The organism is Anaerovibrio sp. JC8 (genome assembly GCF_002100115.1).
In the GTDB taxonomy this organism is placed as follows: domain Bacteria; phylum Bacillota; class Negativicutes; order Selenomonadales; family Selenomonadaceae; genus Anaerovibrio.
Genome location: NZ_ANBM01000003.1, coordinates 57,672 through 115,342 on the forward strand (window position 1 = coordinate 57,672; position 57,671 = coordinate 115,342).

Here is a 57,671-nt window from a genome sequence, read left to right on the forward strand (position 1 = left end):
ACATTCTCCTATATAAATCAGTGCTTAATCTCAACAATCTCGTAGTTGATGATATTCTCACCAACATGAACCTCTACTACTTCGCCCACGGTTTTACCGATGATAGCGGCACCTACAGGAGATTCGTTGGAAATCTTGCCCTCATCAGGGTCAGCCTCGGTGGAGCCTACCAGCTGATACACCTCAGTCTCGTCAAACTCCAAATCCTTCAATACAATCTTGGAGCCCATGGAAACCACGTTGCTGTCAGCACTGTTCTCAATAATCTTGGCGTGACGGATCTTCTCCTCCAGCTCTGCGATTTCACCCTCCAGGAAGGCCTGCTCATTCTTGGCATCATCATACTCGGAGTTCTCGGAAAGGTCACCCAGAGCGATGGCAGCTTTCAGACGATCAGCTACCTCAAGTCTTTTTACACTTTTTAAATAATCAAGTTTCTCCTGCAGTTTTTTCAAACCATCAGCTGTGAGAAGTACACTCTTGTCTGCCATTACCAAAAACTCCTTTACTCAATAAATAATGAGTGCCGCATATGGCACTCACATGAAATACAAAATTTACTATAATATTATAAGTAATAACCTGCTTTTTGTCAATATATTCAGCAAGTCAAAAGAGACTGTTACTAGCGCAACAGCCTCAATTAATTCACATTTCTTATAAAGTAGCAGCTACAGACTTCATCTCGTTAATCTCAACGCCATTTGGTGCATAGAGAACCATGGTGTTGGAAATACGATGAACAAAGCCGTCCTGAATATAGCATACGCCATTAAGGAAATCACAGATACGCTGCTGTTCAGGAAGCTCAACACGCTCATAGTTTACGATAGCAGAATTCTTTGCCTTCAAAGCGTCAGCAACCTCACGAACATCATCAAAACGCTGTGGCATGAAAATCTTGATTTTCATCTCAGCAGTACGCTTGCTGTTGTCGGTATGCAAAGTAAGAGTTGGTCTCTTTACAGGCGCTGCGGCTGGTTTTACAACACTGGCTGTGCTGCCCCCTACAACCTTACGCTCAACCTGCTCCTCAACAACCTCTTCTTCGTCCACATACAGTTCGTCTTCAACCTCAACCGGTGCGAAGAAGTCTTCCAATTTCTTTAGAATACTCACAACGTCCGCCCTCCAATAAATAAGTCCAAATTCATTAAATAAAAGAATAAAATTAAAAAATATAAGTTCTTAGAAAAATGCCCATACCGGGTACTTCTTATTATATTCGCTATAAGCAGGTTTTGTCCTGCTTATTTTGCGAATTTCTTTATTTTTTTAAAAAATGAGTCTAAAGGCCTATGACAAGAAGACTAAAAGTTAAAATTAACTTTCCTTACGAGCGTTCTTGCTTGCTCTACCACGAACTACCTTGTCAAGAATGGTCTTACGCAGACGAATGCTGTCAGGAGTTACCTCTACCAGCTCGTCATCATTAATATACTCAAGTGCCTGCTCCAAGCTCAGAATACGAGGAGGAGTCAAGCGGATTGCTTCATCAGAAGAAGATGTACGCATGTTGGATACGTGCTTAGCCTTGCATGGATTAATATCCATATCGATATCACGGGTATTCTCACCAACGATCATGCCCTCATATACAGCCTGGCCAGGGGAAATGAACATGGTACCGCGATCCTGAAGATTGTAAATACCATAGCCGGTGGTCTCGCCCTGCTCGAAGGCTACCAGAGAACCACGGGTACGGCCTGGGATATCACCCTTGTAAGGCACATAGCCGGAGAATACATGGTTCATGATACCGTTACCCTTGGTGTTGGTCAGCAGCTCGCTACGGAAACCAATGAGACCACGGGCAGGAATCAGGAACTCCATACGCATGTAGCCGGATACCTCGGTCATGTTGGCCAACTCAGCCTTGCGGGTACCAAGGGACTCCATAACTGTGCCCATGTACTCCTGTGGAACCTCAATAGTCAGATTCTCCATTGGCTCGCACTTCTGGCCGTTAATTTCCTTATATACTACCTCTGGCTTACCAACCTGGAGCTCATAGCCCTCACGACGCATGGTCTCAATAAGAATGGACAGATGCAGCTCACCACGGCCGGAAACCTTGAATACATCAGCAGAATCAGTTTCCTCTACACGGAGGGAAACGTTGGTCTCAACCTCCTTGAAGAGACGGTCACGAAGGTGACGGGAGGTTACGAACTGACCCTCACGGCCGGCAAATGGGCTGGTGTTTACACCGAAGGTCATGGACAGGGTAGGCTCGTCAATATTGATGGTAGGCAGTGCCTCAGGATTCTCGGCATCAGCTACGGTGTGACCAATGCTTACATTGCCAAGACCAGTCAGACAAACGATTTCACCCATCTTGGCTTCCTCAACCTCTACGCGGTTCAGGCCCTGATAAGCATATACCTTGCCAACCTTTGCCTTGGTCTGGGAATCACCGTCCAGCAGAACTACGGACTGGTTAGGCTTTACGCAGCCACGGATAATACGGCCTACAGCCAGCTTGCCAACATACTCGTCAGACTCCAGGGTAGTAACCATCATCTGGAGAGGACCATCTGCATCACCCTGTGGGCAAGGAATCTCCTTGACAATGGTCTCCATAAGAGGCTTCAGATTATCGTTGTCATCCTCCATGCTGTACTTGGCAACGCCATCACGGGCAGTAGCATAAATGCAAGGGAAGTCCAGCTGATCATCATCAGCATCCAGCTCCATAAAGAGCTCCAGAACTTCGTCGTATACTTCATCCACACGCTGGTCAGGACGGTCAATCTTGTTGATTACAACGATTGGCTTCAGCCCCTGCTCCAGTGCCTTGCGGAGAACGTACTTGGTCTGTGGCATTGGGCCCTCAAAGGCATCAACCAGCAGAACTACACCGTCAACCATGTTCAGTACACGCTGTACCTCACCACCGAAGTCAGCATGGCCCGGGGTATCAACGATGTTGATCTTGGTACCCTCGTACATAATTGCAGTATTTTTGGAAAGAATGGTAATACCACGCTCGCGCTCCAGGTCACCAGAGTCCATTACGCGCTCTGCAACCTGCTCATTGTCACGGAAGATGTGGCTCTGCTGCAGCATTGCATCTACCAGTGTGGTCTTGCCGTGGTCTACGTGAGCAATAATCGCGATATTTCTCAAATTTTCATTCTTACTCATAGTATTAAAATTCCTCCCATACATAGAAAAAGGAGTCCTACGCTCCTCCTACAATAACATCATCTTAAATTTCAGCATACTAATATTATTATAGACGCTATATAATGTCAATTGTTTTTTCCCTAGAAGTTTCCTTCATAATCAAATAAAAATGGAGCACAATTTCTTGTGCCCCACTTCATATTTTCAGTATATCCGAATCAGATACCAGCCTGAGCCTTCAATGCATCAGCCTTGTCAGTATGCTCCCAAGGCAAATCTATGTCGGTACGGCCAAAGTGACCATAAGCCGCAGTCTTAGCATAGATAGGACGGCGGAGGTTAAGCATCTTGATAATGCCGGCCGGACGCAAATCGAAGTTCTTCTGAACCAGCTCCTCCAGGGTACGGTCATCAACCTTGCCGGTGCCAAAGGTATCAACCATGATGGATACAGGCTTTGCCACGCCGATAGCATAAGCCAGCTGAACCTCAGCCTTGTCAGCCAGACCAGCAGCAACGATATTCTTGGCTACATAGCGGGCTGCATAAGCACCGGAGCGGTCTACCTTTGTTGGATCCTTGCCGGAGAATGCACCGCCGCCATGACGGGCCATGCCGCCATAGGTATCAACGATAATCTTACGGCCAGTAAGACCGCAGTCACCCTGAGGGCCGCCGATAACGAACTTGCCGGTAGGGTTAATGAAATACTTGGTATCGTCACTGAGAAGCTCAGCAGGAATAACAGGCTTTACAACGTGCTCAATGAGGTCCTTGCGGATCTGCTCCAAGGAAACCTTCTCATCATGCTGAGTGGAAATAACGATGGTATCAATAGCTACAGGCTTGCCGTTCTCGTAAGCAACGGTAACCTGGGTCTTGCCGTCCGGACGGAGATATGGCAGAGTGCCGTTCTTGCGAACCTCAGTAAGACGACGGGACAGACGATGAGCCAAGGCAATAGGAGTTGGCATGAACTCAGGGGTCTCGTTGCAGGCATAGCCGAACATCATACCCTGGTCGCCGGCACCGGTAGCCTCTTCCTCGCTCATCTCACCCTCACGGGCCTCCAGAGCCTTGTCTACACCCTGGGCAATATCAGGAGACTGCTCATCAAGGGAAATAAGAATACCACAGGTATCAGCATCAAAGCCGTACTTGGCTCTGATATAACCGATTCTACGGATAGTATCACGAACAATTTTGGAAATATCTACATAGCAGCTGGTGGAAATCTCACCGGCAATATGGGCCTGACCAGTAGTAACCAGGGTCTCGCAGGCTACACGGCCCATAGGGTCCTGTTCCAGAATAGCGTCCAGAATGCTGTCGGAAATCTGGTCTGCGATTTTGTCAGGATGGCCCTCAGTAACAGACTCAGAGGTGAACAATAAACGTTTACTCATTAAAACGCCTCCTTAAATAAAGATTACTTCTTGCTGAAATATGAAAACACCGTACTTATATTTAAATGAAAATTGTCAATAAAAAAACTCTCTTCAAAGAGAGAGCTCATATAAATCTCTCATCTTAAGGCGGATAGCCTTCAGGAATTAGCACCGTTTCGGCACATCTTCATATGCCAATGGTTGCCGCAGCTTCACAGGGCCAGTCCCTCCACTGCTCTTGATGAGTTCATATTCAGTTTACTAATTCATGATATTCTATAGTCCTAAAAAAGTCAAGGACATTTAGCATAAACTGTACTAATGGATTATTTTGCCGTATAATATGGGAAAATACGATAAACTGCGTTATAATCATATTTGTAAGAGTTTATCATAAAGGAGCCCCACAATGGAAATTGTAAACGCTTTTGCCATATTTTGGATTTTATTCAATGGCTACTCCCTGTATAAAATTCTCCTTAACTCCAGTGATGAGGAGCGGGATGACATTCATAACGAGCTGATGGACATGTGCCGTACCATGACCCCATCTGCTGTGGGAAAAACCATGGTTGCCCTATTCCTGGGAATAATGGCATTGGATATCATAGGCTTTTATCTCACCTATACCTATGCTTACACCTACGCCTACACCCTTGAGGAATATTTCTACACCAGAATCCTTTTGTTTCTGGCCTTTATACTGGTTTTCCTCATTGATCAGTTCCTGTCCTTCAGGCAGACCATGAAAATCGCTGCTGCCCTGCGGATTCCAAATATAAGGGATGACGTTTTGAAGCGCTTTATGCGTATGACAGAAAGGGATTTGGATTTTATCAACACCATTTCCGCCGTGGCCAAATTCGTGGCCGCCTTTCAGCTGGTGCTGTATACCATTCTTACCAAGGCATAACACAACATAAAAAAGGCTGTGAAAAATTTCACAGCCTTTATTTTTTTGGAGTTACTCGTCCCAATTAATACCCTTTGCTTTTTCTATTAATTCCTCCACAGAGCCGGCTTCTATGCGCACAGTCTTGGCTGGTGCTGCTTCCTCAGGCCGCTGGTGCTGAGCTGGTGCAGCTTCCATATTTTCGGCTTCTGCCGGACGTGGTGCCCCATGGTGATGATGCCCATGATGGCCATGAGGTCCGTGGTGTGCCTTGTAAAGCCCATCCTGAACAGTGGTGGTAAAGGTAGCTTCTATTTCAAAATTATAATATGCACTGTACTGGGTGGTTATACCGGTGTAATTGTTGTACACGCCATTGCCGTTGCCATCATTGATGCCGGTGCCATTCTGCAGAAGATTCCACACATTCTCCGTGGAATAGAAATTTTTCTCACCATAGGCCTTGATGGCAATAGTGAGCTCCTGCTGGGATGGTACTGTTGGACGCTGTGGCGGTGCCTTGGAGTGGTCACGGTTCAGCTTCTTGTCCTCAGCCCGCTTTTCCATGGCAGCCTGGCGGATTTCCTCCTGCTTTTCGGTGAACTTCTCCAGCTCGGCAAACAGCTTTATATTGCCTTCCTCATCAAAGGATATGCCAAGACGGCTGAAACGTACGCCCTCGCCCAATTCACCATTTTCCTGCAGCTCATTCAATGTGTTGACGCCGGAATCCACCTTGCCCATCATCTGATTGGCGTATTCTTCGTCCTCAGCCATGCGCTCAATTTCTTCCGTGGTGAACATGACAAAATAGCTCTTGTCGCTTGGCCCTGCAATATCCAATGGATTCTCTACCCCATCAGCAATGAGGAATTCATAATCACCATACTGTTCACGCAGCTTTGCCAAAAACTCCTGAGCCTTTGGTGAGAGCTTCTCCTCTTCCGGAGTTATATTCCACTTCTTTTCAGTAACGTCCTGAATAGAAGCATCCTTCTTCTGGTTGGCTTCCCTTGCCGCAAAAAATTTGCCGTGATTGGTCAGGGAAACGTCAAAATCCTTGCCTACCTTGTTCTGGAATTCATTGCCCTTGCCCTTTGCCTTGCTTTTGCCAATGCCTCCCATATCCTTAAAGGGGGAGATTCGGTTTGCATGATTAATCATATTTGCCATTGTCATTTCCTCCTTTGACCGGTACGAAATCCTTTTCTTTTGAAACATTCTTCTATACTTTTATCGTCACCATAAACTTCATACTTAATAAAAATGGATAAAATGATAGGCTAAAAGTACCAATACCTTTCATTACTGATACACAAAAAAGGTGGAAGCCACGGCTTCCACCTTTTATATTACGACTGAATCCACAGCCGCTGAAATTTCTCCAGCTGATGCAGGGAATGATTGATAATATTCACCGCCAAAACCGGGGAACGCTTCAGAATCCCCTGAAGTGACAGTAATGGCAGGGTCAGAATAACCGCCTGCTCCGTCAGTACCTCGGCAGCCACCCGCACCTTACGGTTGGACAGCAGCACCGTCTCATTAACCCAGCTGTTTTCCTTCAAAATATCCAGAGTATTATACCAGCCATCACCGATTTCAATACTGCGGGCCACCTTGCCGGAAAGTACAAATACCATGTGGCCTTCGATTTCCTGCTCGGCTATGCGGTCACCCTCAAACTTTGTGGCGATTTTGGCCTCATCCATAAAGAGCTGGATGATACCCTGCTCGCACTCCTGAAACAGCTTGATTTTCGACAGACCATCCTGAACAACGGCACGGGGCTCTTCACCGTCCCCCTCCATCTGCTCCACTTCAATCTGCCACCGCTTCTCCAGACGCTCCATGAATTTATCAAAAGGCTCGTTCCAGCTGATAAGAAGCTGCTGCAGCACCAGAAAATAATGATTCATGAGAACCCGCACATCATTCTGGGAAAAATCAGTGCCATTGTAATGGGCGGACAAAACCACCTGGTTCTCCTCACTGCGGAAGGACAGCTCCAACAGGGCATCCCGGGCATCCAGATATTTCTGGCTGACAATCTTGCCGTCAGCGGAGCCAACCACTTCGCTGTATGGCTTGTTATCAGTAAAGAAGTCATAGAAATTCAGATAGTGGTCAAAGCTGGCCACCTGCTGGCCCGCCAGCTTCATAATATCCTCACGGCCCAAGGAAGCATAAGGCTGGGAAACAACGAACTGCTTGAAGGCCTTCATTATCAGATCCTTGACGGTCTGGCCCTCCTCCACCTGAAGCCGGACAGGCACCAGACTCTGGGGACTGGCCCCTCCGTCTGCTTTTTTCTTCTGGGGAACCAGCAGACAGAAGCTGATGTCCTTGGAGACATTGGTTTGCTGGAGCATAAAGCCCCAGGCTGTCTGCAATATGGACATGAGCATTATTTTATTTGACTCAGCCTTGGTCCTGAGGTCAGACATAATGGTCCGGGGCACATGGGCAAGATAGTTTTCCTCGCTGTATTTCATGCCCCTCCTGGCCTTGGACCGCAAATGGGGAACCTTGGCCGGAATCGGCATATCCGTCAGCATCTTGGACCAGTAATCACGAATCGGTCCGGCAGCAGTACCCGCACTCCCCCGAATATTGGCCATAATGCGCTCTATATCCGGTGGCTCAGGAAGATTCAGGGCCGCACGGAAAACCCTGCGAAAATCAAAGTTGTAGGTCACAGCCTCCACGGCAGTAACAATAATGGCATACTCATCCTCAGCAGTGTTGAACACCGACAATCGGGCCAATTGCCCCCGCTTAAGGTCAAAGCCCAGACGGACATCAGCCTCCATGTGCTTTCTCAGCTCACTGTCCAGCTCATCCTTGTCCAGATTTTTAAAATTATTATAGCCGATTTCCAGGGCAGGATTGCGCTTATTCATTACTACGGCCAGCATACGGTCACCGGCCATGATGAAATTGGTCTTTAAGGCATCCTCCTGTTCAAAGGCACGGTCCACCGCCACATTAAATTTCAACGGCAACAGCTTGCCGTTTATTTTATAAACGGTCTGCAGGACAGAAGCTATAGGATGGTCAGCATCCCATTTACTGAAGGTGTCAGACTCGTCTGCTGACAGCTCCCGCACATATTTTATCTTGGTGTTCAAAATGCCTTCCTGCAGGTCATAGCGCTGCATTATGGCATTTTTGTCCTCCTGGGACAGATCAGGAAACTTTATGTATTCACCCATATGCCTGTGTCCTCCTAGCTACCTTACTTATCAGCTGATCCATTGTACAGCAGGGCCAACATGGTCATATCATCAGACTGCTGGGCCTGGCCCACATAGTCATTTAATACATTCTTCAAATCCTGCAGCAGCTCCTGGGTAGTCTTTTCCCCAGCCTTGGCATTATTCAAGGCATCCAGCAGCCGCTTCTCCCCAAAGAGCTCTTTGGCTTCATTGAGGGCTTCGGTTACGCCGTCGGTATACAGCAACAGACGGTCATTTTTCTGAAGGGTCAGCTTCTGCTCCTTGTAGCTGATACCATCCATACCACCCATGACAAAGTTCCGCTCCACCTTCAAGTACTCAAAGCTGTTCTCTGAGGCCCTGTAAAGCAGTGGCGGATTATGTCCGGCATTGACATAGTTGAACTGACCCGTTGGCAGATGCAAAATCCCCACAAAGGCAGTTACAAACATCATGGCATCGTTGTTCTGGCACAGCTGGTCATTGGTCCGTTCAACCACTTCGGCCAGCTCATCCACATTATCTATGGCCATTCCGGAATTCTTCAGCAAGGTTCTGGCAACCACCATAAACAGAGCCGCCGGAATACCCTTGCCGGAAACGTCAGCAATGGTAACGAGCAGATGTTCATCATCCACCATATAAAAATCGTAGAAGTCGCCGCCTACCTCCTTGGCAGCCTGCATAGTAGCATAAATATCAAATTCCGTATGCTCCGGGGCAAACGGGAAGGTATGAGGCAGCATGCTTTCCTGGATATCCGTGGCAACGGCCAGCTCAGTAGCAATATGCTCCTTTTCCATGGTTGCCTTGGTAAGGTGATCCATGTAATTTTGCAGCTCATCGGTCATATTGTTGAAGGCCTTGGCCAGCTTTTCCAGCTCATCCCCCGTCCGCAGGGATATTTTCTTTTCCAGATTGCCGTCCGCAATCTCCTGTACACCACTGGTCAGTTTTTTAATCGGCTCCACAAACCTGTTGGTAAGCCAGGAGCTGAGATTAAATAACAGCACCAGGGCAGACCATACACTGATAATGGCCACCAGAACGACATTGACAATATGGCCCTTCATCATCTTGCGGAAGTCATTCACCTGGGCCACTATATTTTCCCTGGCTATAACGATAGGCGTCATAACCTCATATTTGGCAATCAGAGTACCAAAGCTCCAATTGATTTTTGACATAGGGGCATAGGCCAGGAAGTATTCCTCACCATCCAGCTCCACCAGCTGCCAGCCCTTTTCACCTGCCAGCATTTTTACAGCTGCCGATGAAAGACTTATATTGTCACTTTTACGCAGATTAGTCCCCTTCACATCAGACAACGCACCATCGTGACTGGTGGACAGCATAATATTGCCCCTATTGTTCATGACAAAGCTGATACCGGTATCACCCATAAGGGAGCTTTCCATTATATCAGAAATGGATTTTACGGAGCAGGCAATAGCCACTACCCCGGCAAATCCGTTCTCGTCATTGTATGGGGCAGAACAAGTGAAGCTTGGGTATCCATCGGCCCCAACATATATATCATTAAACGTAATCTTGCCCCGGTCCTGAGTATTCTTGTACCAGCCCCGTTCCGTCGGTTCGTAGGTCTGAAGGAACTCCTCCGTCATGGGAACAAAATCCTTGCCCGGAACATTGTCAGCAGCAATTATATAGCCATGCTTGGAGCCGACAAACAGGGAGGATTCATAATGCCGATACTGGCGGGCCATTGGTTCAATATACGCCGCCACATTGGAAATAAGCCCTATTTCCCGTCTGATGGCCGGTGTCTCCCCTGCAGCCTGCAGTCTGGCCCCCTGATGAAGATAAACCTCACCGGGTACTATAGGCTGAAAGCGTGGATCAGGCAGCTGACGATCCCCATAATACTCAGGATGACTAAGAATATTCTCCACACCACTGGCCAAATAACTGGTGTTATTGGTAATCTCCCACAGCTCTGTTTCTATGGACTTGGCCCGGGTCTGAGCCACATCAGTCAACCGTTCTGTTATCTCCTTACTGGTTACCTTTTCCATATAATTGGCCGAGGTGTCACTAAGCTGGTCGCTCTGGCTCATAAAGTCGTCATTAACAGCATACAGACTATAGGCCATCAAAGCTCCCATTATCACAAAAATAGTCATGCTGGTCAGCAGCAGCAGACGAAAAATGCGGCTGCGGATACTGCCCTTCTGCAAAAACCATTTTGCATGCAGCTTCTTTAACATAAAATCACCCTTAGTCCAGCATGAATCAGTCGACTATATCAAGGAAATTGGAAAAACCGGTCATTTCCAATACATCCATAACATCTTCATTGACATTGGTAATTTTCATAGTACCCTGCTTATTCATACGCTTCTGGGCCACCAAAAGCACTCTGAGGCCAGCTGAAGCCACAAAATCAAGTCCGCTAAAATCAAAGGTCAGCTCATCAACATCATTGAGCTCATTCTGAATAACCTTATCCAAATCCCCGGCGGATATTGCATCCAGACGACCTACCAAAGATATATTAAACTTACTTCCCTGTAATTCCTTTTTTATTTCCATTGCACTTTCCCCTTTCAACTTATACCGTCCCTCAATCTGTTAATATTCGTTTTACTATAGCTTTTTTCCTGCTAGAGAGACTTCACAACAGTAAGGATATTTTGGCCATCCTCATGCTGATAGGTTATATCATCCACATTTTTCTTTACCAAAAAGATGCCCAAGCCCCCAACCGGGCGATCATCGGCCCCGGCAGTAATATCCGGCTCCGGCTGCTCCAAAGGGTTATATGGAGTGCCCTTATCCATAAATTTCAGCCTAAATTGAGCGGCATTGTCCTCCAAACTGCCCTCAATGGTAACCTTACCTATGCCGTCCCCATAGGCATAGTTGGCAATATTGGTAAATATTTCCTCTACCACCAGCTCCATCTGCAATTTGACCTTGGAAGAACAGGACCGTTCCTCCAAGAATTCCTCAACAAAATCATTGACCTTGCCCAAATTATCCAAGGTTGCTTCGATGACAAGTTTTTTGCTTTCCTGTGAGTCCATAGCAAACCCTCCGCAAAACCTAATTCAAGTTCTCATTCACATTCACAAAAAAACATCCGGTTATCCTGATTTATGTATGATTTGATACTCTTTTCAAGTCTGGCCAAACCATCCTTCAGCACCGCCTTTGGACAGGCAATATTCATCCGCAAAAATTGCCGCCCCGCAGCACCAAACTCAGCCCCTTCCGACAGATACAGGCCACTGTCCTGACGGATATATTCCATAAGCTCCACGGAATCCTCGCAGAAGCTGGAGCAATCCAGCCACAAAAGGTAGGTGGCATCCGATGGTACCATATGAATTTCCGGGATTTTATCCCGTATATAATTTTGACATATTTGCTTGTTTTCGTAAATATATTCCCGCAGCTGATCCAGCCATTCTGCCCCCTGGCCAAAGGCCGCAATGGTGGCTTCAATTGCAATAATATTAGGCTCTGCCACCTCATCAGTGTTCAGCCGCCGCCACATCTTGTGACGAAGGAAATCATCGGGCACCATAACCGCCGCCGAATTTACCCCGGCTATATTAAAGGTCTTGGTCGGTGCCATGCAGGTTACGCTTATATCACGGCAGGTGTCGGAAACAGAGGCAAAAGGAATATATTCCTTCCCCGGATCCGTCAGATCACAGTGAATCTCATCGGCAATAACCGTCACATTGTACTTGGCACACAGCTCACCAACCTTAAAGAGCTCGTAATTGCTCCACAAATGTCCGGATGGATTTTGCGGATTGCAGAGAATCATCAGGCTCACCTGCGGGTCGGACAGATCCTCCTCCAGCCGCTCAAAATCCATGGAATAGTTTTCCCCATCATATTTCAATGGACTTTCCACCACAAAGCGTCCATTATTCACGATACTGTTAAAGAAGTTATTGTACACAGGTGTCTGAATCAGCACCTTTTCCCCCGGGGTCGTAAGCTTACGGACTGCAGAGGAAATGGCCGGCAGCACTCCCGTGGTGAATATAAGCCACTCAGGCTGAATAATAAAATTATGCCGTTCTCTCCACCAGCTGACATAGGCTTCGTTCCAGGCCTCCGGCACGATGGAATAGCCCAGGGCTCCCACCTGCAGCTTCTCCTTGATGGCCTCCATAATAGGCTCTGCCACAGGAAAATCCATGTCCGCCACCCACATAGGCAACTCATGCTCAGCCACATCCCACTTTAAGGAATTTGTGTTGCGCCGATCAATCACCTTGTCAAAATCGTACTTCACTCCATTGACCCCCTATTATCCCATTTTTGCTTATAAATTCTTACTAAAAATAGCAAGCCCCTGACACATACTTCCAAACACATGGCAGTCCATACGCCCCGCAGGCCATACAGACCAACCAGATACAAGGCCAATGGCATGCGAACCCCCCACATGCTGGCCAAATTCATTATACTGGAAAACATGGTATCCCTGGCCCCCCGCAATGCTCCTGCTCCCACAATGGAAGCGGCAAACAGCGACTCTGCCAACAGCTGAATGCGAAGTACATCGGTACCCAGCTGCTGAACATTCAAGTCCGGAGTCAGAAAGGCAAACACCGCCGGTGCCACCATGTACATCACGGCCCCCAAGATACCCATGGTAAACATACCAGTTCCTACAGAAAACCAAGCAAAGCCCCTGGCAAATGCTGGCTTCTTCGCCCCAATACTCTGTCCCACCAGGGTAGTAGCCGCTATGGCAATTCCATAGCCCGGCATATAGCAAAAGGCCTCCGCCGTAATGGCAAAGGAATTGGCCGCTATAGCCACTGTCCCCAGGGGTGCCACAATAATCATCATGGCAATCATGGCCCCGGTGAGAACACCCTGCTCCAAGGCAATAGGACAGCTTATTTTCAGGGCATCCTTAAGACAGCTTTGGGTAAGATGCCACTGCATACCCATTTTTTGCCGGGTGTAATGCCGACGCATTACCGCCAGATACAACAAAATACAGGCCGTCACGCCCTCGGCGGTTACAGTTCCCATGGCAGCGCCCTTGACCCCAAAGCCAAGGCCAGGCCACCACACATCCAGCCCCAACAGAGCCACATAACCAGCAGGGAAGATAAACAGCGCATTAAAGCCAATATCCAGCACACACATTATGCAGTTAAAAAAGCTGGCAGATTTCATGCTGCCGCTGCTCTGCAGCATGGCTGTAGCCAAAATACGCAGCATGACAATAGGCATCCCCAGCATGTATACCATAAAATAATCATAAGCCCCTACGTAGATTTCCGGAGTAGCCCCCAGCCACCCCGGCAGATACGGACTTATAAATACGCCAATTCCTGCCACAAGCACCGCAAAGACCGAGACACATATCAAGCCCTGTCGAAAAGTGTCCCGGGAATATTGCAATTTTTTGGCGCCAATAAATTGAGCCACCTGTACGGAAAAGCCCTGAACAGCCGCCATACCTATGCCGTAGACAAACCACATTACGGGAGCCACCAAGCCAATGGCGGCTGAAGCCGCTGCGCCCAGACTACCCACCATGGCGGCGTCAATGTATTCCATGACAATATATGTAATCTGAGACAGCATAGCCGGAATACTCAGGCTCCATACACATTTAAGCATCTGCCGCCAATGCAGCTGTTCCTCATTGCGGATTACATTAATTATGTTCATTCAAATACCAACTCGGTAGCCTGACGGTCGATTTCAGGATCGTCATAGATTAATTCTTCTACACCGGCGGCCTTAATCCTGCCGGAAATTGGATTCTTTATGCTGACAACCTTGGTCGTAATTTCTGCATCCACATCAGACACATATTCAAAAGCCAGGTCAGTATTCAGCAGACGGCAATTCTTCAGGGTTACATTCTTCATATAGCAGAAGCCCTGATTGCTCTCAATGGTGCAATTTACCAAAGTAACATTTTCGGAGTTCCAGCCGATATATTCACCGCAGATATATGAATCATAAACGGTGACATTGCGGCAGTTCCAGAAAGCATCCTTGGAAATCATTTTGGCATTGTGGATTTCTACATTTTCACAGCCATCAAAGGAATAATTTCCCGCCAGATTAAAGCCATCAATCTTTATATCCCTGCTGTCCATGGCAAAATAGTTGCCCTTGGCGCTGACCTTCTTCATCTCGATATTGCTGCAATGCCACAGGGTTTCATCCGCATGGAGAAAATCCACATTGGTCAGCCTGATGCCATCACAGCGGCGGAAGCCCTTCGGTGCCTCAAACAGCACATCCTCAAAGGACACATTGTCCGTATACCATATTCCGGCCCGGCCCATTTCAAACACAGCACTGTTTTTCACAGTAATATCCTTGCTGTACCACAGCGGATACTTCCACTGAAAGCTGGTATTCTCAATGCTGATATTGGCACTTTCCTTCAGGGGAGATTCCCCATCCGCAAAAATACAGTTTTTTATCTCAAGGTCCTTACCCTTGAATAACGCCCTCTCGCCGGTAAGTCGCTGCTCATTGATTACTTGCATAAATCTTTCCTCCATATCACATAAATAAAGCTATTGTGAATATCTATTTTTATTCTGAGTAAAACACTCTGAATTATATAATCAAACTAAAATGAAAATAAACTGAAAAACCTACGTGTCAAACTTTCTACATCTGATAGCAAAAATCCTTTATTTATTGCAATTTAAAGGGCCGCCTTTAAGCGACCCATATATTTGTTTCATTATAACGCATTTGAATATTTTTTCCCATAAGATAGCTTCATTTTATTTGAAACTATACCCCGACTTTAACAGAACTGACCTCGTATTGTCCCATTGTTCAGCCTTCATCAGAATATAATCTGTATTATAAGTTGATACGGCATAAATACTGATACCATTATCAGCCAGTAAATTTGAAAGCTTGGCCAGTATTCCAACCATGGAAAACTCTAATATCCCATTGATGTAAAAGCCTCTCCAATTATCTTCCCTTGCGCTACACTTTTGAGGTGCATCCTCTGTCCTGCACACCAATGATATTTCGTCCTTAGTTTTAGATAAAAAGAAAAACTCCTTTGTTAAATCAACTTCTGACATATCCGGTACCTTACAAACTGTCAACGGTTCCTGAATTGCTATTAGTTCCATATTGCTCCCCTTATTATTAGATTTTTCCCTATTTTTTGCAGCATATCCTCGCTACTGTTAGTGCCAGTTTATCAATATCCAACATAGAACTAAAACGCATCGACTTCCGTTAGTTTAATCTCCATTGTATCAGTTTATCAATATCCAACATAGAACTAAAACTTCCATGGTGGGGCTATGCGCGACCTTTTGGTATCAGTTTATCAATATCCAACATAGAACTAAAACCATGAACAGTCAGCAAGTGCTGTTTTTAAGTATCAGTTTATCAATATCCAACATAGAACTAAAACTAAAATAAGGGTATTTCATTTTCTGCTTTCGTATCAGTTTATCAATATCCAACATAGAACTAAAACTAAAGAGTTATCCGCTGGATATACTTGCAAGTATCAGTTTATCAATATCCAACATAGAACTAAAACTGTCACTATAATCAATAACAGCGGAAAGCTGTATCAGTTTATCAATATCCAACATAGAACTAAAACTGGATCAATAGTCGCTGCTTTACAGAGTTGTATCAGTTTATCAATATCCAACATAGAACTAAACAGTTATAAAGTGGATAAACAAACGGGCGATGTATCAGTTTATCAATATCCAACATAGAACTAAAACTGACTAAGGAAATCGGAGAAGCATTAAAAGTATCAGTTTATCAATATCCAACATAGAACTAAAACAAATTAATATGGATGTTAAACATCTGATTTGTATCAGTTTATCAATATCCAACATAGAACTAAAACTTTTCGATGAATAGAAAAGGCGACAAGCGTATCAGTTTATCAATATCCAACATAGAACTAAAACCTATGAGACTGGTGCAACCACTTTCACATCGTATCAGTTTATCAATATCCAACATAGAACTAAAACTTAACCTAATATATCTTTTAAAATTGAGCGTATCAGTTTATCAATATCCAACATAGAACTAAAACCTGCACTAGGGCTACATGATTTCCTTTTATGTATCAGTTTATCAATATCCAACATAGAACTAAAACTGCAATAAGTGCGAGTACAGCCTTAATAGTGTATCAGTTTATCAATATCCAACATAGAACTAAAACTTTCACACGTACCACCTTTGCAGTTGTCAAGTATCAGTTTATCAATATCCAACATAGAACTAAAACTTAAAACTTCATTCATATCTGTCTTAAATAGTATCAGTTTATCAATATCCAACATAGAACTAAAACCTTAAATTGATTATATCACACTTAGATAAGCATTATATCCTTATCATCCAGCAGATTTTCTGTAGGTGTTTTCTCACCTAGCAGAATCTGCATTTTAGTATATTGTTTTTCCGTTATTTGCAATAATCGCACCGAACCACAAGGTGGAATGATTCTTTTTACTTCCCGACAATATTTCTTAGAGTCATCATTATTCTTGGTTATCCGTGAATACACAGAATACTGAATCATATCAAAACCCAGCTTTATTAAGCTTTTTCTAAATTGAGTATAATTCTTTCTATCCTCTGATGTATTTGTCGGCAAATCAAACATCACAATCAGTCGCATATATCTATTTTCCATATTTTTTTAAATCTGGTAACAACAGCCGTTCAACAGAGTTGTCAATTATGGCACTGGTAAAGCTGGCTACGCATTTATCAACAGCATTATATAGGCGCATCTTCTTTTTATTAATCAACACCTCTGTATTACATAGCCCCACCAATGATAACTTATTGCTTGATGTCAATTCATCCACCAACTCATCATTATGGTCATAAACCCAATAATCAACTATTGGCCTAAATGGTTCCATAAAATCATCCGCCAGGTTAAATGGATTACCTTCACCAATATGGTGAATCCCTAAATTACAATTATATCCATGAGCACACAATGATCTGGCCACTAATGACCGAATGATGGCATATCCATAATTCATGGCTGCATTTACTACATCATCTTCAAACCTTGTAAAATCAACACCAAATAGATTCCTAAAAAACATTTTGGCCGCTATGGCTTCTCTATTTCCAGGGTCACCTGGCAGGACTTCATCCGCCAATTGATGAAGTCTGCCAGAAATTTCATTATTCCCCGTTAATTTTTCCAACACATAAGCCTGATTGTTAATTTTAGCTTTTACTATCTTTTCCCAGAGATTATTCTGCATATCTTTTGATAATTCTATTTGGCGTTTTAAGGCAGCAAAACTGGCATAGTATGAGTCTGATGACAGGACATTACAACATGGTAGATGTTTCGAATCACACAATATAACATTAACATCATATTCCGCCAGCTTGCATAGAGCATACACGGACAAATTGATGGAAATATTATCCACAACTAAAGATTGGATATCCCCCAATGGTATTTTCTTGTCATCATCTTTCTGGTGAATAATAAGCCATTCATCATGTACTGTTATTCTTTCTCCGTTATTGACAAGAATGGAGCGGAACATTTTATCTCACCACCAATTTGCCCAAGAATATCTATGTGATATTTTTTTACAGTATCATCTTTTTTTATTGTGAAGATAATATCAACATTAGTATTGTTATCTTTCAAATATAACTGGTCCCTCGTTATGGCTTTAACGCTTGAATAAAAACCTCGTGCCTTTTCCTCTCCTTTCTTGTTGTATACCACAATATAATCATTCTTAAACAAATACATTATGTGCTTGCCATAGTTTTCCGGATTAGGCACTGTAATAAACATCTTTTTGTCTTTCAGCTTAAAATCTACATATCTAAGCCCCCGCAAAGCTGTCTTATTATCCTTGGTCGAGTACACCTCCAGACAGTAATAAGATTTGGCATCCAAAATATTCTCATTCCCCAAGGAGTCAATTTTTACCGTGGATGAATCTTCTCTCTCCTTTTTCTTTATAGGTTTATCCTTGGTAAAGCTGCCAGAAAAACGCTTGGACTGCTTATAGGATACCAACGGCATCTGAATGGAGGCCACAAACTCTGGATCATTGTAATACTGTTCCAAATTTTGACGGAATGATTCTGGTGTAACCATCTTAAATTCCTCAAGACTTGGGTCCACCAATCTCTTATCTGTTTCCTCCCGCAACAGCCGTACCATGGACGGTATACGATCTTTGCTCACCAAAAGTTTCTTGGCCAATTCCGGATTGAAGTGATAATACTTCTCTATCTTACGAACTGCCCTATCAAGATAATTCTCATATTCCTCTGTAACCCGCTTACCATTTTGACGGAATATATTCTGGAGCTTGAGGTTATCACTGGCCAGTTCCACTGCTGCCGGGGTAAGGTTGGCAATTACTATGGCATCAGCAGCGTGATGCAGATTATTCTCGCGATTCTTTTCCGGATTTCCCCAAGTTTTCTTATTAAGCCACATTTTCCGCATTCTGGAAGTTATGGCACCGTTTATTGCATATACGTTTTTCTTCTTATCACTATTAAAGATCAGTGTGTTATTAAGGTAATTGGCCAAGAAACGACTAATATATCTGGTATCATTAATGTTTCTTGACTTCCACTCATTCAGCAGTTTACTGTCACGGAGATTCTTTACCATCAAATACTGATACTTCTTCTTTGATATTTTTTTCTTCAATAAGACATTTACTCGCTTTATGAACTCCGCTTCAGCCTTATCAGATAAATACTCTCGTGGCGCAGTATTGGATTTTGCCTGACGATTGCTGCCCATTCCAGTCAGCACCTTATTATTGAGTGTGTCGTCCAATATCAGAGAAAATGGGATTATATGGTCTACATCATACTGTCCGCTTAATACATCAGCTTCCGGAATATTGTTACCAGTATATAAATCTATCCCATTCTGCTGCTCCCATAAACGATAGCGTGCTATATCCTTACCTGATACTTCACCTTCTTTACGAAGTCCCAGTTCCACCAGTTTGGCACCAATGGCCTCTTTTTTCTTCATGTTGTCATTATTAGCTTTGGTCATTTTCCGTCTGGTTTCAATACTGTGGCCCAGCTCATCAGCCACCTCGATGTTGATATATGCCGGGGACCCATACTTACCAATAAGGGCATTTATTATCTTGCGAGTTTCGTTGATTGCCTTGAAAACCACCACATTCTTGACCACATCTTCATCCATTTCTTTAGTGAACGGTGGCAATAACTTAACTCTCTCCGTATTTTCTGCCTCATCTGTAAGCTGCTCCTGCTTTCGTCTGGCCTGAAAGTTTCCATACAATTCGCCGTGTCTAAAGGCATCTATAGCTTCCAGCATGTAACGATAGCATACATTTGATGTTCCACCAAAATGTATTCTCTTTGTCTGGGCCTGAAAATCCTTATTCCAGCCAGCCTTTTCCAATGCTTTTCTCCTGCGTTTTGGAGTAATGTTACTGGCTAACAAATTACATAATTCATGGAGCTTAGATGGCTTATCAAAGTCAAACTGTTCTTCCTGGATTAATTCATCATAGCTGTATCCACTGGCATCCAGAACCTTTTTCAGCACTTTTAAGGTCTTAATGGTCTGTGGTATATTTTCCTCAAGCTTTTCAGCCTTTATAAGAGTCAAATTATACTTTTCCAATATTTTCTTGATATCTTTTTCAGTGATGGACGCATTTTTCAGCGCAAATTCAATAATGTCATCAGCAGCTTCTGGCAAAAAGGTTATTTCGCCTGTTGTACTGTCAACATACATCATCTGGGACAAGCCATTTACCAAAGAATAAATGTCTGCAATTACTGTAGACCTGAACCCTCTAAGTTCTTCCTTATAAAACATACAGCAACCTATGGTGTCCAAAAAGCCCATGAACTTGCGATTTTTATCATTTTTATCTCCAGGTCCATCCTCAAAATCCCGCTGGACAAAAACAATCTCATCACATAAGAACGCTATATTTTGGTCCGTCAACTGCTTATAATATTCCTGCTGCTTTTGGAGTATCGCCCTAAGTTCATCCCTTAGTGCTGCCCGCTTAATAAGGAAATACTTCTCTTCATCATCATTTTTATGGTTATGGAAATTAGGGAACTGGGTATCTGTTGCAAATTCCTTATCATGCAAAATCATATCTGCAACAGATACATACTTGCCTTCTGTCATTTTTTCATCAAATCTGAATAGGGCAGTCTTTATCTTTCCAGCTTCCTTTTCATCCACGTCATCCTCATAAAATTCACGATATCCTCTGTGATTGCAAAAATGGATGACACAATCTGCAATTTCTTCAGGAGTAAGCTTTTCTGACAAGCCTCTAAATCTTATGGAGTATATATTCTGATTGCCATTTACTTCCTGCCATTCTTTTATTTTAGCTGCACTTAATAAGCCTATCCGCTCAATAAATCTCTTTGCCCGTTCTTTGCGGTGGTACCTACGCCGAATCAATCTGCGACCAGACCTATATTGCCGCCGTCCTTGATTCTTGCTGGCCCTTTTATGATTTTTAACTTCCTCGCCTGAATCAAAAAGTCGAACACCCACTTGCTCAATACGGGCATCATATACCTTGTCATAGGATAATACAGCAAAGCCCACAGAACCTATACCAACATCCAAGCCAAATCCAACTTTTCTTTTCATTAGTATCCCCCTGTTCTATATTGACATTTATTCGTTGTTAGTGATAGTATAAAGGTGAACTTAGAGTTACTGTTGTGTCGGTTTATCAATATCCAACATAAAACCTTTTATTGATTATTGTCAGTTTATCAATATCCAACAATAGTTCTAAGATAAGGCCTTATGTGCCGTAGGGTATAGCGGTATCCCGAACAATTCCGCTCCTTTGTTCATTAAGCTGCTACATTATGTAGCGGCTTTTTTGTTGTTTATATTGTTTTTATACCATCTAGTTAAAAGTCATTTCTTATAACTTATTATATACCTTTAGAATTTTCTGCCAATAATTTAATGAGTATTTTTTCTAATACAACGGGCAAAAAATATACCTCTAACGATTTTCCCCGTTAATCATTTCCACCACCTGACGATATGTCCAATTCAATTCCTGCTGGTACGCCTCCGGGGACAGGTCCGTTGGAATCCTTTGCGCCATTATTTCCATGTACCTTCGTTCTTTACCATCCATGCCGTTCAAAAAATGCTCCAATTCCAAAAGGTTGGCTCTCTCTATGTCCTCCTGCATCCATATTCCCATATTCTCCATTTGCTCTAAATGATCTCCGTAGCTCATTATTCCAACCTCCCCTATTTTGGCATCATCCAAGGATTCAAGGCTTAAATATGCCATTCAAAAGCTAAGCAATATTCATTATCTGTATATTATCACTACTAATTAAGCTTGCAAACATTCATCTGAACAAAAAAATGGACACCATAAAAACCAAATGTTCTAAAAACAAAAACAGGAGCAGAACCTATGGTCAACGTCATAACGCTGCATAGGACTACTCCTGTTTTAGTTAGTCAATTAAACTCGCCAAAGCAGAACAATATTATGCTTAAATAGATATATCATGACTGCCTAGAAAGCTCTTCAATTTCTTCTTTGGATAAATCAACAAATTCCACAATTTCCTCTGTAGATTTCCCTTTTTGCAGCATTCGCACTGCAGTGCGACGGTCAGCTATTTTTTCTCCTTCTTTAATCCCTTCTTCTTTACCATCATTATGGGCTTCAAGTATTTTCATTTCATAAGTCATATAACTCGCCCTCTCTTCTTCTTTACCCTTGATTTCCTTGATAAAGTTATCGACTTCATTCGCAAATTCATCTTGTACCGGGAGCCCTTTCATATAGTCGAGAAATGCCTTTATATCTGGTGAAACATCGTCCATGGTTCCTTCGGATGAAAGAAAGATTTTGGTAGTGCCATCGTCCAGTTCCATATCTTTATCTTGAATACACACATTACGGAAGGTGTACATGTGTCGATCATTTTGGAAAAGCTTAAATGGACACAAGAAGATAACAAAGGATTTCTTCAAATCTGAATAATTGGCTCCAGCCGCCAATGCTTCCACGTCAATAAGCGACTGATAATATCTGGTACGATATGCCAATTCCTTGTCGCCGTAATCCCTTACCTGCATCTCGATGTTATAGATAGTATCATCAGCTTCCACGTACACATCCAGCCTTATACCCTTGCCAGCATAACGGAATTTCAGAGATTTCTCATCTTCCAGATAATTGATATGTTTAATCTTGATATCAAGAATCTTTTCAATAAGACGCGTGCATATATGGGGGTGTCGCATTACCAGCTTGAACATATAATCGTCGATAATGGTCAGCTCTTCCCAAGGCTTGATGATACGTTTCTTTTCTGTCATAAAGGGGACTCCTTTCGTAAATTATAACCCAGTTGTTCATAAATGTAAAAACCATTTTTAAAACATTTGTTTGTTGTAATTATTGTAACATATGTTCGTAAAATTGTCTATAAAAAAAGCCCTGGCAGTATTTACTACCAAAGCATATTATCATTCAAAAAGGGAACACTCAATTTTAAATTTCATTCCCATGCCTGCCGACAGCCGTAACCCCCCCCCGGATTGCTCCGGGGGTTGATTTTATATTAAGTCTTGTCAAATCATCTCAATAGTTGAAGCGCCGCCTGGGCGGATTGTCAACGTATAAACTCTGTAGAGGTCCAGCCCCATCCAGTAGTCCTCAACGCCATTGTCGTAAACTACCTTAACATCCCAGTACTGAACGCCATCTCTTGGGTCAAATCTCATGAATATATCCTGTCCAGGATAAAGTACGCTGTTTGGCCCCAGCTCATCCTGATAAATCCAAGTTGATTCATTGGAAGGGCTGAGATAGATGTAAGTAATGGTACGTCCGGTGCCATTTACCAGGGTAAAGTCCTGGCTGCCGGCCATTGCTGTACCGGATACCGCAAACATCATCATAACTGCCAGGAAAAATGCCTGAAATACTCGTAACTGCTTCATGTTGTTTTCCTCTCTTTCCGTGGGTTTTACCCATTTTTATCTTCATGTCTATACATACGAACAACATTAAAAAGTATTACAGCTATTTCCTTACATACATTTTGGCTATTTCATAAAAGAGTTCTCCGTCACTACCCGGAATAATCGGCTTATAATCATCACTGGTAGGAGTACTGTTGCCCTTGTGCTCTCTTTGATTATCTGCACCATCAAAGGTTGTGTACTCAAAAATAGCATATTCAGGCTTCCCGCCGATTTCTCTAAAAGCGCAGTGACGTATGATATATGATTTATCTGTTTCAATAAACTTATAGGAGCACACGATATTTCGGCCAAGGTCAGGATATTCCACCCAGTCCACGGTGGATGCGTCTATCTGCACAATGATGTCACTGCTTGATGCCACCTGTTCCCAATGGGCAGCCTGGCACTGGGACGCATTTAAGCTTACTGCGGCAAACATGATAACTGTGACAAAAATCTGGGTTATTAGTAGTCTGTAAAGCTTTTCCATGATAACCGCCTCCTTTAACCTTTATCGCATTATTTATATTTTAGCCATCCTGCTTTTTGGCAGGAATCAGCTGTCGGAGCTAATCCTCTCCCAATATCTGCTTCAAGGTACTCATGGCCCGGAAGAGTATGACCCCCACATTGGCAGCAGAAATTCCCAGGGTTTCCGCAATTTCCTTGTTGTTCATCTCACCCCAGAATTTCAGCTCAATAATCCGCTGCTCACGCTCAGACAATTTGTCCAGGGCCAGCAGAAGCTCCTGCTTGCCTTCCTTCACCAGCAGCTGTCCGTCGGGATGCTCCTCCTCATTTATTTTGGGCGAAAACACATCATCCCATTCCACATTCTGGCGATAGCTCTGCCAACGGTAAAAATCCGTCAATGTACGGGTGGCAATCCGGGACAGCCATGTGGCAAAGGACGCCTTGCTGCTGTCAAAATCAGCCAGATGCTCCACCATTTTTTCAAATACATCACTGACAATATCATCTGCAGTGGCAGAATTCTTCACACGGGCATATATCAAATTATATATTTTCGGAAAGAAATGCTCGTAAAGTTCATCAAAGGCCACATCATCATTGACGGCCCGCCGGGCTATTTCATTCCAGTCTTTCTCTTCCATATTTCTCTCCTACGCTACCTGGCGCTTAACTAATTGGGCAAATACCCCATTCTGGGCCAACAGCTCATCATAGGTGCCGCTTTCCACAATACTTCCCTTGTCCATAACCAGAATCCGGTCACACTCCCGGATGGTGGACAATCTATGGGCAATCACCAATCTGGTGGTATGCAGCTTGTTCAGGCTTTTCGTTACAATGGACTGGGTACGGTTGTCCAGGGCACTGGTGGCCTCATCGAAGATCAGCATGGCCGGTCTTCCGGCCAGAGCCCGGGCGATCATAATCCGCTGACGCTGACCGCCGGAAATATTGCTGGAGCCCTCGCTGATGACGGTCTGCATGCCCATAGGCATTTCCCTTATATCTTCAGCAATACCCGCCGCCTCTGCAGCCTCCCAGGCATCATCCAGGGTAAGTGCCGACTGGCCAACAATATTGGTAAATATATCACCGCTCATAAGCTGTCCATTCTGCAATACTACACCCATCTGAGAACGCACAGACGGGGCGGACAGATTGGCCAGTGACTGACCATCATAATAAATTGCTCCGCTTTTTGGCTGCTCAAAGCCCAGCAAAAGCCGGACCAAGGTGGACTTGCCACAGCCGGAATGCCCCACAATGGCCACATTTTCCCCTGCTGCCACCTGGAAGCTCACATCATGAAGCACATCCTTTTTCCCCTCTCCATAGGCGAAGGTCAAATGGCTGACTTCAATAGCTCCGGACAATGGATCTGCTTCCAGCTTGTCCTCGGTGGTTTCCGGAACCTCCTGCAAAATCGGCCGCAGATTTTCAATGTGTGGCTGAATGGTAAAGAAGGTACCAATCAACGGAATGAGGGAATTCAAGGTGCCATTAAAGGAGCTGAAGGCTGCTTCAAAGGCCAGGAACTGGGCATAGCCAATACCGGCCTTTACCACTGTTCCCCCGGTGCCGTCATTGACACCTTCCTGCAATCCGTATATCACCATATAATATAATATCATATTTAGAATAAAAGGTTGTATAGCTGCAATAATTGTATTGTAATTATTTTGCCAACGCAGCTCCAGATTCCATTTCCAGGTTTCACCGAAAACCTTGCTCCAAAGGTGATAGGCCTGTTCCTCTGCCCCATGAACCCGGAATTTGGCCAATCCGGCAAAAAGCTGCTGAACCATGCCCGCCTCGGCATTGCTGGCGGCAATCAGATTGCGCTGAAAGCCCAGCACCCTACGATAAATAAAGGCCGTAACGATACACCATACCAGCCACACCGCAACAGCGGCTGCTGTCAGCTTTACGCTGTACCAGCACATAAGGAGCAGGCTCCAGAAGGAAAATATCGTGTTGAAAACTGTTCCTACGAAATTGCCGCTGACCACATCCTTGACTGCCTCCATGCCCCGCATGCGGCTGGCCAGCTCGCCGGTGGTAAACTTATGGAAAAATTTTTGTGGCAAGGACAGAAGCCGTCCCCACAGGGCTGCCTCCACCGCCATATCCAGACGGGTACTGATACGCATGACAGCCACTGCACGGATCATGCTCAGGGCCGCCATGGTAAAGCTGGTCACCATAACCACCTGGGTAACGGTTACCAGGCCTTCTCTATCCAAAATCGGAATTATATCCTGAAAGATGGTTTCCGTAATCACCGGCGTTACCAGTGGAATAAGACCGGCACAGAAGCTTACCAGTATTATGGTCCGATAATCAGCCTTCCAGCACTGCTGGAACATAAAGCGAAGCACGTCCATAATTTTCAGCTTGCGCCGTGGAAAGCCGGCATAACAGATAAAGGCATCCCCATCCAGCCTGTCTGCTTCCTCAGCATTCAGCGGAATACCCTCAGGACGGCTTTTGGTCACCAGCTTATACCGGCCGGGAGCTTCCGGAAGAATAGCTGCCAGCTCCTTTTTCTCCCCGTAATAACCAATCATCACGCCCGTGTCCTTTTTGAACCAGTCGTTGCCCTCCAGGCTTACCAGTCGGAGCTCAATATTGGCTTTCTGGGACAGGCGTCGAAGCAGATTCAGTGAATCCAGCTTCTTGGCGATTTCCGTGGACAGGCTGATTTCCATTTCCGGCATGGAAAGAGACTTGCCCACCTGCTTTATTATAAAAACAGCCTCATCAATCAGACGACCTTCATGCTCAGTGCTGTTTTCTTCAAAAAAGATTTCATCCTCACCCATCAAAATGCTGATGGCATCCTTTATCAGCCACTTTTTCTGACGGGCAATGATTTTCTGCCTACGGGCCAGCCTTTTGTTTGCTGACAAAAAGCGCATTCCCTGCAGCATGGCAAAAATACGCTGATGCTTGCTGAATACATCCACCAGCTCTTCCCTGCTGCCAAGGCTGTCCTTAAACAGCTTGTCCTTTGGCCACAAGGACAACATATCATCACCAAGGGCTGCCAGACGCTTTACCCAGACAATGGTTCCCAGGCCCTTGAACCAGCCCTGCATCAAAGGAAGCATTTCCTCGTTGGAAAGCTCGGCAAAGGAATGTTCCTCCAATACACTGTCCGTTACAGCATAAAGCTGATATGCAATTTCGCCAAACTCATCCAAAGCAGGAAAAATAGCCTTTCCCGCCTCCAAGGTCAGCAAATAAGCCTGCCGATAATCCTGCTCCCCCTGGGTAACAGCATAAACCTCCACCTGACCGGCAGTTAATACAAAAAAACTGTCTTCACTTGTCAGTTGCCAGCGCTTGCCTGCCTGCAATTCCATACTATCACTACTCACCATTTTTATTCATTATTTGCTTTATATTCATCAATCAACTGCTTATACGGACCGTCATGCTTCATCATATCACGATGACGTCCCCGCTCCACTATCTGCCCGCGATCCAGCACAATTATTTCATCTGCATCCCGGATGGTTGACAGACGATGGGCAATAATAACACAGGCACATCCACGATGCCGGATATTGCTCAGCACCCGCTCCTCTGTAATAGGGTCAAGGGCACTGGTTGCCTCATCCAATACCAAAATAGAAGGATTTACTGCCAGAGCCCGGGCAATCTCCAACCGCTGCCTCTGGCCACCGCTGAAGTTAAGGCCACCCTCGGATACCTTGGCATCATAACCGCCCTCCAGCTGCAATATATCATCCTGAATGCAGGCATCCTTGGCTGCACGCTCAATATCCCCCTGGCGCAGTGATTTATCAAAGAGGGCGATATTTTCCCCTACAGTGCCTGTGATCTGAAATACATCCTGATCCACCGCTGAAAGCGAGGTGGTAACAACATGGCGTGGTATCTGGCGTCTTGGGATGCCGTCAAACATCACCTGTCCGCCCCATTCCTCGTACATACCAGTAATAATCTTGGCCACAGTGGACTTGCCACTGCCTGAGGCCCCCACAATAGCTACCCAGTGACCAGGCTTCAGATGCAGGCTGAAATCCCGCAAAAGTGGCGGTTCCAAAGGGCTGTAGCCGAAGCTGACATTTTCCAGCACCATTTCTCCGGAAAGGCGTGTGTGCTCATATTCTGCCGGCATCTCTGCAGGATAATTCAGCGCATCCACCTCATACTGCCGCACATCGTTGAGACGCTGCATCTGCATTTCCGTTGTCTGCAGGCTGGTATAGAGTCCCGTAAGATTATTGACCGGTGCCTGAAAGCTTCCCATCAGATGCTGGAAGGCTACAAACATACCGGCAGTCATGGCACCATCCATAATGGAGAAGCCACCAAAGGTCATAATAAGGGCGCCATTAAGCCCCGCCAACAGGGAAGGCAGGGTGGTCACCGACAGCATCCACATCTGGCTTTCCTGCATGCCATTTAAAACCTTGGACCGATAGCCGGCCCATTTCATAAAGAAGTCCCCTTCGTTGCCGTTGGCCTTTATACTGTCTATCATGGTAAGGCCGTTAATGGCAGTACCATATTCCTTGCCGGCATCCTGCTGAATCCGCATGGCCAGATCTGTCAAGTGGCGTCTGGTAAGCATGAGCACACTGATGTTGACGGCCATAAATACAAGTCCGATAACCGTAAGAAGCACATTATACTGCAGCAATAACAGCAAAAAGAACACTGCCACAAAGGAATCCAATACTGCTGTAGCCGCCTGTCCTGACAGAACCCCGGCCACTGCCTCGTTCATGGAAATACGCCCTGCCACCTCTGCCGCGTACCGCTGATGGAAAAACTGCATTGGCAGACGCAAAAGATGCCAGAAAAAGCTGGAGGAATCTGCCAGCGTCAGCTTCCGCTGCCAATGGGTCAGCATCACGGCCCGAAGCCAGGTCAGCACTGCCGATACCACAAAGGAAATGGTCATGGCAATACACAGGTTCATCATCCAATCCCGATGCTTGCCAGTGAGAATATCATCAAGAAAAATCTGGCTGAACACCGGTGCCGCCAGGCCTGGAATAATCATGCACAGGCCAAGCAAAATGAGGAACAGCATGCCCCATTTGTCTTCCCATAGCTTTTTTGACACTGCCTTGAAGACATTATAACGATGACCGGAGGGCTTGAAGCCGGCCGCCGGTCTTATGGTCAGGGCAATCCCGGTGTAGGAGGTAATGAACTCATCCCAGAGCACAGTACGCCGTCCCATGGCCGGGTCGTTTAAATATACAGTATCCCCCTTAATTCCCTCCAGCACCACAAAATGGTTGAATTCCCAGTGAATTATCAGGGGGTAATCCTCTTCTTCACGGAGGCTTTCTGCCTCCCAGCTATAGCCGTGAACCTCACAGCCCCTGGCCTTGGCCGCCCGCATTACGTTGCTGGCCTTGCTGCCGTCACGGTTGACACCACATTCTGCCCGCAGCTTTTCCAGAGGAATCCACAGGCCATAATGGGCCAGCACCATGGCCAGAGCCGCTGCCCCACACTCCGTGGCTTCCATCTGCAGGACTGTGGGAACCTTGACACGGGCCCCGTTCTTATTAAAAAATTTATCCAAAAATTCCATCGCCATATGACTCACCTGTTCCGCAGCCATTGACTAATTTTATAAAATACCTTTTCGATTGGCGGCCGCCGCTCAATGATGACGGAGCCGGTGCAAAAGCTGCCCGCAGTCACAGGCTTATGCTCTCCCACAAAGGAGGTCCACAGATAGCCCGAAGGATCATTCTCATCCTTGACCAGCACAAAGCTGACCTCAACCACAGCCCCCTGGCCACTGGCCATGAGCCACTGGGCCAGCTCCGGATTGCTGACATGATGTTCAACACCCTTTAAGGCCACTGGATAATCCGACACAGAACGCACTACGCCAATAAGGCTGCCGGATTCCTGCACATCCACACCGTTAGGAACCAGCTGAATGGTCTGGCCCGCTTCAATGCGCTTGCCCTTGTCCACGGGAACGTACATAACACCCATCAAATCACTGCGCTTCTTGGTAAGGCGCACGGTACACAGTGGGCTGCCACTGTCCACCACACTGCCCTTGCGGACCATTACATGCTCCACAATGCCGTCAAAATCACTGATGACATCACGGGATACCACCTGCTGATAGAGCTTGGCCCGATACTGATAAACCCGGTCTGCCGTATCATGCATGGTACTGGTCATCTGGGGACCGTATTGGGCTATATTGGTATCGGCGGACTGAATCGGCTGCTCCAGCTGGGCAATAAGATCACCCTTCTTGACCTCTTCACCTTCCCGCACATAAACATGGGAGATTTTGCCACCGGCCAAATGGTTTACCGTGGCAATACCACCGGAATCCAAAATCATGCCCTTGCCATCGGCCCGCACCGTAAAGGAGCCGAGAATGGACCAAAGGATAACCGATATCATCAGCAGCCCTACTGCCACCAAGGACATCCAGCCAATGGGGGTAGTAATAGGCAGAAGCATATCCAGCCTGTCGGGGGAACGCAGCTTGTCCAGTGCCTCCCTGCTAAAAATCTTACTTCCATCTGCCATAATCCATTATCCTCCAAAATATTACTTACTAGTTATCTTCCAAGGTTATATCAATTTCGGTACCGCTTGTCAGGCCCTCAGTATCAGAGGTGATAACAATATCCCCCTCACTCAGGCCGGAAATGATTTCCATGTAGGTACCATCGGTTATTCCTGTTTGAACATGACGGAAGCCCAGATGCCCATCTGCTTCCAGCACAGCCACCTTATCGTGATTTTCATCTGTAAAGGCATCTATTGGCACTGTCAGACACTTACGGGAAATGCTGGAATGAAGACGCATTTTCCGATAAGCTCCCGGCTCCAGCAGCCCCACCCGGTTATCCAGCTGCCACACCGCCTGACGCACTGTGGCCGGCTCAGACAAATCCGGTGTTATCTTTATCACCTTTGCCGAAAAGATCTGGTCGGCACCCTTATTTCCTGCGGAATAATTGGCCCCATAGGATTTTGGCAGGGCCTCGCCCCCCAGTACTGAGGTGGCACCACCGGAAATAAATACCTCGATAGGCCGGCCTATCTCCATGCGCTGGGCCTGCTCATCCACCACTGGTGCACTGAAATAGAGCTTGGAAAAGTCTCCCACCAGTGCCACCGGAGTTCCGGCAGTCACATAGGCGCCCTCGCTATGATAGAGCCGCAGTACCTCACCCTCAATGGAGGATATCACCAGCTGCCGGGACATGCGAACCTGCAGCCGATCCCTTTCTGCTTCAAAGCGGGACAGTCTCGCCTGGGCTGCCTTATAGGCTGCCTCCGCCTCATCAAATTTTTCCGCTGAAACAGCATCCATTTCAATGAGCTTCTTGTAGCGGTTATAAGAATTTCTCGTTTTTACCAGCTGAGCCTCCGCATCAAGGATATCGCTCTCCGCCTGCTTAAGCTTCAGGGGAATATCCTCATCCAGCAGCTGCACAATAGGGGTTCCGGCAGTGATGCTGCCATGCTTGTCCACAAACACCCGCACTATACGGCCATTTTCCTGGGCGATTATATCAGTCATATCGTCGCAATACAGATTCACCAGATCCAGCTCCACCAGAGGCTGTATTTCACGCTGCTTAACCAGAGTACCCGTCAGGGGCAGCTGCAAATTTTCCATACGCTGGGCTATTTCATTTTCTCCCCGCTGGTTCATATAAACGCCATATACCAGCAAGGCCACAATCAAGGTAATAATAATGCCTACACCAAGGTAGAAGTAACTTTTCATAATCTACTCCAAACTTTTTTGAAAAAATTTATAAAAAATATGTAATACCCTATCCTCTCAATCGTATATGATGGTAAAATAAGAACATCGGAGAGGAGGGACTCTATATGAGCATCGAACAGAAATATCAGGAAATCGACTTTTCCCAGCTCAGTCATGTGAAAGATAGCCTAAAGGCCCGACTCATGGAAAAGCGTGAAAAGAAACGGGAATTGTCCTGGGATGAACTGGATAATCTGGCAGCAGCCGGCGGTTCCAATCCTGCACAGTTGGCCAAGAATCCAATAAACAAATAACCCATAATATTCCTAACTTTAGGAATTCTCCAAAAATCACTAAAATCCTGCAAATTAATAACCTGATTTTCACTGTGGACTGTCTTATGCAGTCCACTTTTTGTTTTTTCCAAAAAACTCGTAAGTATACAAAAAAGGCACTCTGCAATACAAACAGAGTGCCTTTAATTTCATTACCGTCTGCACCAGTAAACAGGAGAAAATTTGTCCCCCTTCATTCCATTTCCTGTCTCAGAACCACCTGGTCGGTGTCGTCTATCTCCACAACCTTTACGTTTACTGATTCTCTGGAGGAGGTAGGGACGTTCTTGCCCACATAGTCCGCACGGATAGGCAGCTCACGATGGCCGCGGTCAATGAGGACCGCCAGCTGAATAGCCTTTGGACGGCCCATATCGATTACTGCATTAAGGGCAGAGCGGATGGTGCGTCCAGTGTATAAAACATCATCTATAAGCACAATAATCTTTCTGTCAATATCTACCGGCATGGTGGTAGGACGCACGATAGGCTGATAGGACAGAATGGACAGATCATCACGATAAAGGGTAATGTCCAGCACTCCTACAGGCGGACGCTTGCCCTCAATATTCTCAATGGCATCTGCAACCCGTTCAGCCAGAGGCACACCACGGGAACGAATACCAACCAGTACAATGTCCTCTACCCCTTTATTCTTTTCAAGAATTTCATGGGCTATACGCACCAGGGCACGGTGTATGCCCTGTTCATCCATAAGAACGGTCTTATCAATAAAAGTTGTCATGATATTCATCCCCTCTTTACCCTATTTATTGCTATGTTATTTATTGCGCAGCTTTTTTAAAATCTTTTCCATATCCTCAGGCAACGGACTGGTAAAGGTCATGCGCTCCCCTGTGGATGGATGGGTCAGCTCCAGGCTGATGGAATGCAGTGCCTGGCCCTGAATGGAAAAATTCCCCTTCACCTTGCCGTGACGGGTTGCCCCATATTTAGGGTCCCCCACCACAGGATGGCCGATATGGGTCATGTGAACCCTTATCTGGTGGGTACGGCCGGTTTCCAGCCGGCACTCAATAAAGGTGCAGTCCCCAAACCGCTCCAAGACCTTGAAATGAGTGGTGGCAGGCTTGCCGTTTTCCTGCACAATGGCCATTTTTTTTCTGTCTGTAGGATGACGGCCAATATCACCATGGACAATGCCGGCTTCCTCCTTGATGTTACCCCAAACAATGGCATTATACACCCTGTGGGCAGTCTTCTCCTGAATCTGCTCCGCCAGGGAGATATGGGCCTTGTCATTCTTGGCAGCCACCATGACGCCGGAGGTATCCTTATCCAGACGATGGACAATGCCCGGCCTAATTTCCCCATTAATGCCGGACAGATCCTTGCAGTGGTACATCAGAGCATTGACCAGTGTACCGGAATTTATGCCGGCAGCAGGGTGAACCACCATGCCACGGGCCTTGTTTATTACGATAATATCATTATCCTCATAGATGATATCAAGTGGAATATCCTCCGGGAGTATTTCCACAGACTCCGCATCAGGAACGGACAATTCCACCACATCATCAGGATGGAGCCGATAATTTCCCTTGCGTTCCTTGCCATTTACCGTGGCACAGCCATCAGCCACCAGCTTCTGCACATGGGAGCGGGAAAAATCCGGCTGCATGCGTGTGAGAAACACGTCCAGGCGCTCATTGTCCACATCAGCCTTGAAGGTCAGTGTCATTCTCTTTCCTCCCGAAGAAGATATCAATAACTATAAGGGCAGCCCCCACACAGATGGCAATATCTGCAATGTTGAACACAGGCCAAACCCTAAAATCGAAAAAGTCCACCACTAATCCACTCTGCAGGCGGTCGTAGAGATTGCCCACAGCTCCGCTTAACAGCATGCTGACCCCGTATTTCATCAGCATGGATTCCTTGGCCAGCTGCTTGCGGTAGTACAGCACCACAGCACACAGCACTACGGCTACCACAATGAACATCACCCGCTGATTGGCAAACATACCAAAGGCAGCACCGGGATTCAGCACATAGGTGATGTGAAAAAAATCATTTATTACGGGAATGGACTGGCCCAGATGCATGGACGCAGTGACATAGCTCTTAACCAATTGGTCAATAATAAAAACTATAAATCCTAAACCTACGGGTACCAACTTTGCCTCCAAAAAAGTCTTACGCATTTTTATTAAAACTCATTTTCTTCAGAAGCCACTTCAGCCTCTTCTTCAGTTACTTCCTGTTCCTGAACGTCAGCCGGCTTGGTGCCGATCTCAATGTTTACATCCTGCAGCACCTGGGACTCCTGCTTGTCCGGGAACTGTTGCTCAGCATCCTCCAGCAGGGACAGCTCAGTTTTCAGGGTATTGCGCATCTTGGCAATAAACTGGCGCTTTTCGCTGACAATGCGCTCGTATTCAGTAACGGCCTCGCGAACCTTCTGGGCTGCATCCTCCAAACGGCGCTTTGCCTCGATTTCTGCAGCATGAATAATGTTGTCGCTGGCCTGCTTTGCCGCTGCCCGGATCTCCTCAGCACGGGTATTGGCAGTGTTGGTAACCTCATCAGCAGTACGCTGGGCCACCAAAAGGGTATCCTGAAGGTTCTTCTCCAGCTGATGATACTGACCGAGAGCCTTTTCATTCAGCTCTACTTCCTTTTTCAGCTGGCTGTTTTCACGGAACAGCTTCTCATAGTCATTTACAACCTGATCGAGGAAATCGTCTATTTCCTCCCTGTCGTAACCACGAAAGCTGACTTTAAATTCCTGATTATGTATATCTACTGGTGTAAGCATCTTTATCCCCCTAAAATTCATCAATAATTCATAATAAAACCACCGTATATTTTAGCATATTTTTTAACATTAAAATAGGGGCATTAGTCGAAAAATGCCCCTAATTATTATTAACTGTAATGTATTTATATCAGTTTTAAAAATCAATATCACACTCAAACAGGCGGTTCCATGGATTTGTTATGTGCAGCTTTTTTGAGGGATAAATTTGCCGGCAAATTAATATTCTGCTGAGCAAATTCCTTCATCCATTCTGTTCCCTGCTGGGAAGCAAAATCACGGGCACCGTCCAAATTGCCTGTACTCTGGCTGTAGCCCGGATAAATCCACACAGCAGCCCCCAGCTTTTGACGGATGTTGGCCTGATAGCACCAATCATCAAGATAGCGGGTCAGCATCAGTTCTTCCCGTGCCTGTTTATCCATCCATTTGGTCAGAAGTCCTGTACCAATGAGAAAGCCGGTGGTGTTGGTGGCCGTATTCCAGCCGCCATAGGCCTGCAGCTTAAATTGCAGATTTTCCTTGTGCAGCTCATTCATCAAGGCGTTATCAGCACCATTGCCAAAGGCAATATCTGCTACAGCCACGGGATAGCCCCTATTTACCAAGTCCTTTACCAGATTAACGAAGTGCATGGTTCCCTTCCGTGGCTTGGTGGTGTTGTCGGGACCGTTGGCATCAAGGGTTTTGCCATCAGGATCGGTACTGATGGCCATAACCAGCTCAGCCCGTTCCGGTGAAGGCACCTGCATACCGCCGGCAGCCACAATGGTATTGTCCACATCAATGCCAATTTCTTCATTGCAATATTTAGGGATGGTATTGCGGCCCTTCCCCATATTATAGGTGGTATAAATAAATGGAATATCCCTCTTATCATCACAAATGGCCCGGCACATCATAACCATGCCCAGCTCGTCTGCTCCTGAGGTTATTTGCAGCTTGGTCTTGCCAATATTTTTTCCATGCTCCCGCAAATGACGGGCTTCATAATGGGTCTGGGAATAAAGAGCGGAATCATCACCGCCTAAAAACAGGAAAGTGAAAACGTTTTGGCCAGTCAAATCTATCAGTGCCTTGTTGGCATTGTAATTTAAACCATGGCGATGGGTCCAGTCCTCCATGGCTGCAGGCAAAATATCCTTTATAAGCTTTTCCAGCTCCTGCTTTTCCTTTTTGGTAGCCTGCCCCATTTCCACTTTATCACGAAGGGCGCTGTAATCACGAAGCATCACGGCATTTTGCTGATAAATGGCCGGTTCCATACCATTTCCGGAATGGGTGGCAGACAGCAGGGTACGTAAAATAGTACCAAATCCGTATACTGGCAAGCCCGGATGATTTTCATGGAAGGAACGGAAGCGCTCCACCCGCTCATTTATGGTGTCCTGAGTTAATTCGTGATTTCTGGAAGCCACAAGACTGCCATAAATCATGGCATCAGTTGATACCACAACAGCCTTTGCCCCAGGAGCGTTTTTATTCAGCCACTGCCAAAGGCCATCCGGGTTGCCCGGCTGTTCTCTGGTTCCCAATAAAGCTTCCGGTGGAACCACCACATCATACCCCAGCTTTTCCGCCACCTGACGGGTTTCCTTATCCGTTATGGGACGGTTATCCAAGGGCACAAACAGAATTTTACCACTGTCCACAGCAGAAGCAGCTGCCGGTGTAAAGCCCGACACCACTGACAGCACCATTGTCAGTGCCAACAGCATAATCATTTTTAAATTTATTCTCATAATGAAATCCCCAATCTAAGCATGATATATTCTCATATTTTTCTTAGTCCAAATCTGATGCCTTGCCCTTATATTGCGGTGGACGCTTCTCCAGGAAGGAATTGATACCCTCTTTGTAATCATCGCCGCCGTATACCTTCTGACGATAGGAGTTAATGCGTTCAAAGTTCTCCGCACTGATAACAGAGGATGCACGGGAAAGAATACGGAACTGGCGCTTAATGGCACTGACGGAAAGAATGCTGTTGCGGCGAAGCGGTGCCAAAAAATGCTCCTCCAAAAGCTTTTCCAGGGCTTCGCTATCCTCTGCCACGTGATTTATGAGACCTACGTTCAGAGCGTCCTCTGCCTCTATAGGCGTGCCCAGGAAGAACATTTCACGGGCCTTGTTGATGCCCAGCTGGTTGATAAAGTGAATCAGGCCGGAAGCGTTATAAGGAATACCAATCTTGGCCGGAGTAATGGCGAAGGTGGAATCCTTGGAGCTGACAATCATATCGCAGGACAGGCAAAGGTCGCAGGCGCCACCCCAAACCGTGCCATCCACACAGGCAATAACCGGTATAGGCACATCCTGTACCTCTCTCAGCAGCTGCTCCATGGGAACATTGAAGGCCAATGGGTCACTGCCGTCCACCGGCAGCTCCTTGATATCATGGCCGGCGCTCCACACGTTACGATTCACTTCTGCTTTAATGACAATACCCACACACTCCTTGGCATATGCATCCTTTACAGCCTCAATCAGCTCCAGGCACATTTCCTCGCTGAGACAGTTATAGTGCTTGCCGTTTTGCATCGTAATGTAAGCAATTCTATCCTTAATTTCAGTGCTGACTAACATGTACATACCTCCTTATAGCCAAATAATATACAGTAAGGTTTCGGCATAAATCAGTAACATTCCTGCAAAGGCCAAAAATTTAAAAGCCGTCAGCAAAACCAATTAGGGTTCTGCCAACAGCTTTTTATTTTTAAATATATCTTTTTAACAACACGCCAATACGGCCTTTTTTGGTGGTTCCACGAACCTCAACCACCTCAAGACGACCACGGCCACGCATGGAAAGAACATCTCCCTCCTTGACGGACTGGGAAGCATTCTTCACCTGCTGCCAGTTCAGCTTCAGCTTATCCGCAGCAATGTCGGAGGCAGCCCGGCTGCGGGATGAACCATATCCGGCAGCTGCAATGGAATCAACTCTAAGGGAGGCAACAGTTGCCCGTATTTCCTTACAGCTTTCTTCCCTTGGCGTAATGTTGGCCAGATCATCCTCCACACAGGATACCCCGGTGCGGCCAATCTGGGTAAGGTTGTCTATAAGGTATGCCCCCATGGTCTGGTCAGCCAAAATTCGGGCAGTGGCGCCACCCATGAGAATATCACCGATACGGTCCCGCTCAATGCCCTGGCCCATAATGGAGCCCAGCACGTCACGGTGGCCAATGTGCTCATACTCACCATTCCATGTGGCTTTTACAACCATAATGTCAAATCCGGGATTTCCCCCGAAGGTCTCATCAATAAACATGGCCCGCTGACGCTCAGCCCCCTGATAGCCGCCGTTAAATTCAAGGCGAATACCCGGATAGTTGGCCACTACGGTTTCAGCAATTTCCTGGCCGTAAAGGTCCAGAAAGCCGCTGATGCGGAACTTCTGGCTGCGCATAACCTGTTCAGCCATATCCACCAGCTTGATTGCGGTTTCTGCGCCCTCAGTTCCCTTGTAATATCTAATAATCTTTTCTCTTTGTTCAGAACCTGCCATAAACTAACTTATTTCCCCAATTCCTTTGAGCGATCCGTAGCTGCCAAAACAGCATCAATAAGAGCACCACGCACTCCCCGCTGTTCCATTACACGAACGCCCTCAATAGTGGTACCAGCCGGGCTGGTAACCTGGTCACGCAATACATCCGGATGCTTGCCAGTCTCCACAACCATCTTTGCTGCACCCAGCAGTGTCTGGGCAGCCAGAAGGATAGCAGTCTGACGTGGAAGACCTGCAGCTACACCGCCGTCTGCCAAAGCATCAATCATCAGGAAGCCATAAGCAGGACCGCTGCCGGAAAGACCTGTAACAGCGTCCATCATGCGTTCCTTAACCTCTACAGCCTGACCACAGGAGTAAAGAATATCTCTGATAGCCTTAACGGTTGCCTTGCCGGAAGCACGCTCGTTGCGGGCATAGGCAGACATGCCCTCGCCTACTGCCAATGGAGTATTAGGCATAATCCGTACAATAGGATTTTCCGGGAAGTATTTCTCCAGTGTCTTGATAGGAAGGCCGGCTACAATGGAGCCCACCAGAACATCATCAGGCACCTTGCCCTTTAAGGATTCCATTGCATCTGTAACCACCTGAGGCTTAACTGCCAAAATAAGTATATCAAGGCCGGCAGTTTTAACAAAATCATTGTCAGTAACTGCATTGACACCATGCTTGTCCTTTAACTCCTTGCATCTGTCCTCTCTGATCTCAGAAACAAATACATCCTTTGGAGATACCGAACCGTTGGACAACACTCCGGACAAGATAGCCTCTCCCATTGCTCCGCCACCAATAAAACCAATTTTCATGACAATCTTCTCCTCCTTTTCTATTATGCATTTTGTAAAGCTGCTTATTTATTAGTTGGCTCCCATGGCATGTTATTCAGGCCATGGTTCTGCTGACTTACAGCAATATTTACGTTCTTTGGCGCAAACAGCCATACATTGCGGCTGATCTTATTTACAGCACCATCAATGGCATAAATAGTACCACTGATAAAGTCAATAATGCGGACTGCTGTTGGCTCCTCGACATTTTCGAGGTTAATAACAACAGGACGCTTCTCCTTTAAGCAGTTGGCAATCTGCTGGCAATCATCAATATTTTTCGGATTAATAACAACCACCTTCATCATGGCATTTGCCATGGAAGCAGCCGCACCACCTTCACGGATGGATACAGAATCAGAACCCATATTTATCACCTTTCTATCATGCAGACTACGGCGGGAACCAAAGCTGACAGGCTCAGCCGGCTTTGCCTTTGGCGTTACCGGTCTGTCCACTTCTTCCTCCTCAACAGCATCCAAGAGCGCATCGTCCACATCACTGTCCTTAATGCCGATTTTTTCTAAAAATGAATCTATCTTTCCCACAGGATATTCCTCCTCAACCTAATGTCCTGTTTACTTTCAGTATTGTCTCGGGCCGAAAATGCCGGTTCCTACACGAACCACATTGGAGCCCTCCTCAACGGCAATTTCATAGTCATGAGTCATACCCATTGACAAATATATTATATTCGCCGTCTGGAAGCTCATTTCCTTCACCTTATTAAAAATTTCATACATTTTTGCAAATAAAGGACGACAATCCTCCACATCCTCGTAATTGGGAGCGATACACATAAGGCCCATAAGCTGAAGATTCGGCATTTCATCCACCTTGTGCAGGAGCTCCTCCATATCCTCGGCGTAAACCCCGGACTTGGAGTCCTCCTTGGCCAGATTAACCTGTACCAAAACCTTCTGCACCTTGCCTATATTGGCCGCAGCACTGTTGATTGCCTCCGCCAGATGCAGGGAATCAACGGAATGTATCATATCAAATATCTTAACCGCCTGCTTTGCCTTGTTGGTCTGCAGATGTCCAATAAGGTGCCAGGTTACATCCCTGTCAAGAGTCTCATACTTTTCCTTGGCCTCCTGAATGCGGTTTTCTCCAATATCTGTAATCCCGGCATCAATGGCTTCACGCATGGCGTAAATATCATGATTTTTAGTTACGGCAATTAAGAGAACATCCTGATTCTTATCGGGGCTTCTCCTGCCCTTGGCTGCCTCTATATTGTCCTTAACTGCTTGTAGTCTCTCTGGTATCATCAAATCACCCTTTATAAGCACTTCACACCGCTCCAAGCTGCATGAGCGGTCCCCCTTCCCCTACAGGGGAAGGCAATTATTTTATGGACAGCACCGCTGCTATCCGCCCTGTCCTGCCCTTGTCAGCACGATAGGAAAAAAACTGTCTGTGGTTGCAGGCTGTACACACGCCTGCCACATCTATATTTTCCGGTCTAAGGCCAGCCTTTGTCAGCTGAAGCTCATTGGCCTTCCAAAGATTCAGCTGGCTTTTGCCATTAGGCCCGTCAATGACAATTTTATCACAAAATTCAGGAAAAGCATCCCTAAATTGTTGGGCAACCTCCTGCCCCACCTCGTAACAGCATGGACCGATGGCCGGGCCCACAGCCGCCAATAAATCCTCCGGCTTGGAGCCATACTCACTGACCATCAGCTCCACAGTTTTTGCCCCTATAGAGGCCACTGTCCCACGCCAGCCGCCATGGGCTAAGCCGATGGCCTTTTTTACGGGGTCAGCTATAAGAATAGGGGTGCAGTCAGCAAAGAAAAGCATCAGGGGGATTCCCGGCTCGTTGGTTACAAGTCCGTCGGTATCCTGAATGGATTCACCGTATTCATACATACCGCTTCCCGCCTGGCTTCTGGTAACCTTGACAACCTTGCTGCCGTGCACCTGCTGACAGGTGGTACCCTGCCCCTTTGGAAGCTTCAGTCCTTCAAAGAAGATATCCCTATTGCGTCTAACCGCCTCAAGGTCATCCTCCACATGGAGTCCCAAATTGAGGCTGTCAAAGGCCCCTGTGCTGACTCCACCATGTCTGGTGGAAATACCATGAATAAAAAGCTCCTCCGGAAAAATGGAGAATTTTCCTATCCACAGATTATTTATATTTCCGGATACAAGGGAAAAACTCATATTGCAATCACATCACTCTTAGTAGAAATCTATTTACAAACACCACAGCGCTTACAGCCATCGAAGCACTGTATGGTATGCTTTGGAAGCTCCTGCTGGGATTCCAAAAATTCTTTTTTGAGATATTCCTTGGTAAAGCCCATATCCAGCATATCCCATGGCAGATAAGCCTCAAGGGAAACTGGCTGGCTTACCAGCTCCTCCATGGTCAGCTTATGGCTTTTCAGCACAGACTTCATAGCCTTGCTGCCGCCATTTTCATAGGCTTCCCAGAGATACTGTCCCGTCTCCCGGTTACCACGGGCCAGAACAGCCTGCACATAGGCATCACGGGGAGATTCAGCAATAACCTCTATGTTATGACGCTTCTTTAAAGCATTGGTTATGTCCTTTAGGGCCCCCTGAATATACTTCAGTGAAGCCATAGGAGACCATTGGAATGGAGTAAAGGGCTTGGGAATAAATGGATTAATGCTCAGAGTCAGGCGGCCCGTGGCCCCTTTTTCCTCCATAAAATCCTTTAATCTCAGGGCCATATCAATAATACCATGAATATCCTCCGCTTCCTCTCCCGGCAGACCAATCATAATGTACAGACGGAAGTTTCTGATGCCCGCCTTGATGCCCATGGACATGGCATTCAACAGATGATCTTCCTCAATGCCCTTATTGATAACCGCCCGCATGCGGGTGCTGCCCGCCTCCGGAGCCATGGTAAGGGTCTTCAGTCCGCTGGCCGCCAGTGAATCCACCAGCTCCTGGGTAACGGAATCAGCCCTAAAGGAAGCTACGGACATACTAAGGCCATCCCCCAGTATTTCCCTGCACAGCTGGTCAATCTCCGGATAATCCGAAATTGCGGCCCCCATGAGGCCCACACGGCGTCCCTTTTCCCGGGCAGCCACCAGCATTTTTTCTATAGCCTCCAAGGAACGGTTCCTTGGTCTTCTAAAGCAATAGCCCGCCATGCAAAAGCGGCAATGGCGGCCACAGCCTCTGGCAATTTCCACCAAATGGAGATTAAACTCCGTGTTTTCAGTGTAAATCGCCGTCTCACCTGGATATTCATCCAGATTCTCCTGCCACTGACGACAGATTTTCTCCGGCGCATCCCCCAAAGGCTTTACTGTAGTGTCAAATCTGTCCTCACCGTAAGCAACCTCATAGCAGGATGGCACATACACCCCGGGAAGCTTTGCCAAAATGGCCATAATTTCAGCCTTGGAGCGTCCCTCACCTTTGGCCTTGTTGTATGCAGCCATAAAGGAAGGCATCACAGCCTCTCCCTCACCAATGACAAATACATCTATGAAGGGGCTCATGGGCTCAGGATTAAAGGTGGCACATGGTCCGCCGGCAATTACCAGAGGGTCCATTTCCGTACGCTCTGCGGCCAAAGGCTTTATCTTGCTGAGCTCCATCATCCGTAAAATATTGAAATAGTCCATTTCAAAGGACATCATGAAGGCCACTATATCAAAAGAGGAAACAGCACTCTGGGTTTCCATGGTCATGAGCTGAACCTTGTGCTTTACATACTCCTCCTGCTGACGCTTTTCCGGCAGGAAACCACGCTCACAGGCGGTATCCTCCCGTTGATTCAACAGCCTGTAAATAATATGAAGTCCCAAATTGGACATGCCCACAAAATAAGAATTTGGATACAACAAAGCCACCCTGGTTCTTCCACCAGCGTGATAAATGTAATATCCAGATTCCTCTGCCAGCATATTCTTCAGCTGTTCCTTCAATCGCCAGGACAAGTATTTTCCTCCAATTTATCCAATCCGCATTACGCTTTGTCATCCTCAGCCAAAAGCACATCCAGCTCATGGCGGAAGCTGTTGATATCAGAAAACTTTCTGTAAACAGAAGCAAATCTGATGTAGGCAACCTGATCAAAATTCTTCAGATGCTTCAGTGTCATTTCACCAATTGCCTTGGATGGCACCTCCTGCTCAAATTCCCGGTGAATGTCCTGCTCAATGTCATGAGCCAGAATCATTACACTTTCAAGGGATTTATCCCGCTTGTCACAGGAACGGATAAGACCATTCAACAGCTTGTTGCGGTCAAAGACCTGGCGGCTGCCATCATGCTTTACTACCATCAAAGGCAGCTGCTCCACTGTCTCAAAGGTAGTAAATCGCTTGCCACAATGGGGGCATCCCCTGCGTCTTCTAATGGCGCGGCCATCATCCACCGCCCGGGAATCGATTACCCGGCTATCCTCTTTATTGCAATATGGGCAAAGCATTACTACACCTTCTTTACAGTTTTACGTTTATTGTTTGGGCGTTTGCCCGTTTTATTATTCTTGTTTTCCGGCCGTATCAGACACTTTGGTCCAAAACCAATGAGATCACGGCGGTTGGCCTTTTCCAGGGCCTTCTTGACCAGTTCATAGTTCCGTGGCAGCCAGTACTGCATCAAAGCACGCTGCATGGCCTTGTCCTCCGGCTTTTTGGCGGTATAGACCTTTTCCCCCGTAAGAGGATTTATGCCACTGTACCACATACAGGTGGACAGAGTTCCCGGTGTCGGGATAAAGTCCTGAACCTGTTCCGGATGATACCCCATTTCCTTGATAAATACAGCCAGCTCAATGGCATCCTCAAGGGTACAGCCGGGATGGCTGGACATAAAATACGGCACCAAAAACTGCTTCTTCCCCAGCTTTTTGTTCATGCGGTTAAACCGCTCCACAAAACGAACGTAGACACTGCGGCTGGATTTTCCCATTATGCGGGTTACCCTATCCGCTATGTGCTCCGGGGCAATTTTAAGCTGTCCGCTGACATGATGCTCACACAGCTCCTGCAGAAACTCGTCCTTGGCCAGCATCAGATAATCAAAGCGGATGCCGGAACGGACAAACACCTTCTTTATGCCAGGCAGGGCCCGAACCTTCCGCAGAAGCTCCAGATAGCCGCTGTGATCCACAATCAGATTGCGGCACACATCAGGAGACAGACACTGCTTGCCATGACAGGTTCCCCGCTCCAGCTGCATATCACAGGAGGTGCGGTGGAAATTGGCGGTAGGACCACCCAAATCATGGATATAGCCCTTGAAATCCGGCAGCTTGCTAAGGATCTTGGCCTCCCGAAGGATGGATTCATCACTGCGCCGCTGAATAATACGGCCCTGATGGGAAATAATGGCACAGAAGTTACAGCCCCCAAAACAGCCACGATGGGCTGTAATGCTGAACTTCACCTCTGCGTAGGCCGGCACACCGCCATCCTTGTCATAAATAGGATGCCAGCGCCGCTCATAAGGCAGATCGTAAATCTCGTCCATTTCCTCCACGGAAAGAGGCATGGCCGGTGGATTCTGCACAATGCACCAGTCTCCATTTTGCTGGGCCAGCTTTTTCCCCCTAAAGGCATCCTGCTCCAAATACTCTGTCTTAAAGGCCTCAGCAAACTTTTCCCTGCTGTTTTTCACCTCATCATAGGAAGGAATGGCCAAATAATCCCATATATAGTCAAAATTCGGAACTCTGAAGCATGTTCCCTGTACATCCTGAATATTCTGTATTTCCACACCCTGATGGAGCTGGGCAGCTATATCAATAATCTGCTTTTCACCCATACCATATATCAGAATGTCGGCACCGCTCTCAGCCAAAATGGACTGGCGGATTTTGTCACCCCAGTAATCATAATGGGCAAAACGCCTGAGGCTGGCCTCAATGCCGCCAATGATAATTGGCACTTTATTTCCCCAGCACTGTCTCAGCATTTGTGTATATACCACCACAGCCCGCTCCGGACGATGTCCGGCCCTGCCGCCGGGTGAATAGGCATCCTGATGGCGCACCTTCTTGGCAGCAGTATATCTGTTCAGCTGAGAATCAAGGTTTCCACTTGAAACAAGAAAGCCCAGCCTAGGTTTCCCCAGGCGGGCAAAGTCTTTAGTATTGCGCCAGTCAGGCTGAGGAATAATCCCCACCTTATAGCCATGCTTTTCCAAAAGGCGACACAAAATAGCCGGCCCGAAGCTGGGGTCATCCACATAAGCATCACCCGATACAAATATAAAATCGAGCTGCTGCCAGCCACGAAGCTCCATATCACCTTTTGATATTGGTAAAAAGCTCATTTAATCACACCATCATGAATACGGATTATTTGTCTTTTTTAGTGGACTTATCGGCGGACTTGTCGGCAGCCTTTGCATCCTTGGCAGCCTTGTCAGCTGCAGCCTTAGCACCGTCACTGTCCTTGGTCATAACCCGCTCTACTACCTGGCCCTTGTCACCCAGTATGCCAAGGTTCTTGCCATTCCAGGTAAGCTCTATAGCACCGGCATTACCGGCAGTAAGCTCAACCTTCTCATTTCCCTTCCAGGACATATCCTTGCCACTATCCACAGTGCCTTCAAATACTTCCTTGCCGTCAGCCTTGACAGAAACCCAGCATGGACCTGTGAACTTGGCCACTACCTGCACATCGTCAAACTTCTTCTCTACTGGAGCCGGTTCCTCCTGCTTAGCCTGATTTACTACCTTTTCAGTCTTTACAGTAGGCTTTGCCTTCTCCTTGCTCTGAGCCGGATCATCACTGAAGGCATAGTATACGCCACCAAGGAAAACCACCATAATTGCCAGAAGGATCAGGAATTTGCGGGAACCGCCCTTTTCCTCAGTACGCTCACGGTAGTCATCACCGGAGGAAAACAGATTGCCGCCTTCATGTCCACGTGAGGAATAGGAAGAAGACTTTACAGTAACAGTACGCTGTGGTACATCGTCATAATAAGACTCTCTGGTCTGCATATCAACAGGCTGCACAGGCACCTCAATATTTCTCTCGGAATTGTACTGCTCCAACAAAGAGGTACTGTCCAAATTCAGGGCCTTGGCATAATTGCGGATAAAGCCCTTTGTATATACATCACCAGGCAGATGCTCATAATCGCCCTTCTCAATTGCTTCAATATATAAAGACCTGATACTGGTCTCATTCTCAATATCTTTTATCGTTAGCCCTTGCTTTTCACGTTCTCTTCTAAGGGTATCTCCCAGCATGTTCTAACCTCCTACATACAAACTCTACTATATTATACATGGTTAAGTTTTTATACTCAATAGGAACAATTTCTTTTTTTCAAAAAAGTCAAGAATAAAATAAAAAGACCCGCATGCTCATGCGGGTCGATATAACTACATTGGGCGGCTCTCTCTCACCAAATCGGCAAGAGTGATGGAATTAAGCACATCATTAACCTTTGCACTGATATGGGACCACACATTTCTTCTGCCACAGCCCTCTGCTCTTTCGCAGGGAGCCAGCATGCAGTCAGCAAATACCACAGGCCCCTCCATGGTCACTATGACCTCACCGATGGTGATTTCCTCCGGTGCCTTGGCCAGCATATAACCGCCCTGGGCGCCGCGGACGCTTTTCACAAAGCCGGCTTTTTTCAAGGCTCCCATCAGCTGCTCCAGATAATTGTCGGAGATTCCCTGATTTTCGGCAATATTCTTAACAGTAATGGTGACACCCTTGCCATAAGCCATGGCCAATTCGTGCATGGCTATTACACCATAACGCCCCTTGCTTGAAAGTCTCATAAAATCACCTCAGAAATCACTTAAAACTGTATAAGCCTAAATTCCCTGATCAGCTGCAGCAGGATGGCTGCTGTCCTGTCCACGCCGTATTTGCTGGACTTGATGGTGATATCATAGCTGATACCATTACCATATTCAGCATCAGAGAATCTGCGGCAATGCTCAATTCTGCTCTGGGCATGCTTTTCAATCAATTCAGCCGCAGTCTGCCGGTCCACCTTTTCCTTGTGCATTACCCGCTTGGTGCGTTCCATTTCATCGGCAGTTATAAAAATATGCAGGGAATTTTTATGGTTCTGCAATACATAGTTGGCCAAGCGGCCTACTATAACACAGGAATCCTTGGCAGCAATCTCCTGAATCACCTGGGCCTCTATCTTGTAGACCTGCTCCTCAGTAAGCTCCTCATCCTTGTCATAGGCAGAGGTATACCACTCATACAGGCTGTAGAGGGCATTGCTGGTCACCTTGTCCCCATGCTCCTCCAGATACTTGTAGGCAAATTCACTGTCCTCTGCTGCCATCTGAATAATATCGCTGTCATAATAAGGCAGATTCAGCTCATGGGCAATGCGCTTGGCAATGGAATGGCCACCGCTGCCATATTCGTGGGACACAGTAAGCACAAAATGCTTCTCTGTCACATCATCATCTATAACAGAGGATATTTCATCCACCCGGTTTTCCGGCAACAGAATATAGGTAAACCAACGCAGATGCTTCAAAAACAGCTTCAGGAGAACCCCGGTGAACACCGCCACTATAATGGTTCCTTCACGGACGCCCCCCAGATTGCCAAGGAATGCGTAGCCCAAAACAGCGGATACAACTGACAATACCACATCAGAAATCCATCTCATGGTGGAGAATTTCTTGTGATAAATGGCCCCGAGAAGTCTGACCAGTGAATCCACAGGCAGCAGGGCCACACTGGAAATGACACAGCAATACAGGCTGCTGGCCATCAAAACACTGCTTATAAGACAGGTTACAGCCTTTCCGGAATGGGACATAGGTTGGAAGTTTACCAGCCAGTCCAAGGCGAGATCAGTAAATACACCCAGAGCCACAGCCGTGATAATCTGCATCATCAGAGCCTGCTTCTTTACCCGGCCTCTGCGGATAATAAGCTGTCCCAACAGACCGCCCAAATTAAACAGACCTACCCAGGCACCCACAGTAAAATGATTTGCAATTAACCAAATAGTATAAGGCAGAGTAACCATAGGAGCCACTCCTATGGATGCCTTTATAAGAACAGCTATACCACAGGCCATAAGAATAATGCCAAGGGTATACAGCAGATATCTCCTTAACTGCTCGGAAACTGTCTTCTTTCTTTCTCTCATAACTAAAACCCCAAACAATGAAACAATGCCCGTCTCACTGAACGCAAAACGGGCATCATATAATTATTTACAGGAGAACCTTATGGGATACGTTTACGCGACCCTTCTGGTCAATCTCAGTAACCTTTACTTCCAGCTCGTCGCCTACGTTTACAACATCCTCAACCTTCTCAACCCGCTTCTTGTCAAGCTGAGAAATGTGGCACAAGCCCTCACGACCTGGCAGCAGCTCTACAAAGGCACCAAAGTTCATGATACGGGTTACCTTACCCTTGTATACCTCGCCAACCTCTACTTCCTTGACGATTTCGTTGATGCAGGCAATAGCAGCCTCGGAAGCCTCAACGCTGGTAGCAGAGATGCGAACGGTACCGTCATCATCAATATCAATCTGAACACCGCAGTCCTCGATAATCTTCTTGATTACCTTTCCGCCAGGTCCAATAACCTCACGAATCTTGTCTGGCTTAATCTGCATGGTAGTTACCCGTGGAGCATACTTGCTCAGCTCCTTATTTGGCTCAGCGATGCACTCCAGCATCTTGCCGAGGATAAAGGCACGGCCACGCTTAGCCTGAGCCAAGGCGGAGGACAGAATCTCACGGGAGATACCCTTAATCTTAATATCCATCTGGATAGCAGTAACACCCTCGGTGGTACCGGCTACCTTGAAGTCCATGTCGCCCAGGGCATCTTCCATACCCTGAATATCAGTCAGAATGGTGTAATCGTCACCATCTTTTACCAGACCCATAGCCACACCGGATACTGGGCGCTTAATAGGCACACCGGCGTGCATGAGAGACAGGGTGCTGCCGCAAACGGAACCCATGGAGCTGGAACCGTTGGACTCCAGAATCTCGGATACCATACGGATGGTATAAGGGAATTCCTCAATGGAAGGAATTACTGGAACCAGAGCACGCTCAGCCAATGCACCATGACCAATCTCACGGCGTCCTGGACCACGTACTGGACGGGCCTCACCTACGGAGTAGCCTGGGAAGTTGTACTGATGAATGTAATGCTTGGAGGTCTCTACGCCGAGGCCATCAAGAACCTGCTCGTCACCCAGGGAACCCAGAGTAGTAACGGTGAGAACCTGAGTCTGGCCACGGGTAAAGAGGCCGGAACCATGTGGACGAGGCAAAATGCCAACCTCACAGCTTACTGGACGAACTTCCTCAACCTCACGGCCGTCCGGACGAATCTTCTCCTTGGTAATCATCTTGCGGACGATTTCCTTAACAATCTTGTGGAGCATGTAAGGAATTTCCTTAACTGCATCCGGATACAGCTCAAGGAAGTGCTCCATTGCCTCTGCCTTAACATTGGCAATATCCTCATCACGGGCCAGCTTATCAGGATTACGAACAGCCTGATTCAGCTTGTCAGTGGAATACTCACGGATAGCCTTCTCCAGCTCCTCAGGAACTGCAAAGAGCTTAACCTCACGCTTTTCCTTGCCGCATGCCTTCTGGATTTCATCCTGGAAAGCAACGATCTTCTTGATTTCCTCATGACCAAAGAGAATAGCCTCGAGAATAACCTCCTCCGGCAGCTCGTTGGCACCAGCCTCAACCATCATAACTGCATCACGGGAACCAGCGATGGTCAGGTTAAGGTCGGAATTCTCACGCTGCTCAACGGTAGGGTTGATAACGAACTGGCCATCAACACGACCTACACGAACACCAGCTATTGGACCAAGGAAAGGAATATCAGAAATAGTCAGAGCGCAGGATGCACCAATCATAGCCGCAATTTCTGGAGCGTTGTCATGCTCTACGGACATAACAGTTGCTACAATCTGAACATCATTACGATAACCCTCTGGGAACAGAGGACGGATAGGACGGTCGATAAGACGGCTGCACAGAATAGCAGACTCGCCTGGACGGCCCTCTCTCTTTATAAAACCGCCTGGAATCTTACCAACGGCGTACATCTTCTCTTCATAATCTACAGTCAGAGGGAAGAAATCAACACCCTCTCTTGGCTCATCAGAAGCCGTAGCTGTAACCAAAACAACAGTCTCACCATAGCGAACCAGAACTGCACCATTTGCCTGCTTGGCCATTTTGCCGGTCTCAACAGTAAATGTGCGGCCGCCTAACTGCATCTCAAAACTCTGCATTAAGTTTTTCCTCCTATAATCGTCTTTATACCTTTTAACCTTGATAGTATAACACATAGTAAATGAAAATAGCTACTTAATTTTTATATTTGTGTAAGCAAAAAGGGACCCCAAAATGGAGTCCCTTGAGTCCGAAATAATATTTAATTACTTGCGGAGACCAAGCTTGGATACGATTGCACGATAACGCTCGATATCCTTCTTGTTCAGGTATGCAAGCAGACGACGACGATGACCAACCATCTTCAGCAGACCGCGACGGGAATGATGGTCCTTCTTGTGCTCCTTAAGGTGCTCAGTGAGGTAAGCGATACGTGCAGTGAGAACTGCGATCTGAACCTCTGGGGAACCAGTGTCACCCTCATGAACTGCATACTTCTGCATGATTTCCTGCTTTGCTTCGTTAGTTAACATTGAAAAATCCTCCTATTTTTTAAATACTTCCACAAGCTGAGGCAAGGTCGGAGTCGTCCATGTCTTAGCAAGGGATTATGATTAATGTCCGTTATCGGACACCTTTGAGATTATACTATAGAGCCGATGCTTTGTAAAGGAAATTTATAAATTACTCATCCTCCGGCAAAGCAAGGCCCATATTCTTCATGACACGCTTGCGGACCTGCGGCAGCATGGCATAAAGCATATCCCCGGGGCAGGATGTGGAATTTACATCCCGATGACCAATTACTCCCATTTCATCCGGTATCAGATTGTACATGCCACAAAGGGCTGTCAACAGATTGGTAAGGGATTTTATCTGGGCATTGGTAGGAGAGCCTATATTGAAGTTTCCGGCTACACATATACCCACGGAGTCGCTGTTATTGCCGCTGGCGTGGGCACCGGCCGTATTCCATGGCCGTCCCCGCTCAATGGTACCATCTTTTCTGATAACGTAATGATAACCGATACCGGCCCAGCCGAAGCTGTCCCGATGCAGACGATTGATTTCTGCCGCTGACATATCACGGTCCGTACCAGTGCCGGTGTGATGTACTATTATTCTGTTGGTAGCCCACCTTACGGTTGGCTGTTCAGCATACCAAAAGTCATTTTCCTTAATGCGGAATCTGGTCTTTCCCCACTTGATGGCCGCATAAGCCTTGGAAGCCAGCTCCGGAAGGGACATAAGGCTGAGTCCCACTGCCAGGGCAGCTGACTTTTTTATAAAACTACGTCTATCCATTATATGAAAAGCACTACCTTTTTAAAGAATCTGTCTGGCCTTGTCTTCATCTGCATGAAGCTGCTTTACCAAGGCCTCTATGCCGCTGAATTTCTTTTCATCCCGCAGCTTTTTCACGAACTGAACTGTCAGAGGCTTGTTGTACAAATCCCCCTTGAAATCCAGTACATGAACCTCCAACCGGCGGTTACAGCCCTCAAAGGTTGGATTATTGCCAATATTGGCGATGCCCTTGTGTTTTACACCCTTAATCAGGACATAAACACCGTAGGCGCCGTTGGGTAGCATGGCCCGCTTGTCCGGAATGGCCAAATTGGCTGTTGGAAAACCGATGGTTCTCCCCCGCTGGTCACCGTGAATAACCCGGCCACCAAAGCTAAATGGTCTGCCAAGATACTCATTGGTCAGCTCCAAATTACCCTCTTCAATAAGTCCCCGAATACGGGTGGAGCTTACCATGCGGCCATCCAGCTGCACTGCTTCCCCTATCTCCGCCTTGAAGCCATAGGAGCTGGCCACACGGCTCAGCATACGGGTATTGCCCTTCCCCTTGTAGCCAAAGGTAAAGTTAGGCCCGGTAACCACGAATTTGGCATTGCAGCTGTCCTTCAGCTTGGTCAGAAAATCCTCAGGACTTTCCTTGGAAAGTTTCTCGGAAAAAGCCACATTCAGCAGCAAATCCACGCCCATTTCCTCCAAAAAGGCGGCCTTGGAAATGTTGTCACCTATCTGAAATGGTACCCGTTCAGGGGCCACCACAGACAGCGGATGATTACTGAAGGTAAACACCACGCTTAACAGGCCGTGCTTCTTGGCCAGGCCCATGGCCTGCCGGATAATGCTCTGATGACCAATATGAACGCCATCAAAGGTACCCAGGGCAATAGCCGTCTTTTGGCCCTTAAGGAAGCTCTTTATTTCACTAAATTTATTGAAAATCTGCATTAATTAAATCACCTAAATCAAATTACTCAACAGACCTATTATACATTTTAGGTGCCTCAAACGCAAATTAGAAAATCTTGGTGAAGGCCTCCCGCTCCGCCTGAAGCTGCTTAATAGACAGATTTCTTAAGAATGATTTATGCTGCTGATCATCCTGGTACACAAATCCTACATGAGACACATAAGGCTCAATTGTACCGATTTTCAGCAACGGAGTTACCACCAGCAGCTGCAAATCCATTTTCTGGAACAATTCCAGCCCAAAGCGGGCTGACTCGTCGGAGCTCTTTAAGAAGGCCTCATCGATTACCACAAAACGGAAGCTGTTGATTTTCTTGTGCTTGCTTTCCAGACCGAAATTGTATACCAGACTGGCCGCCAAAATGGTATAGGCCAGCTTTTCCTTCTGGCCACCGGACTTACCGCCGGAATCAGTGTAGTGCTCGTATTCCTCCCCAGTTTCCCGCCAGCGCTCCGACGCAGCAAAGCTGAACCAGTTCCGCACATCAGTAACCCGGTTGGTCCAGCGCTTATCCGCCTCAGCACACTCCGGCCGGCCACGGAACCGCTCGATGATTTTTTCCACCTGACGGAATTTTTCCTCGGAATAGGATTCCTCCCCCTCATTGTACCCGCTGACGCAGGCCCGAAGCTGGTTGCGGAAATCCTTTATATCATTGTCCGCCACGTTATCACATTCTATCTGAATATAACGGCCCTCGCTGTAATCAATTTCCGCAAGGGATTTATTTATCATCTCAATGCGTTCCTTGATGACATCGCAGACATTGTTCAGCTTTTCCCTAAAGAGGGCAATTCTGTTTATGGTATTCTCCCGCAATAGCTGACGGAATTTATCCTCAAACCGTGGCAGGGCATCAGTCTGAAGCCGTGATAAAAGCTGACGATAGTCATTAAGGCCATCGGTGGCTGCAGCCAAATCATCCCCAAACTCCGGGAATGAGGCCTTAAACCGCTGCATCAGCACCACCAGCTGCTGGCCCTTTTCCTCCTTGGTCCTTGCCGCCATTTCCCGCTCGGTCCGCAGATTTTCCATAAGGAGCTCCTTCAGCTTCGCCTGATTGTCCAAGGACAGACGCCTGTCCCCAAATATCTGGGCAGCCCGCTCTGACAGACGGGTAAATACTATCTGGCTATCCTCCTCGCTGAAGCCATCCAGACGGGCTTCATCAGCTTCCAGAGCCTGTTTGTTGGTTTTAATGGCGTAATTGATGTTATTTAAGGACACCACAATACGCTGGAGCTGCAAGTCAATATCCTTCCGCTCCGTTTTAAGCTCTGCCAGCTGTTTTTCCAGCTTCATATAAACCGCATTTTCTTCCTGAAGCTCAGCCAACAGCTGCTTTTTGTCCGCCACATCCTGTTCCAGGGTGAGCCTGTCCAGCAGGGCAAAATCCTTGAACTGCTGGAGATTATTTATTGCCAGCTGTTTCTTTCTGCATTCGGAATTCTGACGCTTCAGGCGGTTTTCCGCCTTTTGGGCCTCCTTGACCGCATCCTGCAAATCCTCCAGCTCCGACTCCAGGGCCTGGATTTTCTTTAAATTGGAAAAGCCAAGAACATAACGACGACGATCCGTTAAATCAAAGCGGTCATCCTTTTCATGACGCCGCCCCTGGGTCTTTATCTGCCCCTTTAAGGTAATGGCAAATTTTTCCTTCTGGAAATCCTTGAAGCTTTCACAGCAAATGTGGCTGTACCGCTGATAAAGCTCCCGCATAAGCCAGTTTTTAAATGGAGAATCCTGTCGGATATCCAGCTTGGTGCAGGCCGCTTCCTCGTCCAAATCACCAAAATCCACCGGCTCCACATATTCCTCGCAGCTGTAGTAAACCACCCGCTGCTTCACCTGATGCTTGTCCATCCACTGGACAATTTCCCCGTAATGGAATTTTGGCACCAAAAGAGACATGCCAAAGCCGTGAAGCAGACGCTCCAAGGCGCCTTCCCACTGCTCTTCCCCTTCAGCCACCTGCATCAGCTCTCCCGCAAAGGGCAGCTCACTTTCCGCCAGATCCAGATCCTGGCAGATCTCCTGACGCAGCTTGATATAATCCGCTGAAATACTGGATTTACGGGAACGCAGGGAGGTCAGCTCCTTTTCCAGCATGGTGATGGAATTATTCAGTGCCTTCAGCTCGCTGTCGTTGTCACTCTGCTCATTGGCAATATCCAGCTCCCGCTGTTTTTCGGCCTCTGCCAAATCAGCCAGCTGGGCCAGATTAGTCTCAAACGCCTGCAGCGTATCCGGTGCTTCCACGGACAGGATCCGGGCATTTTCCTCATACTGCTCCCGCTGCTTTAAGCAGGCCTCCAACGCTTTGGTGGCATTACCAAGCTTTTCCTCAATGACGGAAACCTTGTCACCGCCGTTTTGGTACAGCTGACGCTGAACATCCTCCAGGGCCTCCTCGTTGGTCTGCTTCCTGGCCATGATGCTCTCATGGTCCTGCTTCACCTGTTTCAGATTATTCTCAAGATTTTCCAGGGCCTGTTCCCGCAGCTTCTTGTCCTCCTGGGCAAACCACGGACCCAATGCGCCTTCCATCTGCTCCAGGGTCACCTGACGCCCATGAATATCAAAATAGCTCTCACCCAAGGCAGTCAGCGGCAAAAGCTGTTCCTCCTGCTTTCTTGCCCTTACAACTGCGCTGTGGGCCGTATCCAAATCGTGGAAATGCTCCAGCAAACGCTGCACATCGTCTTCGGTGCCGGACTGCTCCAGCATATTCTGGCGGACAAAGCTGGTAAGGGAATCCACCTTCTTCATGGAAATGGTCTGCTGGAACAGATCCATTGCCTGCAGTGAGCCAATACCAAACCGGCGGCGGAAATCCTCGGCATATTTTGGATAATCATCATAAATATGGATATACATATCATTGCTGAGACGCTTCCGCAGACTCCTGATATCGCTGCCAAAATTGCTGAAGTGGTTCTCAATGGTCAGGGTCTTTTCCCCCAGCACAAAGAAGCGCTCCGGACTGCCGGTTTCATCCTTGTACCAGAAAACCTGGGCCAGAGTCACTCTTGCCCCCAAATTTTCGTCACCAAAAACAGCCAGTACAACACTGTACTGGTTTCTGTCACGAAGGGCCTCCGGCTGGCCTACACCATCCTCGGACCGCTTTTGGGCATAATAGCCCCTTATATAAGAATTAAGGCTTCGTTCTCTGGCACTGGCATCTGCCGCCTTGTTATAGGTCACCTTTTTGGGTGGAACCAGCAGAGTTATGAGGGCATCCACCAGAGTTGACTTTCCTGAGCCCACATCTCCTGTGAGCAGCGAAGTTTCCCCATCCAGGTCCATAGCCCATATTTTTCCATCAAAGGTACCCCAGTTATAGACCTCCAGCCTTATGAGCCGAAAGCCCATCTTCACATCCTTGGGGTCATGTTCAAAGTCAAATAAATCCATAATTATCCCTTTTACCAACTACTCGCTAAATCTTTATTCTCTGCAATCAACAGCTCAATTTTCTATATGCCATGGCAGGGTTCGCTTTCAACAGCTCCAATATATCAAAAAACTTCACTGGACTATCTACATATACCAGAGCAGCGCTGTAAGGCCAGTTATTTGAAGCGTATTCCAGCCACAGGCTTTTTCTGTGCCGGGCCACCTGGGCATAATCACTGTCTGTATGGCTTTTCAGCCAGAAATATGCAAAATAATCCGCCAAGGACTCCGTCAGCTGATGCTTTCTTTTCATGGATATGCCCATTCTAGGGCTGGCATCCTGCAAAAAGGCCTTCTCGTCCCACATACGGTGCATGGAATGGAAATACTCATGGGCAAGCACCATGCTTAAAACAGCTTCATAGGCATTCTCAAGGTGGAAATTCCGACAATATTCCTTCACTGCTTCATAATAGATGAATATGCTGTAGCCTTTTTTGATGGATTTCCCCAGCTGCTTATCGAAGGGCCCGGTTGCTTTAGGAATAGCAATCACTTCATCAGCCACATAGACCGGTGGAAGCCACTCCTTGCGCTCCTCCAGTATTTTGCCAAAAGACTCACTGAAAAAATCCTTCATGAAATCATAGAAACAGGCCCTGATTTTCACCAGCTCATTTTTCAATAATGATTCTAAACTGCTTGTTGGCATCATAATTCCAGCACATTTTCCTCGGCCGGATCCTCCGTATTTCTGCTGCCGAAATCAATATAGTCCTGCAGCCGCTCATTGAACTTCTGGAGCCAGTCGGCAGTGACGAAGCTTCTGATAAGCTCCCTTACCTCATAGGAGTCCGCCTGACCATATACTTCAGTCAGGAAGCCCATTTCCACGGCCTTTTTTATATGGCGGTTCACCTCATTGTCAAACTTGGTTTCATTGGTAACTGCCGGATAAAAGGCCTTTAGGCGCAGCTTTATATCTTCCACAGACATTATGAGAATATTATCCCCATTGGAAGCATCAAAGTCCCCCAGGGCCTTTCTAAGCTGAATAAGCATCATGCTCAGGCCATAGCTCAGCTGATGCCGTGGCACCAATCGTGGCAGACTTTCATCCTCATTCTGCCTTATGTAGGCATAGCCGGCATTATCATCCACATATAAAATCAGCCCCATCTGAGCCACATATTCCTCAATACGGGCCTGGTTTTCCTTGATAATATTCCATATTGCCGTTTGCTGGCGCTTATCCACTACGCCCTTTAGCACAGTTATCAGGGCCCGGGAATAATCCATATCTTTTTCTTCCATCATTGTTCTCCCTCACCCTTCCTGTAAAAAATAACCTTATCCATATCAACCTGTATATCCACTGAATTGACGTTGGCCATATCCAGCTGCTGGCGCTGGCCCTCCACAAAGCTGCGACTGTCACCACTGGCAATTACCAGATAGCTTAACAGCTCCGTCAGCCCCTTGGTGAGAGGATGCTTCGCCAAAACCTCCGTCAATGTTGCCTTTTCCTTGTCCTTCAGGA

Annotated in this window: 52 protein-coding genes, 1 CRISPR repeat array and 1 riboswitch (1 of these 54 only partly in view); of the genes, 2 read left to right on the forward strand and 50 right to left on the reverse strand. The window is 46.7% G+C overall.

Annotated elements, in window-relative coordinates; genetic code table 11:
* Positions 1-17: 17 nt before the first annotated feature.
* The 4 genes from greA to metK form a co-directional block, all read right to left on the reverse strand.
* Positions 18-491, reverse strand: coding sequence for a transcription elongation factor GreA (gene greA / locus D081_RS03285; RefSeq protein ID WP_085022709.1), 474 nt, complete (start codon positions 489-491; stop codon positions 18-20).
* A gap of 166 nt (positions 492-657) precedes the next feature.
* Positions 658-1,119 (reverse strand): cell division protein SepF, encoded by a 462-nt coding sequence (locus D081_RS03290; protein WP_085022710.1) that lies wholly within the window; start codon positions 1,117-1,119, stop codon positions 658-660.
* Between the two features lie 204 nt (positions 1,120-1,323).
* Positions 1,324-3,147, reverse strand: a complete 1,824-nt coding sequence (gene typA, locus D081_RS03295) for a translational GTPase TypA (RefSeq protein WP_085022711.1) — start codon at positions 3,145-3,147, stop codon at positions 1,324-1,326.
* Positions 3,148-3,347: 200 nt separating this feature from the next.
* Positions 3,348-4,535: a methionine adenosyltransferase gene (metK, locus tag D081_RS03300; protein WP_085022712.1), complete on the reverse strand. Its 1,188-nt coding sequence runs from the start codon at positions 4,533-4,535 to the stop codon at positions 3,348-3,350.
* 116 nt (positions 4,536-4,651) lie between these two features.
* Positions 4,652-4,765, reverse strand: a riboswitch (SAM riboswitch).
* A 161-nt stretch (positions 4,766-4,926) separates the two neighbouring features.
* On the opposite strand from metK, the gene D081_RS03305 reads away from it, so the two are divergent.
* The gene (locus D081_RS03305) at positions 4,927-5,430 is read left to right on the forward strand and encodes a hypothetical protein (RefSeq protein ID WP_085022713.1); all 504 of its coding nucleotides are present in this window, start codon (positions 4,927-4,929) and stop codon (positions 5,428-5,430) included.
* 51 nt (positions 5,431-5,481) lie between these two features.
* On the opposite strand, the gene D081_RS03310 is transcribed toward D081_RS03305, so the two are convergent.
* From D081_RS03310 to D081_RS03410, 21 genes are all read right to left on the reverse strand, one after another.
* On the reverse strand, positions 5,482-6,582 hold the full coding sequence (locus D081_RS03310) for a DUF6033 family protein (protein ID WP_085022714.1): 1,101 nt from the start codon (positions 6,580-6,582) through the stop codon (positions 5,482-5,484).
* A gap of 179 nt (positions 6,583-6,761) precedes the next feature.
* Positions 6,762-8,624 (reverse strand): condensation domain-containing protein, encoded by a 1,863-nt coding sequence (locus D081_RS03315; protein WP_085022715.1) that lies wholly within the window; start codon positions 8,622-8,624, stop codon positions 6,762-6,764.
* Between the two features lie 23 nt (positions 8,625-8,647).
* Positions 8,648-10,855: a SpoIIE family protein phosphatase gene (locus tag D081_RS03320; RefSeq protein ID WP_085022716.1), complete on the reverse strand. Its 2,208-nt coding sequence runs from the start codon at positions 10,853-10,855 to the stop codon at positions 8,648-8,650.
* Positions 10,856-10,880: 25 nt separating this feature from the next.
* Positions 10,881-11,180 carry an STAS domain-containing protein gene (locus D081_RS03325; protein WP_085022717.1) on the reverse strand — a complete coding sequence of 100 codons (300 nt, stop codon included), beginning with the start codon at positions 11,178-11,180 and terminating at the stop codon, positions 10,881-10,883.
* Positions 11,181-11,251: 71 nt separating this feature from the next.
* The gene (locus tag D081_RS03330; protein WP_085022718.1) at positions 11,252-11,674 is read right to left on the reverse strand and encodes an ATP-binding protein; all 423 of its coding nucleotides are present in this window, start codon (positions 11,672-11,674) and stop codon (positions 11,252-11,254) included.
* A gap of 32 nt (positions 11,675-11,706) precedes the next feature.
* Positions 11,707-12,903 carry a MalY/PatB family protein gene (locus tag D081_RS03335; protein ID WP_085022719.1) on the reverse strand — a complete coding sequence of 399 codons (1,197 nt, stop codon included), beginning with the start codon at positions 12,901-12,903 and terminating at the stop codon, positions 11,707-11,709.
* Positions 12,900-14,303: an MATE family efflux transporter gene (locus D081_RS03340; RefSeq protein ID WP_085022720.1), complete on the reverse strand. Its 1,404-nt coding sequence runs from the start codon at positions 14,301-14,303 to the stop codon at positions 12,900-12,902. Before D081_RS03340 ends, D081_RS03335 begins: the two co-directional genes overlap by 4 nt.
* Positions 14,300-15,139 carry a DUF3737 family protein gene (locus tag D081_RS03345; protein ID WP_085022721.1) on the reverse strand — a complete coding sequence of 280 codons (840 nt, stop codon included), beginning with the start codon at positions 15,137-15,139 and terminating at the stop codon, positions 14,300-14,302. The genes D081_RS03340 and D081_RS03345 overlap by 4 nt, the downstream gene beginning before the upstream one ends.
* A 246-nt stretch (positions 15,140-15,385) precedes the next feature.
* Positions 15,386-15,751, reverse strand: a complete 366-nt coding sequence (locus tag D081_RS03350) for an ACT domain-containing protein (protein WP_085022722.1) — start codon at positions 15,749-15,751, stop codon at positions 15,386-15,388.
* Between the two features lie 60 nt (positions 15,752-15,811).
* A CRISPR array of direct repeats spans positions 15,812-16,962; the repeat unit is 36 nt; unit sequence GTATCAGTTTATCAATATCCAACATAGAACTAAAAC.
* Positions 16,963-16,983: 21 nt separating this feature from the next.
* Entirely contained in the window at positions 16,984-17,292 is a 309-nt protein-coding gene (gene cas2, locus D081_RS03355) for a CRISPR-associated endonuclease Cas2 (protein WP_085022723.1), read from the reverse strand.
* 4 nt (positions 17,293-17,296) lie between these two features.
* Positions 17,297-18,193, reverse strand: coding sequence for a type II CRISPR-associated endonuclease Cas1 (gene cas1 / locus D081_RS03360; RefSeq protein ID WP_085022724.1), 897 nt, complete (start codon positions 18,191-18,193; stop codon positions 17,297-17,299).
* On the reverse strand, positions 18,154-21,294 hold the full coding sequence (gene cas9, locus D081_RS03365) for a type II CRISPR RNA-guided endonuclease Cas9 (protein WP_085022725.1): 3,141 nt from the start codon (positions 21,292-21,294) through the stop codon (positions 18,154-18,156). Before cas9 ends, cas1 begins: the two co-directional genes overlap by 40 nt.
* 370 nt (positions 21,295-21,664) lie before the next feature.
* Positions 21,665-21,907, reverse strand: coding sequence for a hypothetical protein (locus D081_RS03370; protein WP_085022726.1), 243 nt, complete (start codon positions 21,905-21,907; stop codon positions 21,665-21,667).
* Positions 21,908-22,188: 281 nt separating this feature from the next.
* Positions 22,189-23,010, reverse strand: coding sequence for an Rpn family recombination-promoting nuclease/putative transposase (locus D081_RS03375; protein ID WP_085022727.1), 822 nt, complete (start codon positions 23,008-23,010; stop codon positions 22,189-22,191).
* A gap of 255 nt (positions 23,011-23,265) precedes the next feature.
* Complete coding sequence (locus D081_RS03380; RefSeq protein WP_085022728.1) at positions 23,266-23,637, reverse strand: hypothetical protein; 372 nt, start codon at positions 23,635-23,637, stop codon at positions 23,266-23,268.
* An 82-nt stretch (positions 23,638-23,719) separates the two neighbouring features.
* Positions 23,720-24,151: a hypothetical protein gene (locus tag D081_RS03385; protein WP_085022729.1), complete on the reverse strand. Its 432-nt coding sequence runs from the start codon at positions 24,149-24,151 to the stop codon at positions 23,720-23,722.
* 79 nt (positions 24,152-24,230) lie between these two features.
* Positions 24,231-24,776, reverse strand: coding sequence for an RNA polymerase sigma factor (locus D081_RS03390; RefSeq protein ID WP_085022730.1), 546 nt, complete (start codon positions 24,774-24,776; stop codon positions 24,231-24,233).
* Between the two features lie 9 nt (positions 24,777-24,785).
* Positions 24,786-27,500, reverse strand: coding sequence for an NHLP bacteriocin export ABC transporter permease/ATPase subunit (locus tag D081_RS03395; RefSeq protein ID WP_158087539.1), 2,715 nt, complete (start codon positions 27,498-27,500; stop codon positions 24,786-24,788).
* 20 nt (positions 27,501-27,520) lie between these two features.
* The gene (locus tag D081_RS03400; protein WP_198941945.1) at positions 27,521-29,722 is read right to left on the reverse strand and encodes an NHLP family bacteriocin export ABC transporter peptidase/permease/ATPase subunit; all 2,202 of its coding nucleotides are present in this window, start codon (positions 29,720-29,722) and stop codon (positions 27,521-27,523) included.
* 5 nt (positions 29,723-29,727) lie between these two features.
* Positions 29,728-30,687 (reverse strand): biotin/lipoyl-binding protein, encoded by a 960-nt coding sequence (locus tag D081_RS03405; protein ID WP_085022733.1) that lies wholly within the window; start codon positions 30,685-30,687, stop codon positions 29,728-29,730.
* Positions 30,688-30,715: 28 nt separating this feature from the next.
* Positions 30,716-31,900 carry an efflux RND transporter periplasmic adaptor subunit gene (locus tag D081_RS03410; protein WP_085022734.1) on the reverse strand — a complete coding sequence of 395 codons (1,185 nt, stop codon included), beginning with the start codon at positions 31,898-31,900 and terminating at the stop codon, positions 30,716-30,718.
* 107 nt (positions 31,901-32,007) lie between these two features.
* Here D081_RS03410 and D081_RS03415 point away from each other — a divergent pair, with 107 nt between their 5' ends.
* Positions 32,008-32,196: a hypothetical protein gene (locus tag D081_RS03415; RefSeq protein ID WP_085022735.1), complete on the forward strand. Its 189-nt coding sequence runs from the start codon at positions 32,008-32,010 to the stop codon at positions 32,194-32,196.
* Between the two features lie 214 nt (positions 32,197-32,410).
* Here D081_RS03415 and pyrR read toward each other — a convergent pair whose 3' ends face one another.
* From pyrR to D081_RS03540, 25 genes are all read right to left on the reverse strand, one after another.
* Positions 32,411-32,962, reverse strand: a complete 552-nt coding sequence (pyrR, locus tag D081_RS03420; RefSeq protein WP_085022736.1) for a bifunctional pyr operon transcriptional regulator/uracil phosphoribosyltransferase PyrR — start codon at positions 32,960-32,962, stop codon at positions 32,411-32,413.
* Positions 32,963-32,998: 36 nt separating this feature from the next.
* Entirely contained in the window at positions 32,999-33,919 is a 921-nt protein-coding gene (locus D081_RS03425) for an RluA family pseudouridine synthase (protein ID WP_085022737.1), read from the reverse strand.
* Positions 33,897-34,382: a signal peptidase II gene (lspA, locus tag D081_RS03430; protein WP_085022738.1), complete on the reverse strand. Its 486-nt coding sequence runs from the start codon at positions 34,380-34,382 to the stop codon at positions 33,897-33,899. Before lspA ends, D081_RS03425 begins: the two co-directional genes overlap by 23 nt.
* A gap of 5 nt (positions 34,383-34,387) precedes the next feature.
* The gene (locus D081_RS03435; protein WP_158087540.1) at positions 34,388-34,996 is read right to left on the reverse strand and encodes a DivIVA domain-containing protein; all 609 of its coding nucleotides are present in this window, start codon (positions 34,994-34,996) and stop codon (positions 34,388-34,390) included.
* A gap of 155 nt (positions 34,997-35,151) precedes the next feature.
* On the reverse strand, positions 35,152-36,738 hold the full coding sequence (locus D081_RS03440) for a DUF4127 family protein (protein WP_085022740.1): 1,587 nt from the start codon (positions 36,736-36,738) through the stop codon (positions 35,152-35,154).
* A gap of 43 nt (positions 36,739-36,781) precedes the next feature.
* Entirely contained in the window at positions 36,782-37,582 is an 801-nt protein-coding gene (gene scpB / locus D081_RS03445; protein WP_158087541.1) for a methylmalonyl-CoA decarboxylase, read from the reverse strand.
* 130 nt (positions 37,583-37,712) lie between these two features.
* Positions 37,713-38,507 (reverse strand): RNA-binding protein, encoded by a 795-nt coding sequence (locus tag D081_RS03450; protein WP_085022742.1) that lies wholly within the window; start codon positions 38,505-38,507, stop codon positions 37,713-37,715.
* An 8-nt stretch (positions 38,508-38,515) separates the two neighbouring features.
* Complete coding sequence (gene proC / locus D081_RS03455; RefSeq protein ID WP_085022743.1) at positions 38,516-39,319, reverse strand: pyrroline-5-carboxylate reductase; 804 nt, start codon at positions 39,317-39,319, stop codon at positions 38,516-38,518.
* A 44-nt stretch (positions 39,320-39,363) separates the two neighbouring features.
* A complete protein-coding gene (locus D081_RS03460) occupies positions 39,364-39,888 on the reverse strand; it encodes a cell division protein SepF (RefSeq protein WP_085022744.1) in 525 nt (174 codons plus the stop codon).
* 36 nt (positions 39,889-39,924) lie between these two features.
* Positions 39,925-40,614 (reverse strand): YggS family pyridoxal phosphate-dependent enzyme, encoded by a 690-nt coding sequence (locus D081_RS03465; RefSeq protein WP_085022894.1) that lies wholly within the window; start codon positions 40,612-40,614, stop codon positions 39,925-39,927.
* Positions 40,615-40,690: 76 nt separating this feature from the next.
* Complete coding sequence (gene pgeF / locus D081_RS03470) at positions 40,691-41,512, reverse strand: peptidoglycan editing factor PgeF (protein ID WP_085022745.1); 822 nt, start codon at positions 41,510-41,512, stop codon at positions 40,691-40,693.
* A 29-nt stretch (positions 41,513-41,541) separates the two neighbouring features.
* Complete coding sequence (locus tag D081_RS03475) at positions 41,542-43,275, reverse strand: radical SAM protein (RefSeq protein WP_085022746.1); 1,734 nt, start codon at positions 43,273-43,275, stop codon at positions 41,542-41,544.
* A gap of 29 nt (positions 43,276-43,304) precedes the next feature.
* Positions 43,305-43,769: a transcriptional regulator NrdR gene (gene nrdR / locus D081_RS03480; RefSeq protein WP_085022747.1), complete on the reverse strand. Its 465-nt coding sequence runs from the start codon at positions 43,767-43,769 to the stop codon at positions 43,305-43,307.
* Between the two features lie 2 nt (positions 43,770-43,771).
* Positions 43,772-45,619, reverse strand: coding sequence for a YgiQ family radical SAM protein (locus D081_RS03485; protein WP_085022748.1), 1,848 nt, complete (start codon positions 45,617-45,619; stop codon positions 43,772-43,774).
* A 25-nt stretch (positions 45,620-45,644) separates the two neighbouring features.
* Positions 45,645-46,547 (reverse strand): RodZ domain-containing protein, encoded by a 903-nt coding sequence (locus D081_RS03490; protein ID WP_085022749.1) that lies wholly within the window; start codon positions 46,545-46,547, stop codon positions 45,645-45,647.
* Between the two features lie 135 nt (positions 46,548-46,682).
* A complete protein-coding gene (locus tag D081_RS03495) occupies positions 46,683-47,093 on the reverse strand; it encodes an Rrf2 family transcriptional regulator (RefSeq protein WP_085022750.1) in 411 nt (136 codons plus the stop codon).
* Positions 47,094-47,113: 20 nt separating this feature from the next.
* On the reverse strand, positions 47,114-48,442 hold the full coding sequence (locus tag D081_RS03500) for a cytidylate kinase family protein (RefSeq protein WP_085022751.1): 1,329 nt from the start codon (positions 48,440-48,442) through the stop codon (positions 47,114-47,116).
* 67 nt (positions 48,443-48,509) lie between these two features.
* A complete protein-coding gene (locus D081_RS03505; protein WP_085022752.1) occupies positions 48,510-50,579 on the reverse strand; it encodes a polyribonucleotide nucleotidyltransferase in 2,070 nt (689 codons plus the stop codon).
* 147 nt (positions 50,580-50,726) lie between these two features.
* Positions 50,727-50,993 (reverse strand): 30S ribosomal protein S15, encoded by a 267-nt coding sequence (rpsO, locus tag D081_RS03510; RefSeq protein ID WP_085022753.1) that lies wholly within the window; start codon positions 50,991-50,993, stop codon positions 50,727-50,729.
* 151 nt (positions 50,994-51,144) lie between these two features.
* Positions 51,145-51,765, reverse strand: a complete 621-nt coding sequence (locus D081_RS03515; RefSeq protein WP_233127412.1) for a peptidoglycan recognition family protein — start codon at positions 51,763-51,765, stop codon at positions 51,145-51,147.
* A gap of 21 nt (positions 51,766-51,786) precedes the next feature.
* Positions 51,787-52,710 (reverse strand): bifunctional riboflavin kinase/FAD synthetase, encoded by a 924-nt coding sequence (locus D081_RS03520; RefSeq protein ID WP_085022754.1) that lies wholly within the window; start codon positions 52,708-52,710, stop codon positions 51,787-51,789.
* A gap of 67 nt (positions 52,711-52,777) precedes the next feature.
* On the reverse strand, positions 52,778-56,149 hold the full coding sequence (locus D081_RS03525) for an ATP-binding protein (RefSeq protein WP_085022755.1): 3,372 nt from the start codon (positions 56,147-56,149) through the stop codon (positions 52,778-52,780).
* 46 nt (positions 56,150-56,195) lie between these two features.
* Positions 56,196-56,846, reverse strand: coding sequence for a hypothetical protein (locus D081_RS03530; protein WP_085022756.1), 651 nt, complete (start codon positions 56,844-56,846; stop codon positions 56,196-56,198).
* The gene (locus D081_RS03535; RefSeq protein WP_085022757.1) at positions 56,843-57,448 is read right to left on the reverse strand and encodes a DUF4194 domain-containing protein; all 606 of its coding nucleotides are present in this window, start codon (positions 57,446-57,448) and stop codon (positions 56,843-56,845) included. The genes D081_RS03530 and D081_RS03535 overlap by 4 nt, the downstream gene beginning before the upstream one ends.
* Positions 57,445-57,671, reverse strand: the end of a protein-coding gene (locus D081_RS03540) for a DUF3375 domain-containing protein (protein ID WP_085022758.1). The gene runs 1,252 nt beyond the window's last position; only the last 227 of its 1,479 coding nucleotides appear in the window; its start codon lies beyond the right edge, outside the window; its stop codon occupies positions 57,445-57,447. Before D081_RS03540 ends, D081_RS03535 begins: the two co-directional genes overlap by 4 nt.

What these genes read in the sequence shown, in the direction of transcription:
- D081_RS03395 (WP_158087539.1), bottom strand. Translation starts at nt 27,500, where the DNA reads ATGGAATTGCAGGCAGGCAAGCGCTGGCAACTGACAAGTGAAGACAGT.
- D081_RS03370 (WP_085022726.1), bottom strand. Translation starts at nt 21,907, where the DNA reads ATGAGCTACGGAGATCATTTAGAGCAAATGGAGAATATGGGAATATGG.
- D081_RS03325 (WP_085022717.1), bottom strand. Translation starts at nt 11,180, where the DNA reads ATGGAAATAAAAAAGGAATTACAGGGAAGTAAGTTTAATATATCTTTG.
- D081_RS03305 (WP_085022713.1), top strand. Translation starts at nt 4,927, where the DNA reads ATGGAAATTGTAAACGCTTTTGCCATATTTTGGATTTTATTCAATGGC.
- D081_RS03505 (WP_085022752.1), bottom strand. Translation starts at nt 50,579, where the DNA reads ATGCAGAGTTTTGAGATGCAGTTAGGCGGCCGCACATTTACTGTTGAG.
- D081_RS03535 (WP_085022757.1), bottom strand. Translation starts at nt 57,448, where the DNA reads ATGATGGAAGAAAAAGATATGGATTATTCCCGGGCCCTGATAACTGTG.
- rpsO (WP_085022753.1), bottom strand. Translation starts at nt 50,993, where the DNA reads ATGTTAACTAACGAAGCAAAGCAGGAAATCATGCAGAAGTATGCAGTT.
- D081_RS03440 (WP_085022740.1), bottom strand. Translation starts at nt 36,738, where the DNA reads ATGAGAATAAATTTAAAAATGATTATGCTGTTGGCACTGACAATGGTG.
- pyrR (WP_085022736.1), bottom strand. Translation starts at nt 32,962, where the DNA reads ATGACAACTTTTATTGATAAGACCGTTCTTATGGATGAACAGGGCATA.
- D081_RS03435 (WP_158087540.1), bottom strand. Translation starts at nt 34,996, where the DNA reads ATGCTTACACCAGTAGATATACATAATCAGGAATTTAAAGTCAGCTTT.
- D081_RS03515 (WP_233127412.1), bottom strand. Translation starts at nt 51,765, where the DNA reads ATGGATAGACGTAGTTTTATAAAAAAGTCAGCTGCCCTGGCAGTGGGA.
- D081_RS03450 (WP_085022742.1), bottom strand. Translation starts at nt 38,507, where the DNA reads ATGGCAGGTTCTGAACAAAGAGAAAAGATTATTAGATATTACAAGGGA.
- D081_RS03495 (WP_085022750.1), bottom strand. Translation starts at nt 47,093, where the DNA reads ATGAGACTTTCAAGCAAGGGGCGTTATGGTGTAATAGCCATGCACGAA.
- proC (WP_085022743.1), bottom strand. Translation starts at nt 39,319, where the DNA reads ATGAAAATTGGTTTTATTGGTGGCGGAGCAATGGGAGAGGCTATCTTG.
- lspA (WP_085022738.1), bottom strand. Translation starts at nt 34,382, where the DNA reads ATGCGTAAGACTTTTTTGGAGGCAAAGTTGGTACCCGTAGGTTTAGGA.
- D081_RS03500 (WP_085022751.1), bottom strand. Translation starts at nt 48,442, where the DNA reads ATGAGAGAAAGAAAGAAGACAGTTTCCGAGCAGTTAAGGAGATATCTG.
- metK (WP_085022712.1), bottom strand. Translation starts at nt 4,535, where the DNA reads ATGAGTAAACGTTTATTGTTCACCTCTGAGTCTGTTACTGAGGGCCAT.
- D081_RS03405 (WP_085022733.1), bottom strand. Translation starts at nt 30,687, where the DNA reads ATGGCAGATGGAAGTAAGATTTTTAGCAGGGAGGCACTGGACAAGCTG.
- D081_RS03380 (WP_085022728.1), bottom strand. Translation starts at nt 23,637, where the DNA reads ATGAAGCAGTTACGAGTATTTCAGGCATTTTTCCTGGCAGTTATGATG.
- D081_RS03525 (WP_085022755.1), bottom strand. Translation starts at nt 56,149, where the DNA reads ATGGATTTATTTGACTTTGAACATGACCCCAAGGATGTGAAGATGGGC.
- typA (WP_085022711.1), bottom strand. Translation starts at nt 3,147, where the DNA reads ATGAGTAAGAATGAAAATTTGAGAAATATCGCGATTATTGCTCACGTA.
- D081_RS03385 (WP_085022729.1), bottom strand. Translation starts at nt 24,151, where the DNA reads ATGGAAAAGCTTTACAGACTACTAATAACCCAGATTTTTGTCACAGTT.
- D081_RS03520 (WP_085022754.1), bottom strand. Translation starts at nt 52,710, where the DNA reads ATGCAGATTTTCAATAAATTTAGTGAAATAAAGAGCTTCCTTAAGGGC.
- D081_RS03490 (WP_085022749.1), bottom strand. Translation starts at nt 46,547, where the DNA reads ATGCTGGGAGATACCCTTAGAAGAGAACGTGAAAAGCAAGGGCTAACG.
- greA (WP_085022709.1), bottom strand. Translation starts at nt 491, where the DNA reads ATGGCAGACAAGAGTGTACTTCTCACAGCTGATGGTTTGAAAAAACTG.
- D081_RS03400 (WP_198941945.1), bottom strand. Translation starts at nt 29,722, where the DNA reads ATGGCGATGGAATTTTTGGATAAATTTTTTAATAAGAACGGGGCCCGT.
- D081_RS03350 (WP_085022722.1), bottom strand. Translation starts at nt 15,751, where the DNA reads ATGGAACTAATAGCAATTCAGGAACCGTTGACAGTTTGTAAGGTACCG.
- cas9 (WP_085022725.1), bottom strand. Translation starts at nt 21,294, where the DNA reads ATGAAAAGAAAAGTTGGATTTGGCTTGGATGTTGGTATAGGTTCTGTG.
- D081_RS03425 (WP_085022737.1), bottom strand. Translation starts at nt 33,919, where the DNA reads ATGACACTGACCTTCAAGGCTGATGTGGACAATGAGCGCCTGGACGTG.
- D081_RS03390 (WP_085022730.1), bottom strand. Translation starts at nt 24,776, where the DNA reads ATGGAAGAGAAAGACTGGAATGAAATAGCCCGGCGGGCCGTCAATGAT.
- cas1 (WP_085022724.1), bottom strand. Translation starts at nt 18,193, where the DNA reads ATGTTCCGCTCCATTCTTGTCAATAACGGAGAAAGAATAACAGTACAT.
- D081_RS03485 (WP_085022748.1), bottom strand. Translation starts at nt 45,619, where the DNA reads ATGAGCTTTTTACCAATATCAAAAGGTGATATGGAGCTTCGTGGCTGG.
- D081_RS03310 (WP_085022714.1), bottom strand. Translation starts at nt 6,582, where the DNA reads ATGGCAAATATGATTAATCATGCAAACCGAATCTCCCCCTTTAAGGAT.
- D081_RS03340 (WP_085022720.1), bottom strand. Translation starts at nt 14,303, where the DNA reads ATGAACATAATTAATGTAATCCGCAATGAGGAACAGCTGCATTGGCGG.
- cas2 (WP_085022723.1), bottom strand. Translation starts at nt 17,292, where the DNA reads ATGCGACTGATTGTGATGTTTGATTTGCCGACAAATACATCAGAGGAT.
- D081_RS03410 (WP_085022734.1), bottom strand. Translation starts at nt 31,900, where the DNA reads ATGAAAAGTTACTTCTACCTTGGTGTAGGCATTATTATTACCTTGATT.
- D081_RS03345 (WP_085022721.1), bottom strand. Translation starts at nt 15,139, where the DNA reads ATGCAAGTAATCAATGAGCAGCGACTTACCGGCGAGAGGGCGTTATTC.
- D081_RS03530 (WP_085022756.1), bottom strand. Translation starts at nt 56,846, where the DNA reads ATGATGCCAACAAGCAGTTTAGAATCATTATTGAAAAATGAGCTGGTG.
- D081_RS03315 (WP_085022715.1), bottom strand. Translation starts at nt 8,624, where the DNA reads ATGGGTGAATACATAAAGTTTCCTGATCTGTCCCAGGAGGACAAAAAT.
- D081_RS03320 (WP_085022716.1), bottom strand. Translation starts at nt 10,855, where the DNA reads ATGTTAAAGAAGCTGCATGCAAAATGGTTTTTGCAGAAGGGCAGTATC.
- D081_RS03330 (WP_085022718.1), bottom strand. Translation starts at nt 11,674, where the DNA reads ATGGACTCACAGGAAAGCAAAAAACTTGTCATCGAAGCAACCTTGGAT.
- scpB (WP_158087541.1), bottom strand. Translation starts at nt 37,582, where the DNA reads ATGTTAGTCAGCACTGAAATTAAGGATAGAATTGCTTACATTACGATG.
- D081_RS03465 (WP_085022894.1), bottom strand. Translation starts at nt 40,614, where the DNA reads ATGATACCAGAGAGACTACAAGCAGTTAAGGACAATATAGAGGCAGCC.
- D081_RS03375 (WP_085022727.1), bottom strand. Translation starts at nt 23,010, where the DNA reads ATGACAGAAAAGAAACGTATCATCAAGCCTTGGGAAGAGCTGACCATT.
- D081_RS03415 (WP_085022735.1), top strand. Translation starts at nt 32,008, where the DNA reads ATGAGCATCGAACAGAAATATCAGGAAATCGACTTTTCCCAGCTCAGT.
- pgeF (WP_085022745.1), bottom strand. Translation starts at nt 41,512, where the DNA reads ATGAGTTTTTCCCTTGTATCCGGAAATATAAATAATCTGTGGATAGGA.
- nrdR (WP_085022747.1), bottom strand. Translation starts at nt 43,769, where the DNA reads ATGCTTTGCCCATATTGCAATAAAGAGGATAGCCGGGTAATCGATTCC.